Source organism: Microbacterium sp. (assembly GCF_040394595.1).
GTDB lineage: Bacteria > Actinomycetota > Actinomycetes > Actinomycetales > Microbacteriaceae > Microbacterium.
Genome location: NZ_JBEBSA010000003.1, coordinates 165180 through 221533, shown reverse-complemented (window position 1 = coordinate 221533; position 56354 = coordinate 165180). Strand labels below are relative to the sequence as shown.

Sequence of the window (56354 nt, the reverse complement as noted above, 5' to 3'; positions counted from 1 at the left end):
TGACGGCCTTCTTGTGCTTCGTCGTGGCCCACTTGGAATGCCCGGACATAAGTCTCCGCTCGTCTCTTCTCCCGGAGTCGCCTCCAGGGCGTCGTCCATTCTAACGAATCGCCGACGTTCCGCCGTCAGCCCTCGATGCCGGTCCGCCCCGTTCGCAGACGTGCGGCGTCCATCGCCGCGCTGGCGGGCAGCTGCACGGGAACGTCCAGCTCCGTCGTCGGCGTCCAGAGATCCCACCCCTCGTCCAGAGGCCACTCGCCGGATGCGACGAACCCGTGCATCGCGTGGTCGGCGAGTGCACGCACGGCCTCGGCCTGTTCCGCGGTGAACCGCCCCTGCCGCACGGCGGCCTCCAGCTCATCCGCGTCCTTGAGCCATATGTCCTCGCTGCCCTGATGCTCGGCATCGATCCACAGGTCGAGGACGAGGTCGCGGGAGAAGATGCCGGCGTTCTCACCGCCGATCCGCCGGTGCGGGAGCTCGAGGTTTACGTAGACGCCTTCGGGCACGCCGGCGGCGGACCGGAAGAACCAGACCGACCACGGCCTTCCCGAAGGAGCCACTCGCACGATGCCCGGGCCGCGCCAGCGCGTCTCCGCGATGCGCCACGGCACGCTGAAGCGCTGGTCGAGGGGAACCTCACGCGTCGAGCGCCCATCGGCGGGAACGGAGGCGAGCCGCGCCGAGCCGGAGGGGATCCACACGACCAGCCCCTGATCGTCGTCGCGGACGACACGGGCCGTCTCGACGTGCCGTCCGTATCGCCAGAGGATCGGGTCGCCCTGAGCGAAGCGCGGAGCATCCTGCGCGTCGGAGGGAACGGCGGTCTCGAAGGCGGGGTCGGCGTGGGCGGCGGAGTGACTCCCGTCGTCGAGCAGAGCGACGGCGGCGGCGAGGGACAGAGGGCGGTATGCGACGCCACCCCATGCCTCTCCTCTGCGGCCCGCGAGAACCGCATTCCCTCCGCTCGCACTGACATCGGTCGATCCGAGAGGTAGTCGCATGGATGTCACGCTATCGCTGCACCGTTCACGTTCGCTGAAGGCGCCGTCGACCAGCTCAACTCCTCGACGGACTGCGCTCACACGGCCGCGCCGGCTGACGCTCCCGGTCCGCTGCGCGCAGCGACGCGGTCCAGGAAACGTCGGTGGAAGCGTGTCTCCCCCGAGATCTCGGGGTGGAAGCCGATCCCGAGCAGGTTCCCCTGCTCGACCGCGACCACACGACCATCGGGCAGTGCCGCGAGCGTCGCGGCTGAGCGCCCCACCGACTCGACCACCGGCCCGCGGATGAACGCGGCGTGCACAGGTGCATCGCCCAGCTCGGGGACGTCCAGCTCGGCCTCGAACGACTCGGTCTGCCGGCCGAAGGCGTTGCGGCGCACGAGCACGTCGAGACCGCCGAAGGTCTGCTGCCCCTCGATCGCGTCCTCAATCCGATCCGCCAGCATGATGAGCCCGGCGCAGGTGCCGAGCACCGGCATCCCGTCGGCGATCGCCGTGCGGATGGGCCCCTGCAGACCGAAGGTGCGCGAGAGCTTGTCGATCACCGTCGACTCGCCGCCCGGGATCACGAGGCCGCCGACCGTCGCGAGCTCCTCGGGGCGCCGTACCAGCACGACTTCGGCACCCAGCTCCGCGAGCAGGGCCGCGTGCTCGCGCACGTCGCCCTGCAGCGCGAGAACGCCGACGCGCTGGGTGATCACCAGCCGCGCTCGGCGAGGCGGTGCGGCGCGGGCAGGTCGGATACGTTGATGCCGACCATGGCCTCGCCGAGACCGCGGGACACCTCGGCGATGACCTTCGCGTCATCGTAGAAGGTCGTCGCCTTGACGATCGCCTTCGCCCGCTCAGCCGGGTTGCCCGACTTGAAGATGCCGGATCCGACGAACACGCCGTCGGCGCCGAGCTGCATCATCATCGCGGCGTCCGCCGGGGTGGCGACGCCGCCGGCGACGAACAGCACGACCGGGAGCACGCCGGTGTCGGCGATCTCGGCGACCAGCTCGTAGGGCGCTTGCAGCTCCTTCGCGGCGACGTACAGCTCGTCCTTCGAGAGCGCGCCGAGGGCGGCGATCTCCCCGCGGATCTTGCGGATGTGCTTCATCGCCTCGGAGACGTCGCCGGTTCCGGCCTCGCCCTTGGAGCGGATCATCGCCGCACCCTCGTTGATACGACGCAGCGCCTCGCCGAGGTTGGTGGCGCCGCAGACGAAGGGCACGGTGAAGTCGTGCTTGTCGATGTGGTTGACGTAGTCGGCCGGCGAGAGCACCTCGGACTCGTCGATGTAGTCGACACCCAGCTCCTGCAGCACCTGCGCCTCGACGAAGTGACCGATACGGGCCTTCGCCATCACCGGGATCGAGACGGCGTCGATGATGCTGTCGATCATGTCCGGGTCGCTCATGCGCGAGACGCCGCCCTGGGCGCGGATGTCGGCGGGAACGCGCTCGAGCGCCATGACGGCCACGGCTCCGGCGTCCTCGGCGATCTTCGCCTGCTCGGCGGTGACGACGTCCATGATGACGCCGCCCTTCAGCATCTCGGCGAACCCGCGCTTGACGCGGGCCGATCCGGTGGTCTGCTCAGACATGGAGATCCTCTCGGGACAAAGGAAAGTATTGACCTATGCCAAACGATAGCACCGTAGACTCGACCCGATGCACCAGATCACGGGTTCCACGGCGGCAGAGATCGCCGACAGCATCCGCGCGCTCCGCGAACGCGGACTGCTGAGCCCCGGAGACGCCCTCCCACCGGTGCGCGAACTCGCCGCATCCCTCAACGTCAACCGCAACACCGCGGTCGCCGCGTATCGCCAGCTCGCCCACGCCGGGCTCGTGCTCTCCCGCGGACGAGCGGGCACCGTGGTCGCCGGCGCGGGCAGCGTCGCGCAGGAGGGGCACGCCGCGGACACCGTGCTCCGCGACATCGGCTCCGGCAACCCCGATCCGGGCTACATCCCCGACCCGACCCCCGCTCTGCTGCGCTCCATCGGCCGCCCCGTGCTCTACGGCGAGCCGGTCATCGACCCCGCCCTCGAGTCCTGGGCGCGCGAGTGGGTCGCCGCCGACGTGCGGCGCGACGACCTGCGCATCACGATCACCAGCGGCGCGGTGGATGCCGTGGAGCGGCTGCTGGCGCAGGCGCTGATGCGGGACGACGCCGTGGCGCTCGAGGACCCGTGCTTCCTCGCCAGCATCCATACGGCGCGTCTGGGCGGCTACCGCGCGGTTCCGGTCCCGGTCGACGACGAGGGGATGACCGTCGACGGCGTGCGCGCCGCGCTGGACGCCGGCGTCCGCGCGATCGTGTGCACGCCGAGGGCGCAGAACCCCACCGGTGCCTCGCTCTCCCCCGCACGTGCTGCGGCCCTGCGCGAATTGCTCGTCGAGCACCCCTACGTCCTGGTCATCGAGGACGACCACTTCTCCGCGCTGTCGCATCGTCCGTACGAGTCGCTGATCGGCCCGGAGCATCGCCGCTACGCGCTGGTGCGCTCGGTGTCGAAGTTCCTCGGACCGGACATGTGCCTGGCCGTCGCCGCCACCGACCCCACCACGGCCGAGCGGCTCGCGATGCGACTCAGCCCCGGGACGACCTGGGTGAGCCACCTGCTGCAGCGTCTCGCGCTCGCGCAGCTCCGGGACGCATCCGTGCAGGCGCTCTTCTCCGCGGCGGCGGAGCACTACGCTTCGAAGAACCGTGCCTTCGCGGAGGGGCTCACCGCCCGCGGCATCCCGTGCGAGCCGGGCGACGGACTGAACCTCTGGGTGGGGCTCCCGGTGACGGCGCGGAGCGCCGCGGAGCATCTGATGCGCCGGGGCTGGCTGGCGCGCACCGGCGACGAGTTCCGCCCCGAAGAGGCGACTCAGCCCTCACATCATCTGCGACTGACCGTGCATGATCTCGACGAGGACGAGACCGCCGCGTTGCTGGATGACCTCGCGGCCGCCGTGCGCAGGTGACCCTGCGACGAGGTGAGAAGATGGCAGGATGCTGAAGATCCTCTCGATCCAGTCCGCTGTCGCCCATGGCCACGTCGGGAACTCGGCGGCCGTCTTCCCGCTCCAGCGCATCGGTGTGGAGGTCATCCCCGTCTACACGGTGAACTTCTCCAACCACACCGGCTACGGCGCGTGGCGCGGGCCGCTGATCGCCCCGGCCGACGTCCACGAGGTCATCGTCGGCGTCGAGGAGCGCGGCGTGCTGCCCGAGGTCGACGCCGCGCTCAGCGGCTACCAGGGCAGCGAGGGCATCGCCGACGTGATCATCGACGCGGTCGCACGGGTCAAGGCCGCCAACCCGGACGCGCTGTACGCGTGCGATCCGGTGATGGGCAACGCGAAGTCGGGCTGCTTCGTCGCCCCGGCCATCCCCGAGCTGCTGCGCGACCGGGTCGTCCCGGTTGCCGACATCATCACGCCCAACCAGTTCGAGCTCGGCTACCTCACCGGCACCGAGCCCGACACGCTGGAGAGCACGCTCGCCTCGGTCGACGCCGCACGCGCCATGGGACCGAACACCGTGCTGGTCACGAGCGTCGAGCGTCCGGAGCGCGCGGAGGACACGATCGAGATGCTCGCCGTCGACGACAAGGGCGCCTGGCTGGTCGCGACACCGCACCTGCCGATGAAGGCGAACGGTTCCGGCGACGTGACCGCCGCGCTGTTCACGGCGCACTACGTGAGCACCCGCGATGCGAAGAGCGCTCTCGAGCTCACCGTCTCGAGCGTGTTCCACCTGCTGCAGCTCACGCTGGAGTCGGGTGAGCGGGAGCTGCAGCTCGTCCAGGCGCAGGAGTGGTTCGCGAACCCGTCCCTGCAGTTCACCGCCGAGCAGGTGCGCTGAGTCTCAGGCGGTCGCCGGCCACGCGGTGGCGACCGCTTCGCGCACCTCGCCCAGTAGCTGGGGCAGCGCCTTCGTCTTCGCGATGATCGGGAAGAAGTTCGCGTCCGAGCGCCAGCGCGGCACGATGTGCTGATGCAGGTGGGCGTCGACGCCCGCCCCAGCCACCGCGCCCTGGTTCATGCCCAGGTTGAACCCGTCGCAGTTGGACACCTGACGCAGCACGCGCATGCCCGTCTGCGTGAGGGAGCCGATCTCGGCGACCTCCTCCGGCGTCGCCTGATCGTAGGTCGCGATGTGGCGGTACGGGCAGACGAGCAGATGCCCCGAGTTGTAGGGGAAGAGGTTGAGCAGCACATAGGCGTTCTCGCCCCGCGCGACGATCAGGCGATCCGCATCGGGGTGCTTCGGCGCCTCGCAGAACGGGCACTCCTCGCGCAGCGGCTCCGGGCCGGCCTGGATGTAGGCCATCCGATGAGGGGTCCACAGCCGCTGGAACTCATCGGGGACGCCTGGCAGCCGGGAGGCGTCCTCGGCCGAGGCCGGAGTGTCGGCGTCGGTCACGCCAGGTCACCCGCCGTGTGAACGAGCCGGTGCTCGGCGATCGCGCGCCGCACGCGCTCGACCGCGTCGGCGACGGGGACACCGTTCTCCTGGGTGCCGTCGCGGAAACGGAAGGAGACCGTGCCCGCCGAGCGGTCCTGCTCCCCCGCGATGAGGATGAGAGGGACCTTGCCCGTGGTGTGGTTGCGGATCTTCTTCTGCATCCGGTCGTCGGAGTGGTCGACCTCGGCGCGCACACCGGCGGCGCGGAGCGCCGAGACCGCCTCGTCGAGGTAGTCCGCGTACTCCTCCGCGACCGGGACCCCGACGACCTGCACCGGCGAGAGCCAGAGCGGGAAGTCGCCGGCGTAGTGCTCGAGCAGGATCGCGAAGAACCGCTCGATCGAGCCGAACAGCGCCCGGTGGATCATGATCGGGCGCTTCTTCTGCCCGTCCTTGTCGGTGAACTCCAGGCCGAAGCGCTCCGGCAGGTTCGGGTCGACCTGCACGGTCGAGAGCTGCCACACGCGGCCGATCGCATCGGTGGTCTTGAGGTCGATCTTCGGGCCGTAGAAGGCCGCCTCGCCAGGGACCTCGGTCAGCTTCAGCCCGCTCGCGAGGGCCACCTGGCGCAGCGCATCGGTGGACGAGTCCCAGAACTCCTCCGTGCCGATCCACTTGTCCTTCTCGTCGTCGCGCATCGACAGCTCGAGCTCGAAGTCGGTGAGGCCGAAGTCGCGCAGCATCGAGATGATGAACTCGAGGACCTTGCCGACCTCCTCCTGCAGGCGGTCCGGTGCGACGAAGAGGTGCGAGTCGTCCTGGGTGAAGCCGCGGACGCGGGTGAGGCCGTGCAGCGCGCCGGAGAGCTCGTAGCGGTAGACCGTGCCGTTCTCGGCGAGTCGCAGCGGCAGGTCGCGGTACGACCGGGCGCGCTCCTTGTAGATGAGGATGTGCATCGGGCAGTTCATCGGCTTGAGGTAGTAGTCGACGCCCTTGCGGGTGACGTTGCCCTCCTCATCGACCTCTTCGTCGATCCTCATCGGCGGGAACATGTCGTCCTTGTAGTTGACGAGATGGTTCGACTGCCAGAAGAGGTCTTCCTTCGAGATGTGCGGCGTGTACACGTAGGTGTAGCCGCCCTCGATGTGGCGCCGACGCGCGTGCTGCTCCATCTCGCCGCGGACGATCCCGCCGCGCGGGTGCCACACCGACATGCCGGAGCCCAGCTCGTCGGGGAAGGAGAAGAGGTCGAGCTCCTTGCCGAGGCGCCGGTGGTCGCGCTTCGCCGCCTCCTCCAGGCGCAGCTGGTACGCGCGCAGCTCGTCCTTGGTCGGCCAGGCCGTGCCGTAGATGCGCTGGAGCTGGGGGTTCTTCTCGCTGCCGCGCCAGTACGCACCCGCGATGCGGGTCAGGTCCCAGCCGTTGCCGATCATCCTGGTGTTCGGGAGATGCGGCCCGCGGCAGAGGTCCTTCCATGCGACCTCTCCGTCCTTGGCGACGTTGTCGTAGATCGTGAGCTCGCCCTCGCCGACCTCGACGGATGCCCCCTCGGCCGCTTCCTTGCCGCCCTTGAGCCCGATGAGCTCGAGCTTGAAGGGCTCGTCGGCGAGCTCCGCACGCGCCTCGTCGTCGGTGACGACGCGACGCACGAAGCGCTGCCCCTCGCGCACGATCCGCTGCATCTCCTTGGAGATCGCCTTGACGTCTTCCGGGGTGAACGGGGTGTCGACGCCGAAGTCGTAGTAGAAGCCGTCGGTGATCGGCGGGCCGATGCCGAGGTTCGCCTGCGGCTTGATCCGCTGAACCGCTTGTGCGAGGACGTGGGCCGTCGAGTGGCGCAGGATGCTCAGACCGTCCGGGCTGTCGATCGTGACGGCCTCGACCTCGTCGGTCTCGGCCACGACCGTGGCGAGATCCTTCAGGACGCCGTTCACGCGCATGGCGACGACAGAACGGTCGGTGAACAGGGCGAAGCCGTCGCGCTTGGCGGCGTGCGGCTGGGCGTTCTCAGGCACAGACAATCTCCATCCAGGGGTCGCTTCTAGGCTACTCGCCCCGCCGCGCCGCTCTCGCACGTGCGCCGTCACCGCGCCGCGGGGCCCAGCGCTCCCGAAGACGGATGAGGGAGAGGCGGATGAGCACGACGGCCTTGACTACGGGGATCTCGCCGAGCCGGTAGTCATCGGCCCGTACGAGGCGCTCGGCGAGGTCAGGTCGCAGACGACGGAGTTCTGCCCTGGCCTTCTCCGCGTGCGGCGCGTGCGAGGCGAAGGCGATGGCTTCCGCATCCTCGATCAGGGGGATGACGTTCCGGACGTTCTCGTGGGTCGAGCGGCTCTCCTTCTCCACGAGGGTTCGGCCCCGATAGCGGCGGCGTCCCGTCGCGTAGTCGCGCATGAGCACTGCTTCGGGCACCGCTCCCCGCACCGCGCCGCCGCTGAAGACCATGACGCCGCCGAGCCCGTGCCGTGTACGCAGGCCCACACGGACGCGGTAGCGGTTGACAGCGTTCGCGCGCACTCCACGGTTGCCGTACCCGAGCACTACGACGGTACGGGCCAGTGTCGGGTCGCCCTCGAACGGTCCGCGTCTCGACGCCCGCCAGGTGCCGATCTCGCTGCACGCCAGCGCGGCGGCGAGCATCGCGAGCAGGAGGAAGAGCATCCGGCGCATGGAACCACCGTAGCCACCGGCCGCCACGTCCGCCGGATCTCGTAGGCTCGCTTGCGACGGCGCATCGCGTCGGGAAGGCGGACGCGGATGGACATCCCCGGGGAGGAACTCGACGAGGCGCTCGGCTCCGCGTGGTCGGACGTCGACAGCGGCGATGCAGCGAGGGTCGAGAGCGGGATCGTCGCCTTCCGCGCGCTGCTGCCGCGCGTGATCGTCGCCCAGGGAGAGGCGGGCTCCGCCCATCGGAGCGCGCTGCGCGGCGTCGCCCACGGTCTCGGCGAGCTCGGACGCGTCGACGATGCCCGCGCCATGCTGCATGCGCTCGCGGACGTCTGCCGCACCGCTCTCGACGGCGGCGGACACCTCGATGAGCACCGCGCGGAGCTGATCGAGGACCGGCTCTACGCCGACGCCGCGGAGGCCCTCATCGGACAGGACCCCGAGGCCGCCACCCCCGAGACGATCGACCGCCTGGATGCGCTGGTCGCCGAGGGCGAACGCGCCCTCGGCGGCGCGAACCCCCGCGTGCTCTGGCTGATGGAGCGCCGCGCCCAGTGGCTCACACGGCTCCGGGTCGAGGACGGCCTGCACGCCTACGACCTGCTCATCGCGCGCGCCGCCGCCGCCGAGGAGGGCGGTGTCAACCATCTGATGACGCTCGCCTCCAAGGCGCAGGAACTCTCCCGGCTCGACGAGGACGCCGAATCAGCGCTCCTCTGGGAGCGGGTCCTGGAGGGGCGTCGGACCCTGCTCGGGCTGGAGCACCCCGACACCCTCGACGCATGGTGGTGGCGGGCGCGCACCCGCTACTGGTCGCAGGACCTCGCCGGCGCCGACGCCGATCTCACCCTGCTGATCCCGGCTATGCAGCGGACGTTCGGCGACGACGCCCCCTCGGCACTCGAAGCGATGAGACTCCGCGCCATCGTGCTGCGTCGGCTCCGGGATGAGGGCGTCCCCGCCGACGATCCTCTCCCCCTGCTGCGCCGTGTCTCGGTGCTCGAGTCCGCCCGTTTCGGCCCCGGCAGCCGTCAGGTGCTCAACACGCGGCTGATGGCCGTCGAGGTGCAGCTCGCCGCGACGGGTCGAGAGGCCTCCCTGTCGATGCTGGCCGACGAGGTCCGTGCGATCGCGGACGAGGCCGAGACGGAGCAGGGCGCGTCCAGTCGCGTATCGCTGCAGTCGCGCGAGCTCGAAGCGCGCGTTCTCCGCCAGGCGGCCTCCGCCGACGGGGATCTCGCGTCGCGGGAACGCGGCCGTTCCCGCGCGCGGCTGCGCTGCGAGCTCGTCGAACGCGCGTGCGAGGCGTGGCGGGACGGCGATCTCCCGCCCGAAGAGGAGGAGGGGCTCAGCGGCGCCCGGTTGTTCGATGAGTTCCGGCAGGCCTGGACCGACCTCTCCCTGTGGGAGGAGGCGGGGTCCGTCGCCTCCCTCGACGTGCTGAGCGACGCCGCGGAGCGGCTGACGCGGTTCGGCGCCCCGGCACGGATGGCCCGCATCTCACTGTACGACGACCTCGGGCGGACCGCGGGCGATACCGGCGACGGCGAACGCTCCCTCGCCGCTTTCGAGCGCTCCCTGGAGCTCGAGCAGGAGATCGCCACGGAGGCGACGACGACCGGCGACCGGCTGACGGGTGCGGTGAGGATCGCCCAGTCCCGCCAGGCGGTGGCCGTCGCGCTTCGCGGCCTGGGCCGGACGAGCGACGCCGCCGCGCTGCTGGAGTCCGCGATCTCGGAGGCGGAACGCGAGTCCGTCCATCCGCCGGTCGTCGACGACCTCCGCAACGCCCGGGCCCTCGCCCTGCAGGAGCTCGGCAGATTCGACGAGGCCACCCAGGGGATGCGCGCGCTCTACGAGGCCAGCGGGGACGTCCGTCACGCGATCGATCTCGCAGCCGTCTATCTCAACGGCGACCGCCCCGCCGAGGCGGAGGCGCTGCTGCGTCCCGTGCTGCAGCGGTTGCGCGACGAGGGCTCCGGCGACACCGTCCAGGCGATGCGGGTGCTCGGAAACCTCGCGAACGCCGCATGCCAGCTGGACCGCCACGCCGAGGCCGCCGCGGGGTACGACCGTCTCCACGAGATGCAGCTCGCCGCTCTCGGCCCGCGGCACCGGGACGCGTTGATCACCCTCAACAACCGCGCGCTCGAAGAACGGCATCTCGGCAATCACGCTGAGGCGGTCCGTCGGTTCGAGCGCGTTCTGGCGCTGAGGACGGAAGCGCTCGGAGACCGCGACCCGCACACCCTCACCACGCTCTCCAACCTGGCGGGCGCCGTGGGCGTGCTCGGCGACCGCGCGCGGGCTCGGGAGCTCCTTGAGCGCGCCGTCGTCCTGTCGCGGGAGGTCCTCGGGCCCACACACCCGAGCACGCTCGGCCGCATCCGCGATCTCGACGCCGCCCTCGCCCGCGACGGCGCCGGCCAGGAGGCGCGTCAGGAGCTCGCGGAAGAGACCCGTGCGAGCTTCGCCGCCCCCGACCCCGCCGGCTCTCCGGCGCTCTCCTCCCTCGCCTACGCCGATCACCTGACGGAACAGGGCCGGTACGGCGATGCGGTGATCGAATACGGCCGCGCCCGCGACCTCCTCGCCGATCATCCGGACGTCGAATGGCTGCGTGCCGAGCGCGGGATTGCCGAGTGCTACCGGCGGCTGGGCGCGCACCGCGAGGCGGCCGATGCGTACACGCGCATCGTCCCGCAGCTCGAACGGCTGCTGCCGGACGACCGCTGGGCGCTCGCCGATGCCCTCAACGACCTGAGCCTGTCCCTCTCGCACAGCGACCGCGTCGACGAGATGGCGACGATACAGCGCCGCGCGATCCAGATCGCGGACACCGCCGAACCGGATCCCGAGCGCAGCGTGAAGCTCCGCATCTGGCTCGGACGACGCCTCGCGGAGCACGGGCGGCAGGAGGAGGCGCTCGAGGCCTACGCCGATGCCCGGGATGCCGGAGAGAGCCGTCTGAGTCCGCAGCATGCACTCACGCTCGACGCCGCCGACGACATCGCCGAGACCTTCGCCTCGCTCGGAAGGCACCGCGAGGCCCTGCGCATCTACCGTCGGAACATCCCCGTGATGGAGCGTGTGCTCGGCAAGGACTCACCCCAGGTGAAGCGCTCCCGCTCCTGGCAGAAGAAGTCCTCCGAGAAGGCCGGCCGGACGACCCAGATCGTCATCGGCGGGACCATCGCGCTGGTCATCATCACGCTCGTGGTGTGGAACCTGATCGGCTGAGTCGCCGCACACGAAGAAGCCCCCGGGAATCCCGGGGGCTTCAGGTCGTGCGCGATACTGGGATCGAACCAGTGACCTCTTCCGTGTCAGGGAAGCGCGCTACCGCTGCGCCAATCGCGCCCGTTGGGGCTATTCAGTTGTGCAGGAGAGGTGGCGACGGGATTCGAACCCGTGTAAACGGCTTTGCAGGCCGGTGCCTAGCCTCTCGGCCACGCCACCGCGAGGTGGATTCGAACCCACATGCCGAAGCTCACGAGGAACCTCTGCACTCGAGCGGATGACGAGACTCGAACTCGCGACCCTCACCTTGGCAAGGTGATGCGCTACCAACTGCGCTACATCCGCATTTCGTTCCCGGTGTCCCGGGCACTTGAAATACATTAGCCCAGGATGAGCCCATCACCAAACCGGCTCCAGACTTCGGGCGTGTCCGCGGCGGTGGTCAAGATCACCTCGGATCGTCCGGTAGTATCGTTTCTCGACCCCAGTGGTCATGGGCGATTGGCGCAGTTGGTAGCGCGCTTCCTTCACACGGAAGAGGTCGTCGGTTCGAGTCCGGCATCGCCCACCGCGAGAGCCCCCGGTTGCAACCGGGGGCTCTTCTTTTTCTGCAGGAGGCCATCGCCGGAGCACGGCCTGGCGGAACGACTCCCTACGACGGCGATCACGTCGCCTGGACCTATGCTGATCGCATGACGCTTCCGCCGCTTCCCGCGCCATCCGCACCGGCTCCCGGCTCGCCGAGGCTGGGACGCGTTGCGCTCTGGCTCGGCGTCGCCACGGTGGCATGCGCGATCCTGATGACCGTCTTCTCACTGGTCATCTCGCCGCGCGGCATCTTGGCGGGCATCCCGATGCTCGGCGTGCCTCTGGGCGTCGCTGCCGTCGTCGTCGGCGTCATCGCGATCATCCAGCGCCGCGGACGCCGCCAGGGGATCATCGGGCTCGTGTTGGCGATCGCCGCCGGGCCCGCCGCGTGGCTCCTCGCCGCCGTGTACGTCTTCGTCTCTCTCGCGCTCTTCTACCGTCCGTGAGAAGACGGTCGGGCCACGCCCGTGCCGGACGGATCACGCGCCGAGTGGCCTCGTGATCGTTGAGCGAACGAACGCCCCAGCCATCTGGTTACTCGGCGGGCCTCGCCTCACCACGCTGTCGTCGTCCCCAGGCGTCCTCTGCCAGCGGGTTCCCCTCCTCGAAGCGGGTGACCGTGTCGCGGAGCTGCTGCGCCGACGAGAAGCCCGCCAGTCCGGCCAGCTCCGACGCCGCCGCGTGCGCATCGAGATCAGCACGCGCACGGAGCGAGCCGATACGATGCCGCTCCATCTCCTTGCGCGGCGTCGTCCCATAGGCCGCATAGACCTCATACAGGTACGAACGCGAGACATTCAACCGCTCACAAAGCACCTTGACGGTGAACTTCGGATCCACATACTCAGACTCGATCAGGAACTGCGCCCTCTCGAACAACCGCTGCCGACTGCTCCCCAGCCGCAGATCATCCGCGATCGCGGCCACGACCGTCTGCGACAGAAGACGATAGAGGAACACCTGCGCGAGACTGTCGAGCGCCGGAGCCTCCACGATCAGCGACCGGGTCATGCTGTCGAGCAGACGCATGATCCCCGCATCCACTCGGAACGGCACCGGCTGGATCACCCGAGCCCGGATCAAACCCGACGGCACCGCCATGACATGCCACTCCAGCCGCATCCACACCTCGTCGGACTCCACGACCAGCGGCTGGTCGCCGAGCACGACGAGTGCATGCCTCGGCGGCAGGACATGCGTCGTCCGCCCCATGCGAACCTCGGCCGAGCCGGCGAGACCCACAATGAAACGCGCCGTATCGACGCCCAGGTCGTGAGCCTCCGCGCGCAGAGGCCCGGTGGTGATCACCGCGACCGACCACCGGACCCCCTCACGCGAGCAGCATTCCCCGTAATGCTGCCCCGTCGTGATGCTCCAGCCGAATGCCTTCAAAGCGTCGTCGAGAGCCGCACTCGGCTCGGAGTCGCTCGTACTGCTCATCTCATCCCCTGCCGGAAGATAGGATGCTGGATCAGATGCCGATGATCGTCATCTGATAGGCCACACCGATGACGGCTGTTCCGCCGGAGACCTGCCCGCTGCTGAAGTTGCCCACGTTGGCCATCGTGAACTGATAGTTCAGCACCTTGGTGCAGCTCTTGCCGTCCCAATCGAAACGAACGGTCACGCTCAGTGAGGCCGGCTGCGCCACGGGCGTGTTCCCGATCGAGCTGTAGTTCCCGTCGGGGAACGACACCCCCGTGAACTCAAAGTTCGCCGGTACGGCGCCGTGCGCGTTCGCGAAGCTGTTGTTCGTGACCCCTCCGGAGACGATGCGCCCCTGGACCGACTGCCCATGGCTCATCGTCAAGGTCGCCGCCAGCACGGTGACCTGATAGGTCTGCGAAGTGCGGGCGCACCTCGTTCCGTCGATGCCGAAACCGGAGTTGTAGACGACGACCCCCGCGCCGCCGCTGATCTGATTGACGCTGAAGTTCGCGCCCGACCCCAATGTGTCCGGCACGAAGCACGCGCAGTCCGTCGACGCCGCGAAAGCCGGCGCCGCGACGCTGGCGGCCACGACCGGAACGCTCCATGCTGCGCCCTTCACCACGGCGCGGCGAGGAATCCCGGCAGCGCTGATGCTTGTCTTTCCATCCATATGTGTCTCCCCTTGACCCGGCTCACTGCTTGCGGACGAAACGCGCGTTCGGCGAACATCCGGAGCCGAGATCAGTCTCCGACCCGCTCGAACGACGCGATTCCGATGTCGCGAAACTCCGGACAATCGACAGGCAAGACCAGACATCGACTGCGCGCTCCCCCGTGCTCGGCGCGGAACACGAAGAGCCGGTCATGGAGCTGATCCGACCTCGCCGATACTCGATCGCTTCCCGCGCGATCACCGACCCGAGAGAGCCGCCTCCAGCAGATCCAGGCGGCGATCCCCCGAGCCGGTGACCTCGATGGCGCGGACGGAGTCCGGCATCAGGTCCGGATCGTCGACGAGCGCGAGGAGGGCGGCATCCGTCTCCTCGCGCAGATCGAGGTCCTCCTCCGCGGGGACATGGATGCCGTCGGCCTGGGCCACCGGCAGGAGGACCAGCAGTTCCACCTCCTGCATCGCCAGGACGGCCTCCTCGTACAGGCCCGGGAGCGCCGCCCCCGCTCCGCCCGGCCGACCGAGCGTCTCCCAGGCCTCGAGATACGCCAGGAAGTCCAGGGGGCAGCGCTCGATCACCGCATCCCGGCCACGGGAGAGCCGTTGCAGCCGTCCCACCGAGACCTGGAACTGCGAGACGAAGGAGTCGACGCCGACGTCCCCGCCGGCGAGCTCGTACGGGTCCCCGAACACCTCGAACGCCGGGTGCCGCTCCGCGAACGCCGCGATGAGGGTCGACTTGCCCGTGCAGTGGGTGCCGGAGACGACGATGCGCATGGGCGGACTCTATCGTCGGAGACCGCACGCCTCCGCTCAGGCGCGGGCGTGCACGGACGCGATGAAGTCGCGGATGTCGGCGGACAGCTCGACCGGCTTGATCAGGTTGAAGCCGTGGTTGTCGGGGAGGAACTTGACCTCGACATGGCCGGCGCGGGCGTCGAGAGCCTCCAGATCCCGACGGAGGCCCGCGTTATAGGCCTCCATGAAATCCCGCATCTCGCCCTCAACCCCAGGCAGTCCCTCGCAGCGGTAGATCAGGAAGGGCGCCTCGACCCGGCCGAAGAGGTCCATCCAGTCCACGTCTTCGAGCCCGACCAGCAACTCGCGCAGGTGCTCGCGGCTCATCGCGTGTCGCACCAGTCCGCCGTCGACGTCGCGGAGGCCCCGGGCGAAACCGGTCAGCTCGCGTGCGGCGGGCAGGCCGTATGCGCTCCCCTGCACCACCTGCGCACTGAGCAGCTCTGCGACGGCCTCCGCGGTCACAGGGCCGTCCGGCCACGAGGCCAGAGAAGCCTCGAAATTGGCCCGCTGCATCTGCACGACCGTGTCCGGGTCCATCCCGACATACTGCTCCGGAGCGCCTCCGCCGTAGCCGTCCATGTTGACGACGCCTGCCGTGCGCCCGCCACGCACCGCGTAGAGCGCGGCGACCATGCCGCCCAGCGAGTGCCCCACGATCACGGGGTTCTCCAGCCCCGTTGCAGCGATGACCCGATCGACGTCGTCGAGCACCGCGTCCCAGGTCCACTCCCCGTCGCCGGATCGTCCGTGGTTGCGGAAGTCCATCGCCACCAGCCGGTGGTCCTCGACCAGGCGCTCCGCGAAAGCGTCCCAATCCTCCAGATTGCGGAGCGCTCCGTGCAGGAAGAGCACCGGCGTACCGGTCCCGCCGTAGTCGCGCACCGCGATCGGGCAGTCGCCGTCGAGGATCAGTTCCCGGGTGTCGATCATCAAAGCCGTCTCTCCTTCGGTGGGGGCCGCCACGATGCGGGCTCCTGCCATTCTCTGCGACACCGGCCGCCCGAGGATCGGCGTCCGGGACGATCGACGAAAGTGTCCTTCGTCGGATGCGACGAAGTCTCAGGTCACCGCTTCCGCGCCCAGCCGTACCTCGTCACCAGCGCCGAGGCCACTCGCTCATAGCGACCGGCGTCGAGCACCGCGGCCTCGCGCCGCATCCCCCGATCGTGCACGCTGTAGAGCTGTTCGATGTCGACCCAGGACTCCCGTCCCTGGGAGTCCCAGCCTCCCGTGCCGATCGAGAGGAAGTCCCGGTCGCCGTCGTGCGGCTTGCTCGTCATACGGACCGCGTACACCCGGTCCGCGGACTGGCGGCCGATGACGAGCACGGGGCGGTCCTTGCCCCGCCCGTCGTTCTCCTCGTAGGGCACCCACGTCCAGATCACCTCGCCGGCGTCCGGCGCCCCGTCGCGCTGCGGCGCGTAGGAGACCGTCAGGTCGCGGATGCGATCGGGATCGACGCGCACGGTCTCGCTCCCCCGGTTCCGCCCCGGCTCCTCCCCGGCCGCGCTCCCCCCGCGGGCCGACGTCTCGCGCAGCTGCGCATCCGGACGGTCGGGCCGCACCGGTGTCGACCGCGACTCCCGGCCGAGCGCCTTCAGCAGGATGCCGGCGAGGGTGGACAGGATGCTGTTCGACGAGCTCACCTGCCCACCCTACTCAGCGCTGACGACGGGCGATCAGCTCTCCGCCAGCGCGTACCCCGACTCGCCGTGCACCACGAGGTCGACGCCCGCGACCTCGTCCTCCCCGGTGACGCGGAACCCGATGGTCTTCTCGATCGCCAGGCCGATGAGCAGCGAGACCACGAAGGAGTAGATCAGCACTCCACCGGAGGCGATCACCTGCACCGCGAGCAGTCGCAGGTCCCCACCGGTGAACAGGCCCTGGCCGGTGGCGAAGAAGCCGAGGTACACCGTGCCGAGGAGGCCGCCGACGAGGTGCAGCCCGACGACGTCGAGCGAGTCGTCGAAGCCCAGCCGGTACTTCATCTCCACCGCGAGGGCGCAGAGGGTGCCGGAGAGCGCCCCCAGCAGCAGCGCCCATCCGGGAGCCAGGTCCGCGCATGCGGGCGTGATCGCCACGAGACCCGCCACGGCGCCGGACACCGCGCCGACCGAGGTCGGCTTCCCATCCTTGATGCGCTCGACGAGGATCCAGCCGAGGATGCCCGCGGCGCCCGCCCCCAGGGTGTTGATGGCGATGAGCCCCACCTTGCCCATGTCGCCTGAGGTCCACTCGGCGCCCGCGTTGAAGCCGATCCACCCGAACCACAGCAGCGCGGCACCGAGCAGGGTGAGCGGCACGTTGTGGGGGCGCTGGATGCCCCTGCTGAAGCCGATCCGGCGCCCGAGCACGAGGGCGAGAGCCAGAGCCGCGGCACCCGCGTTGATGTGCACCGCGGTGCCTCCGGCGTAGTCGATGACCGCGACGCCGCTGTCCTCTCCGAAGAGCGCCTTCCCGAGGTTCATGATCCAGCCCCCGCCCCAGACCCAGGCGGCGATCGGGAAGTAGCCGATCGTGGCGAACACCCCGACGAAGATCAGCCAGGGACCGAAGCGGGCGCGGTCCGCGATCGCGCCCGAGATCAGGGCGACGGTGATGATCGCGAACGTCGCCCCGTAGGCGACTGAGAGCAGCGCCACGTTCGCCCCCGGCTCTGCGGCGGATGCGGCGAGCCCGAAGTCGGCGAACGGGTCTCCCGCGAATGCCCCCGGCGAGTCGACGGTGCTCATCGAGAAGCCGTAGAGCACCCACAGCACGGCGATGAGTCCGATGGAGCCGAAGCTCATCATCATCATGCTGATGACGCTCTTCGCCTTCACCAGACCGCCGTAGAAGAACGCCACCCCCGGCGTCATGAGCAGCACGAGTGCAGTGGCCGTCACACCCCAGGAGATGTTGCCCGGTGCATCCATATCGAACCTCGCTTTCGGGAAAGTGAGGTTCAGTGTTCTCCTGTCGCGTTACCGCTGATCGCGCCGCACGTTTCGGGGCTGTTACGGAATGCCCCGCCGGATGACGATCGTGTTACGCGGACGCCGCGTGGGTCAGTGCGTTCAGGCGCGAGATCGCCCGCAGGTACTTCTTCCGGTAGCCGCCGGCGAGCATCTCCTCGGAGAACACCTCGTCGAGGGGGGTTCCGGTGGAAACGATCGGGATCTGCGTGTCGTAGACGCGATCGACGAACGCCACCAGGCGCAGCGCCTCCGACTGGTCGGTGATGAGCCGCACGTCGCGGAGGCCGACGAGGTCGAGACCGTCGATGAGACGGAGGTAGCGCGACGGGTGCACCTGCGCCAGGTGCCGCACCACATCCCCGAAGACGTCGTCGGATGCCGTGCCGGTCTCGGATGCCCGCGCGATCGCGGCCGCGTACGCCGCATCGTCGAGCGAGACCGAGTGCCCGTCGATCGCACGCTGGCGATAGTCGACGCCGTCGATCCGCAGGGTTTCGAAGCTGTCGGACATCGCCTGGATCTCGCGCAGGAAGTCCTGTGCTGCGAACCGCCCCTCGCCGAGCGCGTTGGGAGGGGTGTTCGACGTCGCCGCGAGCTTCGTGCCGGACGAGACCAGCTCGCCCAGCAACCGCGTCATGATCATCGTGTCGCCCGGGTCGTCGAGCTCGAACTCGTCGATGCAGAGCAGGTCGGCGCCGCGGAGCAGGTCGACGGTGTTCTTGTAGCCGAGGGCCCCGACGAGCGCCGTGTACTCGATGAACGATCCGAAGTACTTCCGGCGAGCCGGCATCGCGTGGTAGATCGAGGCGAGCAGATGGGTCTTGCCCACCCCGAAGCCGCCGTCGAGGTAGAAGCCCGGCTTCATCTCCGGCTCCTTCGGCGCCCGGCGGAAGAGCCCGGCCTTCTTCACCGGCTGCGCGCCGTTCGCGAACGCCATCAGCCGCTTCTTCGCGTCCTCCTGCGACGGATAGGCGTCGTCGGCCCGGTAGCTCTCGAAGGTCGCGCCATCGAACTGCGGCGGCGGCACCAGGCTGGCGAGCATCTCCGTGCCGGTGACGACCGGCACCCGATCCGTCAGGTGCACGATGCCCGTGCTGGTGGTCGGTGTCATCGTGTGTCGAAGTCTTTCGTAATCCGCGTGCGTGTCACAGCAGGGAGGCCTATCGTCAAAGGGACGGATCAACACTACGCCGTCTCATCGAACCACCCGCTCGTTCACATCAGGAGACCCCCGTGCCTATCGAGTTCGACACCTCATCCGCCAAGTTCGCCGAGTACTCCGAGCCCGGCCGGCTGGTCACCACCGAATGGCTCGCCGCGCACCTGGGCGAGCCGGGCCTCGTCGTCGTGGAGTCCGATGAGGACGTGCTGCTCTATGAGACCGGACACATCCCCGGTGCGGTGAAGGTCGATTGGCACACGGAGCTCAACGACCCGATCGTGCGCGACTACGTCGACGGTGCCGGCTTCGCCGACCTGCTCAGTCGCAAGGGGATCAGCCGCGACGACACGGTCGTCATCTACGGCGACAAGAACAACTGGTGGGCGGCCTACGCGCTGTGGGTCTTCTCCCTGTTCGGCCACGAGGACGTCCGCCTGCTCGACGGCGGCCGCGACCGCTGGATCGGCGAGGGCAGGGAGATCACGACCGAGGCACCCGAGCGGGCTCGCACCCAGTACCCGGTGATCGAACGCGACGACTCCGTCATCCGCGCCTACAAGGAAGACGTGCTCGCCCACCTCGGCAAGCCGCTGATCGACGTGCGCTCCCCCGAGGAGTTCAGCGGTGAGCGCACTTCCGCCCCCGCGTATCCGGAGGAAGGGGCACTCCGCGCCGGTCACATCCCCACCGCGCAGAGCGTGCCGTGGGCGAAGGCCGTCGCCGAGGACGGCGGTTTCAAGAGCCGTGCCGAGCTCGAGGAGATCTACCGCGACGGCGCGGGCCTCGAGGACGGCGACTCGATCGTCGCATACTGCCGCATCGGCGAGCGCTCGAGCCACACCTGGTTCGTGCTCAAGCACCTGCTCGGCTTCGACGACGTCCGCAACTACGACGGATCCTGGACCGAATGGGGCAGCGCGGTGCGCGTCCCGATCGTCACCGGCAGCGAGCCCGGCACGCTCTGAGCGTGTGACAATGGCAGGGATGACCAGCACCGACGTCCCCGAGGCCCTCTCCGAGATCCGCGACGACTTCCTCGACCTCCCCGAGAGCGACCGACTGTCGCTGCTCCTGGAGTTCGCGAACGAGCTCCCCGCGGTCCCCGAGGAGCTGGCGAACCACCCGGAGATGTGCGAACGGGTCGCCGAGTGCCAGTCCCCCGTCTACATCTACCTCGAGGTCGAGGACGACGTGGTGCGCATGCATGCCACCGCGCCGCCGGAGGCCCCGACCACGCGCGGCTTCGCCAGCATCCTCGTCCAGGGCATCACCGGCCTGTCGGCGGACGAGGTGCTGGCGATCCCGAACGACTACCCGCAGAGCCTCGGGCTCACCAAGCTCGTCTCCCCGCTGCGCATCGGCGGGATGACCGGCATGCTCATGCGGGCGAAGAAGCAGGTCCGTCAGAAGCGGTGAACCCGTTTCCGGCCATCCACCCCGTGATCGCCGAGGTCCAGCCGGCCTGATCGTAGTTCCAGAGCTTCGTGTGCCGTGCGACGGAGAACGGCGGCATCGTCACCAGGTCGGGCCGGGCCTCCGCCAGCGCATGCGAGGCGTCCGCGGGCACGAAGCCGTCGTCGTCGCTGTGCAGGATGAGGATCGGCACCCGGAGCTCAGCGGCCCGCGAGACCATGTCGAGCCGGTCGAACGGGATCGCCTCCTCGGCGCCCCCGAGCTTCGCCGACCAGGAGGCGGAGAGCGCGCTCATCGCCAGAGAGGGCAGCGGATCGCGCAGCCCGGATTCCCGCGCCTGGAACCGCAGCACCGTGCGCCAGTCCACCACCGGAGAGTCGAGCACCAGCCCGGCGATCGCCTGGCGGTTGCCCGAGGAAACCGCAGTCTGCAGGGCGATCGCGCCGCCCATCGACCAGCCCATGAGGAGCACGCGGTCGGCGCCGTGGCGCAGCGCGTAGGCGATCGCGGCGTCGACGTCGCGCCACTCCGACGCCCCGAGGGCATAGGAGCCGCCACGGCTTCGCGGAGCCTCGCCGTCGTTGCGGTAGGACACCACCATCGTCGGCAGACCGAGCGAGTGGAACACGGGCACCGCCCGCAGGCACTCCGCGCGCGTCGTCCCCCGGCCGTGCACCTGGATCACCCAGGTGCTCCCCTCGGCGGGGAAGAGCCACGCGGGGCACGGCCCCGCCGGCGATCCGATCAGCACGCTCTGCCAGGGGATGTGCAGCTCGGACGGGGACGAGTAGTACCAGCCGCTGAACGCCGCGGCCCGATCCACGCGGGCGCCGGCGTCGACCTGGGTGAGCAGCTTGCGCCGGACGTGCGCGGCGTCGGCGCTCAGCACTGCGCCGAGCTTGACGTATCCGTAGGTGCCGGTGGTGAACAGGCCGTACCGACCGGGGAGCTCCGTGTCGGGCGTCCGGGTGAGCTCGATGGTCTGCGCGCCCGTGTCGATCGCGAGGATCTCGGTGTCGTTCTGGCGCGGGCCGGGGGTGACCACGCGGCGCGCCGTGGCGAACACCGCGACGGCGACGCCGACCAGGGCGGCCAGCAGAGCGGGGACGAGCAGCGCTACGGCGTGCCTGAGACTCTTCATCGCCTCCTGACTCTAGCCTGTTGCCGTGACCGCGAACCCGGAAGCCGCTGCGCTCTTCGACGACGCCGCGAAGCAGCTGCGGGAGACCGCGTTCCGTACCGACATCGTGGTGCGGGAGATCCCCTCGCCCTCGGGGCTGGCGCCGTTCTCCCTCGCGCTCGCCGCCGACGTGCGTCCAGACGATCACGGCGATTCCGTGTACGGCACCGGGCGCTTCGTGCTGCTCCACGACCCGGACGAGCCGACGGCCTGGGGCGGCGCATGGCGTATCGTCGCTTTCGCGCAGGCTCCGCTGGAGCCGGAGATCGGAACCGATCCCCTGCTCGCCGACGTCACCTGGTCGTGGCTCGTCGACGCCCTCGAGTCGCGGGACGCCGTCTACCACTCCGCATCGGGGACGTCCACGAAGACGCTGTCGAAGGGATTCGGCGGCCTCGCCGTGGAAGGCGACGGTGCGCAGATCGAACTCCGCGCGTCCTGGACGCCGGAGGGACCGTTCCGTCCCCACGTCGAGGCGTGGGCGGAGCTGGTGGGGATGCTGGCGGGGCTTCCGCCGGGATCCGAGGACATCGCCGTGTTCGGCGCGAGAAAGGGAGCACGTGGCTGACTATGCCGTGATCGCCGACCGTGAGGAGTTCTTGGCGGCCTGCGATCTGCTCGCCGCGGGTGAGGGCCCGGTCGCCGTCGACGTCGAGAGAGCCTCGGGGTTCCGCTACTCGCAGCGCGCCTATCTCGTGCAGGTCTTCCGCCGGGGTGCCGGTGTGTTCCTCTTCGACCCGCCGGCGCTGGGCGATTTCTCGGCGCTGCAGGAGGCCATCGGCGACGTCGAGTGGGTCTTCCATGCCGCGAGCCAGGACCTGCCGTCGCTCCGCGAACTCGCCCTCGAGCCGGCCACGATCTTCGACACCGAGCTGGCGGCGCGCCTCCTCGGGCATGAGCGTGTGGGCCTCGCGGCCGTCGTCGAGCACACTCTCGGCATCACTCTCGCCAAGGAGCACTCGGCCGCGGACTGGTCCACCAGGCCCCTCCCGGAGTCCTGGCTCGAGTACGCCGCCCTCGACGTGCTGCACCTGATCGACGTGCGCGACGCGATCGACGCCGAGCTCGTCGACGCAGGCAAGGAGGGGTTCGCGGCGGAGGAGTTCGCGGCGACCCTGACCCGTCGCCCCAAACCCGTCCGCGAAGACCCCTGGCGACGTCTCAGCGGCCTTCACCGGGTGCGCGGCGCGCGCAACCTCGCCGTCGCGCGCGAACTCTGGACGGCGCGCGAGGAGTACGCCCAGGAGATGGACGTGTCCCCCGGACGCCTCGTCCCCGACCGCTCGCTGCTCGCCGCGATCCTGGGCGCACCCGCGAACAAGCAGGCACTCGCAGGCCTCGCCGACTTCCACGGCCGGGCCAGCCGGACGCAGCTCGACCGCTGGTGGAACGCGATCGAGCGCGGACGCGCCACCGCAGACCTCCCCCGGGAGCGCGTGCCCAGCGACGCCCTGCCCCCGCCGCGTGCGTGGGTCGACCGCAACCCGGAGGCGGATGCCCGGCTGAAAGCCGCGAGACCCGTCGTCGAGGCTCTCGCCGACGAGCTGCACATGCCCACCGAGAACCTCCTCACCCCCGATCACCTGCGACGCGTCGCCTGGCAACCGCCGGAGCTCACCGCCGAGTCGATCGGAGAGGCGCTCGCCGACCTCGGCGCACGCCGGTGGCAGATTGCGCAGACTGCACAGAAGATCGCGGATGCCTTTGTAGATGCCGCGCAATCGCCCGAAGAGGGCGCCGCGACCGCTTCGTAGGTTCGATCCAACCGATTCCCTGAGCCCCGGCGCGCTTCCTAGGCTGGGAGCATCCCACAACACTGGAGGCAGAGTGGCCGAGATCTCGGACGTCTTCTTCGTCGACGGCATGCGCACCCCGTTCGGGCGCGCCGGCGAGAAGGGCATGTACTGGAACACCCGCGCGGACGACCTCGCCGTCAAGGCGACCATCGGGCTCATGGAGCGCAATCCGAACGTCCCCGCTGACCGCATCGACGACGTGGCGATCGCCGCGACGAGCCAGACCGGCGACCAGGGCCTGACCCTCGGCCGTTCCGTGGCGATCCTCGCCGGGCTCCCGCAGACGGTCCCCGGCCTCGCGATCGAGCGCATGTGCGCCGGCGCGATGACGAGCGTCACGACCATGGGCGCCTCGATCGGCGTGGGCATGTACGACCTCGCCCTCGCCGGCGGCGTCGAGCACATGGGCCACCACCCGATCGGTGGCAACGCCGACCCCAACCCCCGTTTCGTCGCCGAGCGCATGGTCGATCCGGGCGCTCTCAACATGGGCGTGACGGCGGAGCGCATCCACGATCGCTTCCCGCACCTCACGAAGGAGCGCGCCGATCGCTTCGGCATGCTCAGCCAGCACAAGGTGCAGGCGGCGTACGACGCCGGCAAGCTCCAGGGCGACCTCGTGCCGGTCGCGATCAAGGCCGCCGACGGCTCCTGGGGCCTGGCGACCGAGGACGAGGGCCGCCGCCCGCAGACGACGATGGAGGACCTCGCCGGTCTGAAGACGCCCTTCCGCCCGCACGGACGCGTCACCGCGGGAACATCCTCCCCCCTCACCGACGGCGCGACCATGTCGCTGCTGGCCGGCGGGTCAGCGGTCAAGGAACTGGGACTGCAGCCGAAGATGCGCATGGTCTCCTTCGCCTTCGCCGGTGTGCAGCCCGAGATCATGGGCATCGGCCCGATCCCGTCCACCGAGAAGGCGCTGAAGAAGGCCGGTCTGACGATCGCCGACATCGGCCTCTTCGAGCTGAACGAGGCGTTCGCGATCCAGGTCCTCTCGCTGCTCGACCACTTCGGCATCGCCGATGACGACCCGCGGGTCAACCAGTGGGGCGGGGCGATCGCGCTCGGCCATCCGCTGGCCGCGAGCGGCGTGCGTCTCATGATTCAGCTGGCCGCTCAGTTCGCCGAGCGTCCGGACGTGCGCTACGGCCTGACCGCGATGTGCGTCGGTCTCGGCCAGGGCGGATCGGTCATCTGGGAGAACCCGTTCTTCGACGGCAAGAAGCGGAAGTGAGCGCAGGAATGACGAACTACGACGAGATCGACTTCTCGCCCATCATGGCCCTCACCGAGGGCGAGGTGGTCACGCACTCCCCCGTGCGCGACGTCCGCCTCGCCTCCGGCAAGGTGCTGGCGCTCATCACGCTCGACAACGGGCGCGACCACACCCGTCCGAACACGCTCGGCCCCGCCACCCTCACCGAGCTCGGCGAGACCCTCGCGGGCCTCAAGGATCGCGCGGCGTCCGGCGAGATCCAGGCCGTCGGCATCACGGGGAAGCAGTACATCCTCGCGGCCGGAGCGGACCTCTCCGACATCAGCCGCGTCGGCTCTAAGGACAACGCACGTCTCATCGCCCAGCTCGGGCACAAGGTGCTGGGGTCGCTGAGCGACCTCGGCGTGCCTTCCTTCGCCTTCGTGAACGGTCTCGCGCTCGGCGGCGGCATGGAGATCGCGCTGAACTCCGGCTACCGCACGGTGGACGCCTCGGCGGCGGCGCTCGCGCTCCCCGAGGTGTTCCTGGGGATCATCCCGGGCTGGGGCGGCGCCTACCTCCTGCCGAACCTGATCGGCATCGAGAACGCGCTCGAGGTGGTCATCTCCAATCCGCTCAAGCAGAACCGCATGCTCAAGCCGCAGCAGGCCTTCGACCTCGGGATCATGGACGCGATCTTCCCGGCGGCGAACTTCCTCGAGGACTCGCTCCGCTGGGCCGACGCCGTCCTCGGCGGCAAGAAGGTCGAGCGGAAGAACGAGCCGGGCAAGATCGAACGCCTCACCAAGTGGCCCATCGCCATCAAGATGGCGCGCGGCATGCTCGAGTCGAAGATCGGCACGGTGCCGAAGTCCCCGTATGCCGCCCTCGAACTGCTCGACAAGGCGAAGAGCGGTACCAGGGCGGAGGGGTTCGCCCGCGAGGACGAGGCGCTCGCCGAGCTCGTCACCGGCGATCAGTTCGCCGCGTCCATGTACGCGTTCGACCTCGTGCAGAAGCGGGCCAAGCGTCCGGTCGGCGCCCCTGACCGGGAGCTCGCCAAGAAGGTCACCAAGGTCGGGATCATCGGCGCGGGCCTCATGGCCAGCCAGTTCGCGCTGCTGTTCGTGCGCAAGCTCCAGGTGCCGGTGCTGATCACCGACCTCGACCAGGCCCGTGTCGACAAGGGCGTGGCGTACATCCACGAGGAGATCGGCAAGCTCGAGGCGAAGGGCCGCCTCGACGGCGACTCCGCGAACAAGCTCCGCGCCCTCGTGACCGGCACCACCGACAAGTCCCTCTACGCGGACTGCGACTTCGTGATCGAGGCCGTGTTCGAGGAGGTCGGCGTCAAGCAGCAGGTCTTCGGCGAGATCGAGAAGATCGTCGCGGAGGACGCGATCCTCGCGACCAACACCTCGTCGCTCTCCGTCGAGGAGATCGGTGCCAAGCTGGCTCACCCGGAGCGTCTGGTCGGGTTCCACTTCTTCAACCCGGTGGCGGTCATGCCGCTCATCGAGATCGTGAAGACGCCGGCGACCACGGACGCCGCGCTCTCGACCGCGTTCGTCGTGGCGAAGGGCCTCGGCAAGAACGCGGTGCTCACGGCCGACGCCCCTGGCTTCGTGGTGAACCGTCTGCTCGCCAAGGTCATGGGCGAGGCTGCACGCGCGGTGTACGAGGGCACGCCGGTCGCCGATGTGGAGAAGGCGTTCGGCCCGCTCGGGCTGCCGATGGGGCCGTTCCAGCTCATCGACCTCGTGGGCTGGAAGGTCGCGGCGCACGTGCAGGACACCATGGTCCACGCGTTCCCCGATCGCTTCTACGCGAACGAGAACTTCCACGAGCTCGCCGACCTCCCGCAGGTCGTGGAGAAGGACAAGGGCGGCCGCGTGACCGGCTTCGCCAAGGACGCGGAGAAGCTCGTGAAGAAGGCGGCGGGATCGACCCCGACGCCGGCCGCCGAGATCCTCCGCCGCGTGCAGGACGGTCTCGCGCAGGAGATCAAGCTGATGCTCGACGAGGGCGTGGTCCCCGAGGTGCAGGACATCGACCTGTGCCTGATCCTCGGCGCCGGCTGGCCTTTCATCGACGGCGGGGCTTCGCCCTACCTCGATCGCGAAGGCGCATCGGAGCGGGTCTTCGGCGGCATGTTCCATACGCCGCAGATCGTCGGCATCGCGAACAGCTGAGCCGGATCGCAGAGGAGGGAGGGTCGCTGCACGGCGGCCCTCCCTCCTCACGCGTCAGGCCCGCTGAGCCGGGCGCTCATCCGGCGTCCCGCGCACGGGCCAGTGCGCCAGCGCCCGCTCCGCGAGCGCGGTGATGGTGAGGGACGGGTTCACTCCCGGGTTGGCCGGCACCGCGGCGCCGTCGACGACATGCAGGCCCGGGTGCCCCCAGACCCGGTGGTAGCCGTCGATCACGCCGCGCGCGGGCTCTCCGGAGATCACCGCTCCACCCAGGAAGTGCGCGGTGAGCGGGATGCCGAAGACCTCGGGCCATGACCCCCGCGCCTCCGCGGGGACGCCCGTCTCAGCCTCCATCCGGGCGGCGATCGCCTCCGAGGCGCGATGCGCCTGCGGCAGAAAGGGCGGATTGGGCTCTCCGTGCCCCTGCGCGCTCGTCAGCGCCGTCCCGCCGAGGCGGCGACGCAGAGAGAGCGTGAGCGAGTTGTCGGCGCTCTGCATCACCAGGGCGATGATGCCGCGCTCGCTCCAGCGCCGCAGCGAACCGAGCCTCAGCTGCCGGATCGGATGCCTCAGTGCGCGGCGGACGAGCGCGCCGAGACGCCGGTGCAGGGGGACGTCTCCGGGCACCAGCACGGTCGCCAGCGCCCCCATGAGATTCGACCCAGGACCGTAGCGCACGTTCTCGACGTGGGTGCGCGCGTCCACGTGGAACGACGTCGTGATCGCGACGCCCTTCGCCAGCTCGGCCTCCTCCGGCACCCGCACCGACACTGCGCCATCCAGCGCCTCGGAGTTCGTCCTCGTCAGCCGCCCCAGCGCATCGGAGAGATGCGGCAGGGCCCCCGACGCCTTCATCCGGTGCAGCAGCTGCTGGGTCCCCCAGGTTCCCGCGGCCAGCACGACCTGCTCGGCCCGCAGGACACGGCGGTCTCGGCGCGTCCAGGAGCCGGTGCGCTCCGTCGTGACCAGAAACCCTCCGCCCTCGGCCTCCCGCACCTCGACCACCGTCCGGAGGGGCTCGATCACCGCTCCGCGCCGTTCGGCGAGGGCGAGATAGTTCTTCACAAGGGTGTTCTTGGCTCCGACGCGGCATCCGACCATGCAGTTGCCGCAGAGCGTGCAGCCGGTGCGTGCGGGGCCGTCCCCGCCGAAGTAGGGATCGGGGACCTCGACGCCGGGCATCCCGAGGAACACGCCGACGGGGGCCCGGCGGAACGTGTCCGCCACGCCGAGGTCCGCGGCCGCCCCCGCCATGATCCGCTCCACCGGCCCCGTGTGCGGATAGTGCTCGACGACGCCGAGCATGCGGCGCGCGGTGCGGTAGTGGACCGCGAGATCGTGCCGCCAGTCGATGTCGGAGGGCCACTGCGGGTCTTCGAAGAACTCCGCGCCCGGCTCGTACAGGGTGTTCGCGTAGTTGAGGGATCCGCCGCCCACACCCGCACCCGCCAGGATCATCACGTGCGGGAGACGGTGGATGCGCTGCACGCCGAAGCATCCCAGCCGCGGAGCCCAGAGATAGCGTCGGACGTCCCAGGACGTGCGCGCGAAGTCCGCGTCCTCGAAGCGGCGCCCCGCCTCGTAGACGCGTACCCGATAGTCCTTCTCCGCCAGCCGCAGGGCGGCGACGGAGCCGCCGAAGCCGGAGCCCACGATCACGACGTCCTCGTCGTACACCTGCATCGTCATCCCCTCGGCACCCGCATCGTCAGGGCGGCGGGCTGCACCCGGATCCGGCATTCCCCCGCACCCACGCGCTCACCGTCCGCATACACCACGAGATCCGGTGCTCTCACCACGACGGACCCGACGCGGTCGTGCGTCACCTCGGCGCGGCGGAGGTGGGCGCCACGCAGCAGCAGCGGGAAGAGCGCGATCAGTCGCAGCCGCCCGAGAGGGGCGACATGGACCACATCCAACAGGCCGTCATCCGCACGCGCGCCGACGCAGATCGGCATCCCTCCCCCATAGCTCTCCGTGTTGCCCACCGCGATCAGCGTCCCCGGGCGCGACGACGCCTCCGCCCCGTCGAGGCCGATCCGAAACGGGGTCGGGCGCAACCGGATCAGCTCGACGACCAGCGCGAGATAGTACCGGAGGCGCCCCTTCGGATACCGGAGCCGGTTGGTGCGATCGCTCACCCGGGCGTCGAATCCGAGCGCCGCGACCGTGAGGAACGGCGTGTCCGTGCCTCCCGACTCCACCACGCCCAGATCGAGGCGACGGTCCTCGCCGGAGAGCGCCGCCTCCGCCGCCTCCGCGTCATCGCGCGGAATCCCCAGGGAGCGGGCCAGATCGTTCCCCGTCCCCGCCGGCACGAGCACCACGGGGACGGACGCCGCCGCCAGGAGGCCGACGATCCCGGAGAGCGTGCCGTCGCCTCCCACCACCACCAGTGCGTCGGGGGTGGTCTCGAGGGCCTCCGCCGTCAGTGCTCTCGTGTCCCCCGCGGACGACCCGCCGTACTCCCGGACCTCGGCGCCCCGCCCGCGCAGGTGCGCGACCGCCGTCGCTGCCGCGCGGGCACCGCGGCCCTTGCCGGAGCGGGGGTTCACCACCACGGCGAGTCGTAGCGGTCGACCGCCGGGGTCACTCATGTGCCCGATCCGGACGGAACCGGGATGAGCGCCCCGGGGTTGAGGACGCCCGCCGGATCGAGCTCGGCCTTGACCGCCCTCAGGATGCGGAGCCCGGTCTCCCCGATCTCGTCCTCCAGCCACGGGGCGTGATCGCGGCCGATCGCATGGTGGTGGGTGATGGTTCCCCCTGCGGCCATGATCGCGTCCCCGACGCGATGCTTCACGCGGTCCCAGACGGCCAACTGATCGCCTCTGATGCCGGCGAGGACGGTGAAGTAGAGGGATGCCCCGGTCGGATACACATGCGACACGTGGCACATCACGAAGCTCTTCGCATCGTCCTGGGCGAACCCCGTTCTCAGGGCGTCCGCGACCGCCTGACGGAGCCGTTGCAGATTCGCCCAGGTCGTCGCCGTCTCCAGCGTCTCGCAGAACACTCCGACGTCGAGCAGCGCATCCCGCAGATACGGGCCGTCGAAGCGCGTGTCGAGCCAGTCCTGGGCGCCGGTGCGCCCGGTGCTCGTGCCGCCGGCGGCGGAGAGGAACCCCGCGGTCCTGACGCGCCGCGTCTCGGCGTCCTCGCCCTCGAAGACCGCGACCACGCTCGCCCCTTTGGAGAGCGCCTTGCCGATCCTGCCCACCTGGGCGAGACTGACCCCCGTCTCCACCTCGTCGGACAGCCGGATCACCGTCGGGCCGGCGCCGCTCTGCACCGTTCGACGGAGCGCCTCCGCGCCGGTGACGAAGTCCGGGAAACTCCAGGACTCCACGATCCGCTCGGCCGGCACCGGATGCACCCGCACCCGCACCTCCGTGATCACCCCGAAGACGCCCTCCGAGCCGAGGAAGAGCCGGACGAGATCCGGACCGGCGGCGGAGCCCGGCGCGCGGCCGAGGTCGAGCTCGCCCGTCGGCGTGGCCACCCGCAGCCCCGTCACCATCGTGTCGAACCGCCCGTACCCGGCCGAGTTCTGCCCGGACGACCTCGCCGCGGCGAAGCCTCCGATGGTCGCGTAACGGAAGCTCTGCGGATAGTGGCCGAGCTCGAAGCCGCGCTCCGACAGCAGGCGCTCCGCTTCCGGGCCGCGGGTGCCGGCGCGCAGCACCGCCTCGCCGCTCACGGAGTCGAAGGACACGAGGCCGGTGAGGCGACGGAGGTCCAGGGAGATGACGGCGTGATGCGGGCCGCGCTCCGGGTCGACGCCACCGACCACGCTCGTGCCGCCGCCGAAGGGCACGACCGCGATACGACGTTCGGATGCCAGACGCAGGACCTCCGCGACCTCGTCGTGCGAGGCCGGGAGCACGATGCCATCGGGGGTCTCCTGCCGATGACCCCTGCGCTCCAGCAGATCGGGCGTCGACCGGCCCCCGGCGTGCCGCAGCCGGGCACCGGCGGACAGGTCGACGTCCTCCGCGCCGACGACCTCACGTAGCGTCGCCTGATCGGCCTCCGTGAGCAGCGACGGCGCGACCTCCACCTCGTCGATGCCCGGCGCCGCTGCGGGCCTGCGGACGCGGCCGAGGATCGCCGGCAGCAGAGCGCGCACCGCGAAGGGCAGTCCGGAGACGCGATTCGGATCGCCCCAGCCGTTCCATCGCATCTCCGCCGCTGCGCTGACGTCCTCGTGGCTCATGGGTTACAGTGTGACAGATCATGACAAAACGTCAACCATCGGCCACGGACGCACAGACCCGCTGGGATCCGACTCAGCAGCGCATCCTCGACGCAGCCGAGATGCTCATCACCCAGCGCGGTGTACAGGGCGTGACGATCGCCGAGCTCGCACGCTCCTCCGGCTTCAGCCGGCCCACGATCTATCGCAGCTGGGCGGGCGCCGACGACGTGGTGCGCTCGACCCTGCTGCGGCGGGTCCTGCTGCTCATCGCGGACATCCCCACCGCCGCCACCCGCGCGGAGCTGGTGGCGGACGTGCTGAGGTTCTCCGCAGAGTTCCGCGCCGATCCGCTCTACGGCGCCCTGCTGGCCCGCGAGCCGGAGGTCTTCACGCGCTACACGCTGCACCGCTTCGGGGCGAGTCAGCGGGCGATCCTCGACTGGCTGGCGCGGTCCCTGTCATCCGCGCAGGACGGAGGCACGGTTCGCGCCGGTGACCCCGGGGAGATCGCGGTCATGCTGCTGCTCATCGCGCAGTCGGCGCTGCTGTCGCACGGCACGGTCAGCGAGCTCATCGACGACGACGCCTGGGAGCGCGAGCTGCGCATCGCGCTGGACGGACACCTGCGGCCATGACCGGCGCGGCGCTCCCCCGGCTTCCCGACGCTCAGACACGTCGATCGACGCTCGAGCGCCTCGCCGAGACGCGGACCGACGTCATCGTGGTCGGCGGCGGGATCACCGGGGTGGGCGTCACGCTCGACGCCGCGTCGCGCGGCCTCCGGGTGACGCTGTTGGAAGCCGAGGACCTCGCCTTCGGCACCAGCAGATGGAGCTCGAAGCTCGTCCACGGCGGCCTCCGGTACCTCGCGACGGGCGACTTCGCCACCGCCCGGGAGAGCGCGGTCGAGCGCCACCTGCTGATGACGAGGATCGCCCCTCATCTCATCCGGCCGCTGCCCCAGCTCATCCCCTTCGGACCCGCCGTCGACATCCGACAGCGCATCGGCGGAACCGTCGGGATGGCGATGGGCGATCTTCTCCGGATCAACGCCCGGACGTCGAGATCGGTCCTCGCCGCACCGCGGCTGGTCTCCGCGGGCACGGCACGACGCCTCGCACCCGCCCTCGACGGCGCCCACCTCCGCGGCGGAGTGCTGGGGGCCGACGGGCAGCTGATCGACGATGCCCGACTCGTTGTCGCGGTCGCGAGGACCGCCGCATCACTGGGCGCCGACGTGCTCACGCGGGTCCGTGTCCGGCAGCTGCACGGCGACGGCGTCAGCGCGGAGGACACGCTCACCGGGGAGCGCTTCGAGCTCTCCGCCCGCGTGGTCGTCAACGCCACGGGCGTCTGGGCCGGCGGCCTCGACGACGGGATCCGGATCCGGCCGAGCAGGGGGACCCACATCATCGTGGACGCCGACCTGCTCGGAGATCCCACCGCCGCCATGATGGTCCCGCATCCGGGATCGATCAGCCGTTTCGTCTTCGCGTTGCCGCAACAGCTCGGCCGGGTGCTCATCGGGCTCACCGACGAGGATGCACCGGGCCCGATCCCCGACGTACCCGTGCCGGATGAGAGCGAGGTCGCCTTCCTGCTCCAGACGCTCAACCGCGCCCTGGAGACCGCGATACCCCGAAGCGCGGTGCGCGGCGCGTTCGCCGGGCTCCGTCCCCTCGTCGACAGCGGCGAGACGGCGAGTGCCGATGTGTCCCGCCGTCATCTCGTGTCGGTGTCGGAGGACGGATTCGTCACGGTGCTCGGCGGGAAGCTGACCACGTATCGCCGGATGGCGCAGGATGCGATCGATCTTGCCTGCGGGACCCGTGGACTCGATGCGGGCGTGAGTCGTACCGCAGATCTCGCCCTCCTCGGAGCCGGCCCCCCGGGGGCGTCCTCGCGCTCCTCACTCTCACGCAGATACGGCACGGAGGCGGACGGAGTGCTCGGCACTGCACGGCTCGACCGCCCGGCGGAGCAGGTCGCGCCGGGGATCGACGTCACCCGCGCGGAGATCGAGTTCGCGGTGCGGGCGGAAGGCGCGCTCAACGCGGACGACGTGTTGGACCGACGCACCCGGATCGGCCTCGTCGATGCGGACCGGGAGCGGTCGTCAGGTCCTGTCGAGGAGCTCGTCGCGGCAACGCTCGCATCGCTCTGACCTCGCCTTCCTCTTCCGCCGTTCCTCTTCCACCCTTTCGCGGGCTATCATTTGAACATGTTCAGTTCTGAGCTCACGCCGAAGGCCGAGCAGACCCGCGCCCGCATCCGGGACACCGCCATCGCTTCCTTCATCGAACGCGGCTACCCGGACACCACCATCCGTCTCATCGCCAAGGAGGCAGGGGTGTCGGTGGGCAACGCCTACTACTACTTCCCCTCCAAGACCCATCTCGTGCAGGAGCTGTACGAGCAGGTGCAGCAGGACCACGCCCGCGTCGCCGTCCCGCGCCTCGAAGAGGAAGCCGCGCTCGTGCCCCGGCTCCGGATCGTCTTCGAGACCGGACTCGAGACGCTGGAGCCCTACCGACGGGTCGCACCGGGGTTCCTCAGCGAGATGATCGCCCCCGACTCCGCCATCAATCCCCTCTCGCGCGAGTCGTCTCCCGCGCGCGACATGACCGTCTCCCTCTTCCGGCGCGCCGTCGAGGGCGCCGACCATCGGCTGCCCTCCGACATCGCGGATCGGCTCCCCGACGCCCTCTTCGTCGCCTATCTCGGACTCACGCTCCGCTGGACCTACGATGACGACGACCGCCACCGACGCACGCAGCGCCTGCTCGACACCGCGCTCCGGCTCCTCACGGCGGCGCTGCCCTTCGTGAGGCTGCCCGGCATCCGCGGCGTGACGCGCGACCTTCTCGACCAGATCGCCGAGGTCCGGCCGTGAACGCATGACAGGTCGTTCGTCGGGGACGGCTCCCCCTCGCGCTTTCACGCTGCGCGAGTTCTGGCGCGGCGTCTTCGCCGCCTGGCTCGCCTTCCTGATCGTGCTCGTGCTCTTCGCGCTCCTCTTCGCCGGTGGCGGAGTGCTGATGATCCTGCCCTCTACACTGCTCATCGGCGGAACCATCTCCGCGATCACGGCGCTGCTCGGCTCACCCGTCGCCTTCGCGCTCGGCCGGGTGCTGAGGGACGTGCGGTCGACGCCGGTCCACCTGCTGCTCTTCGGGCTGCTCGGAGCGATCATCGGGGTCGTGGTCGTCCTGGCCATGAGCCGGGGAGGCGCGGGGTTCGGAGATCCGTACACCTGGATGGTCGCCGGGATCACGGCGCTCTGCGTCGACATCGGATGGTGCTGGACCTCTCGTCGCCGCCGGCGGGAGGACCCGCGGCCCCAGGCGCCGGTCAGCGTCCCGTAGGGTGCAGCGGAAGCTCGATCGCCCCGGTCTCGCCCGCGTTCCGCGCCATGGGGACCCTCTTGCCGAGCACCTGCGCCACCACGTCCTGTGCGATCTTGGACGCCGTCAGCCCGGCATCCTCGAGGATCTGCTCACGGGAGGCGTGGTCGATGAACGCGTCTGGCACTCCCAGCTCGTCCACGGCGGTGTCGATGCCCGCCTCACGGAGCACCTGCCGCACCCTCGTGCCGATCCCGCCGACGCGGATGCCGTCCTCGAGAGTGATCACGAGCCGGTGCCGCGCGGCGAGCTCGCTCACCGAGGGCTGCACGGGGATGGCCCACCGGGGGTCGATGACCGTCGCCCCGATTCCCTGGGCGCGCAGACGCCGCGCCACGTCGAGGGCGAGGCTCGCGAATGGGCCGATGCCGATCAGCAGGACGTCCTCGGTCTCGTCGCGGGCCAGCACGTCGACTCCGTCGCCCAGCCGCTCGACCGCCTCGATGTCGTCCGGCGCCGACCCCTTCGGGTAGCGGATCACCGTCGGGGCGTCGTGCACTGCCACCGCTTCGGCGAGCAGCTCCCGGAGCCGGGCCCCGTCGCGCGGCGCCGCGATCCGGATCCCCGGGACGATCTGCAGCATCGCGAGATCCCAGATGCCGTGGTGGCTGGGGCCGTCCGGTCCTGTGACCCCCGCACGATCGAGCACGAACGTGACACCGGCCTTGTGCAGGCCGACGTCCATCATGACCTGGTCGAGCGCGCGACCCATGAACGTGGCGTAGATCGCGACGACGGGATGCAGCCCGCCGAAGGCCAGGCCCGCCGCGGAGGCGACCGCGTGCTGTTCCGCGATCCCGACGTCGTACACCCGATCGGGGAACCGCTCCGCGAACGGCGCGAGCCCGGTCGGCCGCAGCATCGCCGCGGTCATCGCGATCACGCTGTCGTCGCGTGAGCCGACGTCGACGAGGGAGTCCGCGAACACGTCGGTCCAGGCCCGGGCCGACGAGGTGGCCAGCGACCCTCCGGTCTTCGGATCGATCCGACCGACGGAATGGAACTGGTCGGCCTCGTCGTCGAGCGCCGGCTGATAGCCACGACCCTTCTCGGTGATGACGTGGACGATCACCGGAGCGCCGAAGCCCTTGGCCAGCTGCAGCGTCTCGCTGAGGGCTTCGATGTCGTGGCCGTCGACAGGGCCGAGGTACTTGATGTCGAGATTCGAGTACAGCGCGGCGTTGTTGGTGAAGCGGGAGAGGAAGCCGTGGGTCCCGCCCCGGACGCCGCGGAACAGCGCGCGCCCGAACGGTCCGAACGCGCGGAACAGACGATCGGACTTGCGGTGCAGGTCGCGATAGGCGGCGGCGGTGCGCACCCGGGTGAGATAGCGGGACATGCCGCCGATCGTCGGCGCGTAGGAGCGGCCGTTGTCGTTCACGACGATCACGAGGTTGCGGTCGTTGTCGTCGGTGATGTTGTTGAGGGCCTCCCAGGTCATCCCCCCGGTGAGCGCGCCGTCGCCGACCACCGCCACGACGTGCCGGTCGGCGCGTCCCGTCGCTGTCAGCGCCCGGGAGACGCCGTCCGCCCAGCTCAGGGAGCTGGAGGCGTGGGACGACTCCACCACGTCGTGCGGGCTCTCGGAGCGCTGCGGGTAGCCCGCGAGCCCCCCGCGGGAGCGAAGGCCGGAGAAGTCCTGGCGGCCGGTGAGGAGCTTGTGGACGTAGGACTGGTGCCCGGTGTCGAAGATGATCGGGTCGTCGGGCGAGGAGAACACCCGGTGGAGCGCGATCGTGAGCTCCACGACGCCGAGGTTCGGGCCCAGATGCCCGCCCGTGCGCGCCACGTTCTCGATGAGGAAGGCACGGATCTCCGAGGCGAGTTCCGTGAGCTGCTTCGAAGAGAGCCCATCGAGATCACGGGGTCCGGAGATGCTCGGCAGAATCGGCATCGACACTCCACTTCCACTCGACACGGGGTCGCCCTCGGGTGACGCGAACCCCTCCAATTCTAGCCCTCGACCTGAGAGAGGGCCGGGACGCCGCGAGGCCCGGACGGTGAGTCGTCCGGGCCTCGCGGGATGTCCTTCGTCGGATCAGACCAGCGAACGGAGCACGTACTGCAGGATGCCGCCGTTGCGGTAGTAGTCCGCCTCACCGGGGGTGTCGATGCGGACCACCGCGTCGAACTCAACGACCGGCTTGCCCTCGGCGGAGAACTCGCTCGGAGCGGCCGTGACCTTCACGGTCTTCGGGGTGGTGCCCGAGTTGAGCTCTTCCAGGCCGGTGATCGAGACGATCTCGGTGCCGTCCAGGCCCAGCGACTCCCACGACTCGCCCGCGGGGAACTGCAGCGGGACGACACCCATGCCGATGAGGTTCGAGCGATGGATGCGCTCGAAGCTCTCCGTGATGACCGCCTTGACGCCCAGCAGGCTCGTACCCTTGGCCGCCCAGTCGCGCGACGATCCGGAGCCGTACTCCTTGCCGCCGAAGACCACCAGCGGGGTGCCGGCGTCCTGGTAGTTCATGCAGGCGTCGTAGATGTACGCCTGCGGACCGCCCGGCTGGGTGAAGTCGCGGGTGAAGCCGCCCTCGATCTGCTGTCCGTCGTTGACGGCCTTGACCATCGCGTTCTTCAGGCGGATGTTGGCGAACGTACCGCGGATCATCACCTCGTGGTTGCCTCGACGCGACCCGAAGGAGTTGAAGTCCTTGCGGTCGACGCCGTGCGAGGTCAGGTACTCGGCGGCCGGGGTGCCGGCCTTGATGTTGCCCGCCGGCGAGATGTGGTCGGTGGTGACCGAATCGCCGAGAGTCGCCATCACACGAGCGCCGGTGATGTCCGAGACCGGGGTCAGGTCCATCTTCATGCCGTCGAAGTACGGCGCCTTGCGCACGTAGGTCGAGTCGGCGTCCCACTCGAAGACCGGTCCGGTCGGCGTCGGGAGGTTCTTCCAGCGCTCGTCGCCGTCGAAGACGGTGGCGTACTGCTTGATGAACTGGTCGCGGGAGATTGACGAGTCGATGATCTCCTGCACCTCCTCCGGCGCGGGCCAGATGTCCTTCAGGAACACGTCGTTGCCCTCGGTGTCCTGTCCCAGCGGGTCGGTGTCGAAGTCGAAGTGCATCGACCCGGCCAGCGCGTAGGCGACCACCAGCGGCGGCGACGCGAGGTAGTTCATCTTCACGTCGGGGCTGATCCGACCCTCGAAGTTGCGGTTGCCCGAGAGCACCGCGGTGACCGCGAGGTCGTTGTCGTTGATCGCGGCCGAGACCTCCTCGATCAGCGGACCCGAGTTGCCGATGCAGATCGTGCAGCCGTAGCCGACGGTGTAGAAGCCGAGGCCTTCGAGGTCCTGGTCGAGACCGGACTTCTCGTAGTAGTCGGTGACGACCTTCGAGCCGGGGCCGAGCGTCGTCTTGACCCACGGCTTCTGCTTCAGGCCCTTCTGCAGCGCCTTGCGGGCGACGAGACCGGCGGCGATCATCACCGACGGGTTCGACGTGTTGGTGCACGACGTGATCGCCGCGAGGGTCACCGCGCCGTTGTCGAGGATGTAGTCGAGCCCCTCGGGGGTCGACACCTTGACCGGCTTGGAGGCGTTCGCCGGCGCGCCGCTGTTGATGTGCACGGGACGCGTCGAGGGCGACTCCTCACCGGGGACCTGACCGGGGTCGGACGCCGGGAAGGAGTGCTTCGACTCCAGGTCGACGATGTCCTCGCTGGTCGACGCCGTGGCGTAGTTGAGGATGTCCTGCTCGAACTGGTTCTTCGCCTCGGACAGCAGGATGCGGTCCTGCGGACGCTTCGGACCGGCGATCGACGGCACGACCGTGCCCAGGTCGAGCTCCAGGTACTCGCTGTAGACGGGCTCGTTCGCCGCATCGTGCCAGAGGCCCTGTTCCTTGGCGTAGGACTCGACGAGGGCGACCGCGTCCTCGTCGCGCCCGGTGAGCCGGAGGTAGTCGAGCGTGACGTCGTCGATCGGGAAGATCGCCGCGGTCGAGCCGAACTCCGGCGACATGTTGCCGATCGTGGCGCGGTTGGCGAGCGGCACCGATGCCACGCCGGCACCGTAGAACTCGACGAACTTGCCGACCACACCGTGCTTGCGCAGCATGTCGGTGATGGTGAGCACGACATCCGTCGCCGTCACGCCCGCGGGGATCTCACCGGTGAGCTTGAAGCCCACCACACGCGGGATGAGCATGGAGACGGGCTGGCCGAGCATCGCGGCCTCGGCCTCGATGCCGCCGACGCCCCAGCCCAGCACACCGAGGCCGTTGACCATCGTGGTGTGCGAGTCGGTGCCGACGCAGGTGTCGGGGTAGGCGCGGAGCACGCCGCCGACGCTGCGGTCGTAGATGACCTTGGCCAGGTGCTCGATGTTCACCTGGTGCACGATGCCGGTGCCCGGGGGGACGACCTTGAAGTCGTCGAAGGCGGTCTGACCCCAGCGCAGGAACTGGTACCGCTCGCCGTTGCGCTCGTACTCGATCTCGACGTTGCGCTCGAGCGCGTTCTCGGTGCCGAAGAGGTCGGCGATCACAGAGTGGTCGATCACCATCTCGGCGGGCGAGAGCGGGTTGATCTTGCTCGGGTCGCCGCCGAGGGCCGTGACGGCCTCGCGCATGGTGGCGAGGTCGACGATGCAGGGCACGCCGGTGAAGTCCTGCATCACGACGCGCGCGGGGGTGAACTGGATCTCCGTGTTGGGCTCCGCCGCGGCGTCCCACGACCCGAGAGCCTCGATCTGCGCCTTCGTCACGTTGGCGCCGTCCTCGGTGCGGAGGAGGTTCTCGAGCAACACCTTGAGGCTGAACGGAAGCTTCTCATGTCCGGCGACCGTGTCGATCCGGAAGATCTCGTAGTCGGTGCTGCCGACCGTCAGGGTGCTCTTGGCACCGAAGCTGTTCACCGTGGACACGAATCCGTCTCCTTCTGATCGGATGGAAGCGACAGGCGGTTCCATCTTGCTCGCCGGGCGAGGGGGCTGGCTAGCAAGGCGGACCTAACCAGTCTGCGCCGCCGCGTCCCAGAGCGAAAGCCGAAATTTATCTTGATGTCGAGATAAATCTACCACGTCCGGAGCCTCCTCGGACGCATCGCCACGGCCTGGTCGGTGTGTCCGCGCCTCCCACTTCGCGCGCCGACTCTGTCCGTTCGCAACAGCCTTCCCGTCGATGCCACCCGGAGACTGGAGCGACGCCGAGGAGAGGACACGACGATGCGGATCATGATCGCCGGATTCCCGCACGAGACCGACACGTTCTCGGACGCGTTCGAGCGTCTCTCACGCCCCCACGGCGACGGAGGTGATCGTCGCGGCGACCCCGGCCCGATCCGCGCCGATCCCGCAGAGCTCCCCTGGCGGCATCTGCCCGCCGGCATCCACCGCACGCCCCGACCCTCAGGAGCCTCCTCATGAGTCAGGCCACCCTCATCCGCAACGCCCGCGTGCTCGACGTCCGCGCCGGCGCGTACCTCGACCACGCGCAGGTGCTGGTGTCCGGCGGCTTCATCGCCGAGGTCGGCGATGACATCGCAGCCCCGGACGGCACCGAGGTGATCGACGCGGAAGGGCGCGCACTCCTCCCCGGCCTCATCGACGGGCACGTGCACGTCATCGCCGTCCACCCCGATCTCGGAGCCGTCGAGGACTGGGCCGCGTCGTACGTCACCGCGCGCGCCGCGCGCATCATGCGCGACATGCTGCATCGAGGCTTCACCACCGTCCGAGACCTCAGCGGCGCCGACCACGGGCATGCCGATGCTCAGGCCGAAGGCTACATCGAAGGACCGCGACTGCTGTTCTGCGGCAAGGCCGTCTCCCAGACCGGCGGCCACGCCGACATGCGGCCCCGCGGGCGGATGCACGCCGACACCCATCCGGGATGCCCGAGCGCGGGGATCGTGTGCGACGGCGTCCCCGAGGTGCGCCGTGCGGTGCGTCAGCAGCTACGGACCGGCGCCGACCACATCAAGCTCATGCTCTCCGGCGGCGTCGCCTCCCCGACCGACCGCATCGACTCCACCCAACTCGCGATCGACGAGATCCGGGCCGCGGTCGAAGAGGCCGACGCCGCGAACCGGTACGTCGCCGGCCACGCCTACACCGCGAAGGCCGTCAACCGCGGCCTGGAGAACGGAGTGCGCTCGATCGAGCACGGCAACCTCATCGACCAGTCCTCGATCGACCTGTTCCTGCGTCACGACGCGTTCTACGTGCCGACGCTCATCACCTACCACCGCATGAGCGAGGAGGGCCTCGAGCACGGGCTCCCCGAGGACAACCACCGCAAGGTCGGTGAGGTGCTCGGCCAGGGGCTGCATGCGCTGGACCTGGCGCACCGCGCCGGTGTGCAGGTGGTCTTCGGCACCGATCTCCTCGGCGACATGCACCGTCACCAGTCCGAGGAGTTCGCGATCCGGGCGCAGGTCCAGCCCGGTATCGACGTGATCAGGTCGGCGACGGTCACCGCCGCGAAGCTCATCGGCTACGAGGGCCGGCTCGGCGAGGTCGTCGCCGGCGCCCACGCCGACCTCATCCTGGTCGACGGCGACCCTGTCGCCGACGTCACCCTGCTGGCCCGGCCGGAGCAGAGCATCCGGCTGATCATGCAGGCAGGACGCATCGTCCGCGCCCGCCTGACCTCTCAGCCCTGAGACGCCGCGTCTCCGTCCTGAGCGTGAGACGGCGTCTCGGCCCGCGGATAGAGCCGGCGCACGGCGATCCAGGTCAGCGCGAGCAGGACCGCGAAGAAGGGGATGCCCATCGCGATCTTCACGGTCCCGAGGGCGGCCACCTCCTTGCTGAAGTAGAACGGCAGCTGGACGGCGAGCCGCAGCAGGAAGAGCCCGGCCCAGGCGATCGAGAGCCAGAAGAACAGACGGCGCTTGCGCGGATCGTCCCGCCAGGACAGCCCCTCCCCCGTGAGGAAGCCCACGACGACGCCGATGAGCGGCCAGCGGACGAACGCGGAGATGAGGAAGGCGGCGCCATAGGCGATGTTGGTGATGAAGCCGATGACGAACTGGTCTTCCGCGCGGCCCGTGAACAACGGCAGGCCCGCGGCGATCACCGCGGCGACCAGACCCGACAGGGCGGCGACCGGCGGCGACTTCATCACGAGGCGGATCACGGTGAACAGCGCTGCGATCCCGACCGAGAGGCCGAGGGCGAGCAGCAGCTGCCGTGTCGCGGTGTAGACGACCACGAAGGCGAGGATCGGCAGCACCGACTCGGCCACCCCGCGCCAGCCCCCGATCACCTGCCAGACCATGTGCCCGGTCGAGACGTCGCTGTCGGGATCGATTCCGGCCCGGCGCGCGGCGGAGCTCAGCGCCTGGCCGACCACCTCCGCGGCGCGCGGCTCGGCGGCCTCGGCTGCGGCGTCCTCCGGGGCGGGAGGCACGAGGGGCGTGCCTTCCCCCGGATCTTTCTCGCCTCCCGGCGCGCTCACGCCGAGCCCGGCGTCGACGGCATCTTCAGCGGGATCAGATCGCGCGGCGGCATCGGCGTCGTGCCGCGGACGACCACGATCGACCGGAAGAGGTCTTCGACCTGCTCCGCGGCGGCCGGGTCGGATGCGGCGTCGCCGCCGATCACGCCGCGCAGGAACCAGCGCGGTCCGTCGACGCCGACGAAGCGGGCGAGCTTGAGGCCGGCCCCCTCGGACGCGCTGCCCGGAACCTCGGCGAGCAGCTCCTTGCCCAGGGTACCCTCGCGCTCCTCGGCGCGCCCGCCCTGAGCGCGGATCTGGTCGCGCAGCTGCACACGGGTCTCGTCCCACAGGCCGCGCGTGCGGGGCGCCGCGAACGGCTGCACCTGCAGCGAGGAACCAGCGTAGTCGAGCCCCACCGCGACGATGCGCTTCGACTGCTCCTCGACCTCGAGCCGCAGGTTGAGGCCCTCACGGGGAAGCACCTTGATCCCGCCGAGGTCGATGTACGGTCGTACCGGGTTCGCCTCGGAGTCGTCGAAGGGGCCGTCCGTCGCCCGGTCGGCGGGCGCCGACTTCAGCGCCGGCCGGTCCTGCTCGAGCGCGTCCTGCTGCTCGTTCTCTTCAGTCATCGTTCTCCCTGGGTGTACCCGGTTGACCCGAACCCGCCGTCGCCGCGGACGCTGTCGGGAAGTTCGTCGACGGGGATGAAGCGCGCCCTGGTCACAGGCATGATGATCAGCTGCGCGATGCGATCCCCGACCGCCACATCGTACGCGTCCCGGCTGTCCGTGTTCAGCAGGCTCACCTTGATCTCGCCGCGGTAGCCCGCGTCGACGGTGCCCGGGGAGTTGACGATGGTGATCCCGTGCTTCGCGGCGAGACCGCTCCGCGGCACCACGAAGGCGGCGTATCCGTCCGGGAGGGCGATGCTCAGACCGGTGCCGACGAGAGCGCGCTCCCCCGGCTCCAGCCGCACCGCCTCGGCGGCCATGATGTCGGCGCCCGCATCGCCGGGGTGCGCGTAGAAGGGCGGCTGAGCGGCGATAATGGGGACGTCAACGGAATCGGTCACCCCACGAGGCTAATGCAGAACTCCACCCCCGACACACGTCCCCAGTACCGGGAGCGGCTCACGCCGAGCCTGTGGATGCTGGTGACCATCGCGCTCGCCGGACCGATGGTCACGCTGGTGTTCGTCCCGATCGGCTCGACGCTCGCGCTCTTCATCGGCGGCGGCGTGTCCCTCGTCCTCGTCGCGGCCGCGGTGCTGCTGTCCCCGGTCATCCGCGTCGACGGCACCACCGTGCGCGTCGGGCGCGCGCACATCGACGCCCGCTGGCTCGGAGATGCCGCCCAGCTCGCGGGCGACGAGGCCAGGAACGCGCGGGGCCCCGGACTCCCCCGCGACGGCTGGCACCTGATCCGCGGCGGTGTGGACGGAGTGGTGGTCGTGCCGCTCACCGACCCGGACGACCCCCATCCGAGCTGGACGGTGTCGTCACGCACCCCCGACCGGCTCGCCGCGGCGATCCGTCGCGCACGGGAGACAGCAGAACGCGCCCCGATCTGACGATCGGGGCGCGAGGTCGCGGTGCGACGGCGGGATCAGAGGATCAGGCCGCGCACTCCTTGCAGATCGGCCCCGAGGCGTCCTCGTGGTCGAGCTGCGAACGGTGCTTCACGAGGAAGCAGCTCATACAGGTGAACTCGTCCTGCTGAGCGGGGAGGACGACGACGTCGAGCTCGACGTCGGACAGGTCTGCGCCGGGCAGTTCGAACCCGGTGGGGTTGTCCGCGTCTTCGACATCGCCGGAGCCGGATCGGGTGTCCGGAACGCGCTCCTTCAGGGCCTCGATCGACTCGGAGTCGTCTTCGCTCTTGCGGGGGGCGTCGTAGTCCGTTGCCATGCGGGATATCTCTACTTTCAGACTGCTGTTCGGGCTGGCCGTCGGGTGTCGGCGGCCCATAGTTTGCACGACCGCGGCTGATTTCGCAAATACCGCGACCTGCGCGTGGGAAAACTCACGGCGCGCCCAGGGTATTCCCGGGTCTTATGAGACCCCCGTGACACCATGAACGCACACCCATCCTGAGGGGCATTCGCATGGAAAACGTCACAATCGTCGGCACTGAGGCGGGCGTCCTCGTGCTCGCCACCGAATCGGGCGAGCGGTTCGCTCTGCCCATCGACGACGTCCTGCACCGCGAGATCCGCCGTGCGACCCGCGACGCGGACGCCGCACCCGCACGCCTCGCCGCCAGCCCGCGCGACATCCAGGCGCAGATCCGCGCCGGCCTGTCCGCGCAGGAGGTCGCCGACCTGCTCGGCGTGACCGTCGAGGACGTCAGCCGCTTCGAGGGCCCCGTCCTCGCCGAGCGCGAGCACATCGTGGGGCAGGCTCTCGCCGTCCCCGTGCTGATCGGGAGCGAGGTCGAGCCCGATGCGCAGCCCACTTTCGGCACCGCGGTGCGCGAGAAGCTCGCCGATCTGCAGGCAGCGGATGAGCGCTGGGCCAGCTGGAAGGAAGAGTCCGGCTGGATCGTGAAGCTGGAGTTCACCGCGAACGAGGTCGAGCACGACGCCCGCTGGAGCTTCGACCCGCGGCGCAGCGCCCTCTCCCCGATCAACACGGATGCGACTCAGCTCTCGCGGCAGGGCTCACTGCCCGAAGGACTCATCCCCCGGCTGCGCGCCGTCGAGGCCGAGAAGGTCTCCCCCTACAAAGACGACTCCCGCTTCGACTCCGGCGCTTTCGGGCCGCGCCTGCTGCCCGTCCCCGAGCAGGCCGAGGAGTCTCAGGAGGAAGCGCAGGAGGAGCGGGAGCGCGGAAGCGCCGCCGTCCAGGACGCCGCCGCCCGGCACGCGCCGAATCAGTCCACGACGAGCAGCGAGACCGCCGATCTGCTCGAGGCCCTTCGGCGTCGACGCGGACAGCGCGAGAGCGCTCCCCTCTTCGAGGACGATGTCGACGCCCCCGCACCCGAAGAGCGCCGCCCGGCCGAGGATCGCCGTGAGGATCCGGACGCCGGCCTGATCTCCCTGTTCCAGGATCTGGACGACGAGGCCGAGGAGCCGTCCGCTCCCGCGCCCGTCGAGCCTGCGGCGCGCCCTTCGGAGGACTCCTCCTCGGATCAGGCAGGACGGCGACGCCGCCGCAACGCGATGCCCTCGTGGGATGAGATCGTGTTCGGAGCGCGCACCGACGAGTGACCCCGGCGTCGGCTTCAGCGCGCGTAGGCGCCGAGCCTCAGGAGGGGCACCTGGCGTTCTTCCGGTGTGAGCGCGCCGTGCTGTCCGACCATGGATCGCCCGCGCTGATCCTCGGCGGCACCGTCGTAGAGGGCGCGGTTGCCGCGGGCGATGACCAGCAGGTCGCCGATGCGCCCCGCGGCCGCGTCCGTCACGACGTCGCCGAAGGCTCCGGCGGCGATCGCCTGTTCCCGGGTCGCGACCTCGGCGATCCCCTCCAGATCGACGCGCCAGCGTGCGAGGACCCGCTCGTGATCCGCGTCGGGCTCCAGATAGACGTGCAGCATCCGGGGCTCGCCCCCGATGTGCCGTACGCCCTCGTGCCAGCCGTCCCCCTCATCGAGGACGATCTGACGGTGTGGGGGCACGTCGACCATCCCGTGGTCCGCGGTCACGAGCACCCCCACGCCCGGCGGCAGGCGGCGCGACAGCGCCGCGTCCACGTCTTCCAGCGCGGCGACCCACTCCGCGGAGTCGATGCCGTGTTTGTGCCCGGCCTTGTCGACCTCGGGGATGTAGCAGTACACCAGCGACCCCTCGGAGGCCGCGGCCAGCTCGACCGCCAGGTCGACCCGGTCGGCGGGCGTCGCACCGGAGTGGAACCGCGCGCCGCGGAGCGTCGCCCTCGTCAGGCCGCTGTCGGCGTACTCGGCGATCGCGACGGCGTGCGCAGGGCGCCCGGCTGCGGTCGCCTGCTCGAACACCGTCGGCTGCGGCTGCCAGGCGGCGGGGTCGATCGCGGGGTCGTCGAGCTCCGTGAGCTGGTTGACCAGGACGTCGCGACGGGGATCGAGGACGCGGTAGCCCACCATCCCGTGGCGGCCGGGCAGGGCCCCGGTGAGGATCGAGGTGAGCGCGGCCGACGTCGTCGTGGGGAAAACGGACACCGCGACATCGCGCTTGGCCATCGCTCCGGCGAGCGTCCGCGCATGCCCGGCATGCGCCCGCAGCGGAATCGCGCCGAGCCCGTCCACCACCACGAGCACCGCCGACCGCACGGCGGGGAGGACGTCCGACGAGGAGCGGAGCGAGGCGAGCAGGTCGGGCGCAACCCCGGCGATGCTCCGCGTCGTGGCGGGTACGGCCGGTAGCATGAATGACATCGTCGCCAGTCTTCCACAGGCGCCTTCCCCGACAGGCATCCGGTGGCACGACGGCCCGCCGCCGACATCCGTCGGCACACCCGATCCGTTCCCAGGAAGCACATGGCCCGCACCACTCCTCCCGAACCGGTCGACGAGCGCATCCAGGACATCGATCTCTCGCAGGAGATGCAGGGCTCGTTCCTGGAGTACGCGTACTCGGTGATCTACGCCCGCGCCCTCCCGGACGCGCGGGACGGCATGAAGCCCGTCCAGCGGCGCATCCTCTACCAGATGGCCGAGATGGGCCTCCGTCCCGACCGAGGGCACGTGAAGAGCGCCCGCGTCGTCGGCGAGGTGATGGGAAAGCTCCACCCCCACGGCGATTCGGCGATCTACGACGCCCTCGTCCGCCTGGCGCAGGACTTCTCCCTGCGCGTCCCCCTGGTGGACGGACACGGCAACTTCGGATCCCTGGACGACGGGCCCGCGGCCTCCCGGTACACCGAGGCGCGCCTGGCTGCCTCGGCGCTCGCGATGACCGAGAGCCTCGACGAGGACGTCGTCGACTTCGTGCCGAACTACGACGGCCAGTTCCAGCAGCCCGCCGTGCTCCCGGCCGCGTTCCCGAACCTGCTCGTCAACGGCGCGAGCGGCATCGCGGTCGGCATGGCGACGAACATGGCGCCGCACAACCTCATCGAGGTCGTCGCGGCGGCGACCCATCTGCTCGAGAACCCCGAGGCCACCACCGAGGACCTGATGGAGTTCGTGCCGGGGCCGGACTTCCCCTCCGGCGGCGTGCTCATGGGACTCGACGGCGTGAAGGACGCCTACCTCGCCGGGCGGGGCGCGTTCAAGGTGCGCGCGAAGACCTCCATCGAGTCACTCGGTCCGCGCCGGACCGGCATCGTCGTCACCGAGCTCCCCTACCAGGTGGGCCCCGAGCGGGTGATCGAGAAGCTCAAGGACGCCGTCGGCGCCAAGAAGCTCCAGGGCATCAGCGATGTGCAGGACCTCACCGACCGGAAGAACGGGCTGCGTCTCGTCATCACGGTCAAGACCGGCTTCGACCCCGCCGCCGTGCTCGACCAGCTCTTCCGGTTCACTCCGCTCGAGGACTCGTTCTCGATCAACAACGTCGCGCTCGTCGACGGGCAGCCCCGCACGCTCGGGCTCAAAGAACTGCTGCAGGTCTACGTCGGTCACCGTATCGAGGTCGTGACCCGCCGCAGTGAGTACCGCCTGGCCCGGCGCAACGAGCGGCTCCACCTCGTGCGCGGTCTCCTGCTGGCGATCCTCGACATCGACGAGGTGATCCAGGTCATCCGCACCTCCGACGACGCCGAGACCGCGCGCACCCGCCTCCAGCAGGTCTTCGAGCTCGACGAGGTACAGGCCGAGTACATTCTCGAGCTCCGTCTGCGCCGACTGACGAAGTTCTCCCGGATCGAGCTCGAGGCCGAGCGCGACAAGCTCCTCGCCGAGATCGCGGAGCTGGAGCGTCTGCTCGGGGACCCCGCGCTCGTGCGCGCTCAGGTCGCGCAGGAGCTCGACGCGGTCGCCGAGCAGTTCGGCACCCCCCGTCGCACCCTGCTGCTGAACGCCGCACCGCCGAAGCAGCGCTCCGCGAAGAGCGCCGCAGAGCTCCAGATCGCGGATGCGCCGACCACCCTGCTGCTCTCGACGACCGGGCGCGCCGTGCGCGTCGACGTCGAGCCGGACGCCGAGATCCCCACTCCGGCGCGGCGCAGCAAGCACGACGCGATCCTCTCCTCGCTGCGAACGACCACGCGCTCCGAAGTCGGCGCCGTCACCAGCCGCGGGAGGGTGGTCCGTTTCACGCCGATGGACATCCCGGCCGTTCCGCCCGCTTCGGTCGGCCTCGGCGCCGGCGTGCGCATCGCGGACTACCTCGGCATCACCGACCGCTCGGAGCGCGTGCTCGCGTTCCTGCGGTTCGATGACGACACCCCTCTCGCCCTCGGCACCAAGGACGGCGTCGTCAAGCGCATCGTCCCGTCGGGTCTCGCCGTGCGGCCCGAGCTGGAGGTCATCGGCCTCAAGCCCAAGGACGCCGTCATCGGCGCCGCCGCGGCGCCGGACGGCGCCGAGCTCGTGTTCATCACCTCCGACGCGCAGCTGCTGCACTTCGCCGCGTCCCAGGTCCGCCCGCAGGGTGCTCCCGCCGGGGGCATGGCGGGGATCAAGCTCAGCACCGGTGCCGAGGCGATCGCGTTCTCGGTCGTCGACTCCCCGGAGGACGCCGTCGTGGTGACCGTGTCCGGCGCGGACACGGTGCTCGCCGGCACCGACAACGGGCGCGCCAAGGTCTCCGTTTTCGCGGAGTTCCCGGGCAAGGGCCGTGCGACCGGCGGTGTGCGCGCGCACGCGTTCCTGAAGGGCGAGGATCGGCTACGGCTCGCCTGGGCAGGCGTCGACCCTCGGGCGCTCGGACCCGACGGCGCGGCGCGCCAGCTTCCGGAACCCGGCGCGAAGCGCGACGCCTCCGGTCAGCCTCTCGACGCGGTGGTCGGATCGGTCGGACGCGCGATCGGCTGATCCTGCGTCCGACCGGCGACGACGTCGTCGAGCGGCTCCCTCTCCGGCCCGGTGCCGCCCCGACGATGGTCACGTGCGGACCGGGTCGTCGAACGCGTGGTCAGGCGTCGATCGACTCGCGGCTCAGCCGATCGCCGGACGTCATGATGAACTCGCGGCGCGGCGCCACGTCGTTGCCCATGAGCAGCTCGAACGTGCGCACCGCCGCGTCGGCCGACTCCGCATCGGCGATCGTCACACGGCGCAGAAGCCGTCCGCTCTTGTCCATCGTCGTGGTCGCGAGCTGGTCCGCGTCCATCTCCCCCAGCCCCTTGTACCGCTGGATCGGGTCCTGCCAGCGCTTGCCAGCCTTCTGCAGCTTGGCCAGCAACGTGTGCAGCTCGGCCTCGGAGTAGGTGTAGATCGTCTCGTTGGGCTTCGACCCCGGGTTCATCACGATCACGCGGTGGAGCGGAGGGACGGCCGCGAAGACGCGTCCGGCTTCCACGAGCGGTCGCATGTAGCGGAAGAAGAGCGTCAACAGCAGCGTGCGGATGTGCGCGCCGTCGACGTCCGCGTCGCTCATCAGGATGACCTTGCCGTAGCGCGCGGTCTCCAGGTCGAAAGTGCGCCCCGATCCCGCGCCGATGGTCGTGATGATGGCCGCGCACTCGACGTTGCCGAGCATGTCGCCGATCGACGCCTTCTGCACGTTGAGGATCTTGCCGCGGATCGGGAGCAGCGCCTGGAACTCGCTGTTGCGCGCGTGCCGGGCCGTGCCCAGCGCGGAGTCACCCTCGACGATGAAGAGCTCGGACTGGGCGACGTCGTTCGATCGGCAGTCCACCAGCTTGGCGGGCAGCGACGACGACTCGAGCGCGGTCTTCCGGCGCTGGGTCTCCTTGTGCGCCCGGGCCGAGACGCGTGCCTTCATCTCCGCGACGATCTTGTCGAGCAGCATCGAGGCCTGGCTCTTGTCGTCGCGCTTGGTCGACGAGAAGCGTGCAGCGAGCTCCTTGCGCACGACCTGGGCGACGATCGTCCGCACCGCGGGCGTGCCGAGCACCTCCTTGGTCTGACCCTCGAACTGCGGCTCGGGCACCGTGACGGTCAGCACGGCGGTGAGACCGGCGAGCACGTCGTCCTTCTCCAGCTTGTCGTTGCCGACCTTCAGACGGCGGGCGTTCTGCTCCACCTGCCCGCGCAGCGTCTTCAGCAGCTCCTGCTCGAAACCCTGCTGATGCGTTCCGCCCTTGGGCGTCGCGATGATGTTCACGAAGGAGCGGGTGACCGTATCGTAGCCGGTGCCCCATCGCAGGGCGATGTCGACGGTGCACTCGCGGTGCACCTCGGTGGCCTTCATCGACCCGTCGGCCTGGAGCACGGGCACCGTCTCGGTGAAGCCTCCGGTGCCCTGCAGACGCCAGGTGTCGGTCACCGGGGCATCCGCGGCGAGGAAATCGACGAACTCCGCGATTCCGCCCTCGTAGAGGTAGGAGGTCTCCGTCTCCGCCGCTTCCGCTCCCTCGCCGGCGGCGCGCTCATCGCGGATCACGATCTCGAGCCCCGGGACCAGGAAGGCCGTCTGCCGTGCGCGCGTCTCGAGGTCACCGAGCTGGAACGCCGCGTCCTTGGTGAAGATCTGCCGGTCGGCCCAGTACCGCACACGCGTGCCGGTGACGCCCTTTGCGACCTTGCCGATCACCCGCAGCTCGCTCTTGCTCTCGAACGGGGTGAACGGCGCGGTCGGGCTCGGCGCGCCCTCGTCGGCGAAGACACCGGGCTCGCCGCGGTGGAAGGACATCGCATAGGTCTTACCGTCGCGATCGACCTCGACGTCGAGACGCTCGGACAGTGCATTGACCACCGAAGCGCCGACGCCGTGCAGACCGCCGGAGGCCGCGTAGGAGCCGCCACCGAACTTCCCGCCCGCATGCAGCTTCGTGTAGACGACCTCGACGCCGGTCAGTCCGGTGCGCGGCTCGACGTCGACCGGAACGCCGCGTCCGCGATCGCGCACCTCGACACTGCCGTCGGAGTGGAGGAGCACCTCGATGCGCGCACCGTTGCCCGCCACCGCCTCGTCGACGGAGTTGTCGATGATCTCCCAGAGGCAGTGCATCAGTCCCGGCGAACCGTTCGAGCCGATGTACATGCCGGGGCGCTTGCGAACCGCCTCCAGGCCCTCGAGAACCTGCAGGTGGTGGGCGGAGTACTCGGCGGTCACAATCCTCGATTCTATTCGTGTGTCACCCCCGGATACCGGCGACACTCCTGGAAACACGCGGCGGAAGCGCCCTCTGGCGCCACCGGCGTACGCGCTGAGCGAAACACGCCGGAATCCGGGCATGCCCTCAGGCAGGGCGTGGTTGTATTGAACACATTCCGCAGAGCACATCGACCGCTGAGGAGGCACCGAGATGAACGCTACGACCGAACGTGAGACGTCCACCGTCGAGTACCGCCTGACCGCCATGGACCGGTGCGACTCCTGTGGCGCTCAGGCCTACATCGCGGCCGAGGTGAACGGCTCTGAGCTGCTGTTCTGCGCCCACCACGGACGCAAGTACGAAGAGAAGCTGCGTGCCATCGCCACCAGCTGGCACGACGAGACCGCGCGCCTCGCCGACGCGGTCTGATCCGCAGCGGCTCTCCACGCCTCTCCGTCTCCGGACGGGGAGGCGCCTTTCATTCCCCGACGACGCGCCGTACGCGGGGCGAGAGCCGAGTGACGATCTCCTCGCCGACGGTGCCGATCCGTTCGGCGAGGGCCGTGGCGTCCTGCTCCCCCTGACCGCCCGCGCCGAAGAGCCATACGTCGTCGCCGACGCGGGCATCGGGCCAGGACCCGACCACGCTCGTGGTCGCGCCGATCGAACGCAGCGGACGCGCGCCCGCCGGCGTGCCGACCTCCGCCCCGGCGATCGTGGAAGGCAGACCGTCGAACCCGCCGATCCCGATGGTGACCTCGTCCCCGTCGACCGCTCTCACCGATGCCCGCAGCCCGGCCACCGGAGCCGTGCCGGGGATATCGGGGCCGCCGGCCGAGCGGATGCCGTAGCAGAAGGCGCCGATCCGGCAGAGCGATCCGCGCAGTTCGGGGCGCCACCAGGACGCCGCCGAGGCGGTGAGGTGCTCGACTTCCGGTGACGAACCCGCCGCGCGCACCGCGTCACCGGCGGAGCGGAACTCCGCGGCCGCCTCGTCGTCCTCGGCGTCGCTCGCCTCCGCGAGATGGCTCCAGACGCCCACCACCTCGAGAAGCCCCCGATGCTCCGCTGCTCTCGCTTCGGCGACGAAGGCCTCCCAGTCCTCGGGGCGCACGCCGTTGCGGTGCAACCCCGTGTCGATCTTCAGGTGCACCCGTGCCCTGCGCTGCAGGCGGCCCGCCTGCGCGATCACCCTCCGCAGATAGGGCGCCGTGCCGATGCCGAGGTCGATGCCCGCGAGGAGGGCGGTCTCGATCTCGTCGTCCTCGGAGGTCGCCCAGGCGAACACCCGGGCGGTGCCGCGGAGGGCGCGGATGCGCAGCGCCGTGCCCACGTCGTAGCCGCCGAACCAGGCGACGCCGTCCGCGGCCTCAACGGTCCAGTCCAGACCGTGCCCGTAGGCATCGTCCTTCATGACGAGCATCAGCGCACTCGGCGCGATCCGCTCGGCGCAGGCGGCGATGTTCGCACGGAACACCGACCGCGACATCTCCAGCACGGGCGCGGTCACTCCGTCCACCTCCGCTCGGTCTTCGCACCGACCACCGCGATCAGCTCGCCCGTCGTCAACCCCGTCGCCGCTGTCCAGGTGCCGAGCAGTTCACGAGCCGGCCCCGCACCTCCGAAGTACGTCGCCTCGGAACCGCTTTCGACGTCCTCTCCCCCGAGGTCCGCGACGCACACGTCCATCGCGACCCGGCCCACGATGGGACGCAGCCTGTCGCCGATCTCGACGTGCCCCCGGTTCCCGAGCGCGCGTACGATCCCCTGCGCGTAGCCACCGGTCACGAGGGCGACCGTCGTATCGGCCTCGGCTCGGTGGGTGTATCCGTATGACACGGCGTCGCCGGCCCGGAGCCGCTTGGTCGACATCACCGTGCCGTACAGCCGCATCGCCGGGAGCCCGCCGGAACCCGGGAGCCCGTAGAGCAGCAGCGGATCGAGGTCGGCTTCACCGTCGACCTGCGCCGGGAGCCCCGCGGCGGTGCACCGAGCGAGGTCGTCCTCGTCGACCAGGAGGGAGGCCGCCCCGGAGGCGACCATCTCGCGGCCGACGGGCAGCAGACCATGCCCCCACGCGTCGCCGCGGAGGTCGGCGACCCGGCCGCCGGCCTCGACGGCGCGGCGTGCTCCCGCACGCAGGGCGCCGAGGGAGACCTCTGTGCGCGGGACACTGCTGCGAAGACTGTCTGGCACGCCTTCCACCCTAGGTGCATCACGCTGAGCGGCCGCTCCGGGCCAATCGGATCTCACAGCTGGATGGTCTTGAAGCCCTTGTCGTGGATGATCCGCTCGATCGTCGCGCGCGCCTCGCCGGCGTACTCGTCGATGCGCCCCGCGGGAGCGACGGGCAGCTCGAAGCCGCGTCGCTGCGCCACCGCGGCGAGCAGGACATCGCTCAGTGCGGGGTTCAGCGGCAGCACGGGCCCCTGCACGTTGCCGGCGATGGCGTTCCCGCGGCGCACGTACTCGCCGCGCTGCGCGCCCCTGTCGTAGCTTCCGCGTCCGACGACCACGGTGCCGTAGGCGGCGTCGCCCTCGCTCAGCGTCCACTCGGAGGCATGGTCCTCGAATCCGACCACGCGCACGTCGGGGGTGTCCACGATGACATAGCCCACGCGCCGGTCCCGGGTACGGGCGACGCGATAGGGCAGGATGCCGAGACCGGCGACACGATCGCCCTCGACGAGGTCGATGCCCTCGCCCAGCAGCTCGGCCGACCCGCCCATCGCGAAGAGCGCGCCGCCATCGGAGACGAACTGCTCGAGCCAGCCTGCGCGCGCGGCGAGGTCCTCATGGACGCCGCGGAGCGCGGAGAGCGGACCGTTGCCGATCACGACGAGATCGGCGTCATCCGTGACGGCGTCGCCGATCCCGGCGCGCGTGATCCGTGCATCGATCCCGCGAGCCTGCAGGCGCGCCTCCAGAGCGCGCACGTTGCCGCGGTCGCCGGTCACGCCGAGCTCGACGGGGTACAGCTGGACGATGTTGACCCGCGTCATCGGCGCGCCACCTCCTGATCGCCGTGGCCGAGGATGCGACGGCCGATCATCATGAGCTCGTAGTTGACGAACCAGGTCTGGCGGCCCGACGAGGTCTCGTCGAAGGATCGCATGATCGCGACGGCCTTCTCCATGTCCGGTTCGACGGTGCCGATCTCGACCCCGGCGTGCTCGAGGGCGAGGGCGAGCTGATAGGCCTTCTCGCCGGTCACCACATCGATGCGGGGCAGCGCCTGGAAATCGACGTCATAGAGCCAGGACACGTCCGGCGTGCCCTCGTCGATCGCGATCAGCGCCCGCTCGGGAGCGCTCTCGAGGGCGTCCAGGTTCATCTGCAGGCTCGGCCCGTTCTTGAACATCACGAACTCGACCTGTTCGCCTGCGGGGTCCCTTCGCAGAGGGATGACCTCCCCGCGCCCGTAGGCCGGAGCCATCTTCGCGAAGCCGGCTTCCGCGTCCGGGATCCGGAACTCGTCGCCGAGCACTCGTGCAGCGACCGTGAGCGCCGCCGCCGCGTCCGCGGCGTAGTGCAGCCCGCGAGCCGGCAGGGCCACCCGGACCTCGGCTCCGTCGACGTTCACGACGATCTGCCGCCCGGAGACCTCCCGCACCTCCGCGAAAGCGCCGCGGTCGACGGTCCCCGCCGTGCCGCTCCGTGTGTCTGTCGCATTGGCGAGGCCGTGCGCCGAGGCGGCCACGATCTCCTCCGCCACGCCGAAGAAGGAGACCGGGGCGCGCATCGCGCTCTCGTCGATCTTCGACAGGTAGGGGTCGTCGCGGTTCACCACGACGTGCCCGGAGGCCCTGGTCGAAGCCTCCAACATCATGTCGGCCACGCGCTCGGTCTCGTAGAAGCGGTACAGCTGATCGACCTGAACGTTGAGCGACAGGATCACCGACGGCGAGAGCCTGTCGGCGAGATCGGCGGCGAAGCCCTCATCGATCTCGAGCACGGCGACGTCCGCCCGGATGCGGCCGGTGAGGGTCGCATCGGCCAGCAGCGCACTCGTCACGCCCTGCGGGAGGTTCGCGCCGGTCGGATTGGTGAACACGCGCAGGCCGTGCGCGCGCAGCACCTCACTGATCATGTGCGTCGTGGTCGTCTTGCCGTTCGAGCCGAGCACGAAGACCACGCCGTAGCGGAACTGCCCCGCGAGGGTCGGGAGGAGCGTCGGCGCCATCCGGTTGGTGAGGTAGCCCGGGAACGCCGAGCCGCCGCCGCGCAGACGGGTCGCGAAACGCGCGAGCTTCCCCGCCAGCACCGGCACGATGTACCGGGGACCCGCCGACCGCGCCTGAGGTGCGGCCGCCATCATTCGAGGTAGTCCCGCAGCGACTGCGAACGACTCGGGTGGCGCAGCTTCGCCATCGTCTTCGACTCGATCTGGCGGATGCGCTCACGCGTCACGCCGAAGGTGTCTCCGATCTGGTCGAGGGTCTTCGGCTGTCCGTCGCCGAGTCCGAAGCGCATACGGATCACGCCCGCCTCGCGCTCGGAGAGCGAGTCGAGCAGCTGCTCCAGCTGACGCTGCAGCATCGTGAAGCCCACCGCATCGGCCGGGACGACCGCCTCGGTGTCCTCGATCAGGTCGCCGAACTCGCTGTCGCCGTCCTCGCCGAGAGGGGTGTGCAGGGAGATCGGCTCGCGGCCGTACTTCTGCACCTCGATGACCTTCTCGGGGGTCATGTCGAGCTCGCGGCTCAGCTCCTCGGGAGTGGGCTCGCGGCCCAGATCCTGCAGCATCTGGCGCTGCACGCGGGCGAGCTTGTTGATGACCTCGACCATGTGCACCGGGATGCGGATCGTGCGGGCCTGGTCGGCCATGGCACGGGTGATCGCCTGACGGATCCACCAGGTGGCGTAGGTCGAGAACTTGAAGCCCTTGGTGTAGTCGAACTTCTCGACAGCGCGGATCAGACCGAGGTTGCCCTCCTGGATCAGGTCCAGGAACTGCATGCCGCGCCCGGTGTAGCGCTTGGCGAGGCTGACGACCAGACGCAGGTTCGCGCCCAGCAGGTGACTCTTGGCACGCTGCCCGTCACGGGCGACCCACTGCAGGTCGAGGCCGAGCTGGCTGGACTTCTCGGCGGCCGACATCGTCGACAGCTTCTCCTCGGCGAAGAGACCCGCCTCGATGCGCATCGCGAGCTCGACCTCTTCGGCCGCGTTCAGCAGCGCGACCTTGCCGATCTGCTTCAGGTAGTCCTTGACCGGGTCGGCGGTGGCGCCGGTGATCTGCGTGGAGTAGACGGGGACGTCGTCCTCCTCGCTGGAGGAGATGACGATCGCGCCGGTCGGCAGCGGCTCGGTGAACTCCGGCTTCTTGGCGCCGTCCTCGTCGTCGCCCTCATCGGCGACGTCCTCTGCGGCCTCTTCGGGGGCCTCGGGCTCCTCGTCGGACTTCTTGGCCCTCTTGGCAGGGGCCTTCTTGGCGGGAGCCTTCTTTACAGGCGCCTTCTTGGCGGCCGCGCCGGCGGCCTCGACCACGGCGTCCTCCGCCTCGGTCTCGGTGTTCTTCGTCCGCGGGTTCTTGGTCGTGGCTTGAGTCACGTTTCGCCTTTCACGGGGCGGTGCGCGC

General features: G+C 70.0%; 51 protein-coding genes and 4 tRNA genes (1 of these 55 only partly in view). 21 read left to right on the top strand and 34 right to left on the bottom strand.

All coding sequences use genetic code 11. The annotated features are described in order from the left end of the window. From ABWO84_RS06240 to pdxS, 4 genes are all read right to left on the bottom strand, one after another. Positions 1-49, bottom strand: partial view of a YebC/PmpR family DNA-binding transcriptional regulator gene (locus ABWO84_RS06240; protein WP_353113632.1) — the 5' end (the start) only. 710 nt of this gene lie to the left of the window's left edge; the window shows 49 of its 759 coding nt (coding positions 1-49); the start codon lies at positions 47-49; its stop codon lies beyond the left edge, outside the window. Positions 50-125: 76 nt separating this feature from the next. Next, positions 126-1004 (bottom strand): DUF402 domain-containing protein, encoded by an 879-nt coding sequence (locus tag ABWO84_RS06235; protein WP_353113630.1) that lies wholly within the window; start codon positions 1002-1004, stop codon positions 126-128. A gap of 77 nt (positions 1005-1081) precedes the next feature. Continuing rightward, a complete protein-coding gene (gene pdxT, locus ABWO84_RS06230) occupies positions 1082-1705 on the bottom strand; it encodes a pyridoxal 5'-phosphate synthase glutaminase subunit PdxT (protein WP_502915392.1) in 624 nt (207 codons plus the stop codon). Next, a complete protein-coding gene (gene pdxS / locus ABWO84_RS06225) occupies positions 1702-2592 on the bottom strand; it encodes a pyridoxal 5'-phosphate synthase lyase subunit PdxS (RefSeq protein ID WP_353113628.1) in 891 nt (296 codons plus the stop codon). The genes pdxT and pdxS overlap by 4 nt, the downstream gene beginning before the upstream one ends. A gap of 67 nt (positions 2593-2659) precedes the next feature. Here pdxS and ABWO84_RS06220 point away from each other — a divergent pair, with 67 nt between their 5' ends. Further along, positions 2660-3967, top strand: a complete 1308-nt coding sequence (locus ABWO84_RS06220) for an aminotransferase class I/II-fold pyridoxal phosphate-dependent enzyme (RefSeq protein WP_353113626.1) — start codon at positions 2660-2662, stop codon at positions 3965-3967. Between the two features lie 31 nt (positions 3968-3998). Further along, entirely contained in the window at positions 3999-4850 is an 852-nt protein-coding gene (pdxY, locus tag ABWO84_RS06215; RefSeq protein WP_353113766.1) for a pyridoxal kinase PdxY, read from the top strand. Positions 4851-4853: 3 nt separating this feature from the next. Here the strand turns inward: pdxY and ABWO84_RS06210 are convergent, their stop codons facing one another. The 3 genes from ABWO84_RS06210 to ABWO84_RS06200 form a co-directional block, all read right to left on the bottom strand. Beyond that, positions 4854-5411, bottom strand: a complete 558-nt coding sequence (locus ABWO84_RS06210) for an HIT family protein (protein WP_353113624.1) — start codon at positions 5409-5411, stop codon at positions 4854-4856. Beyond that, positions 5408-7333 carry a threonine--tRNA ligase gene (thrS, locus tag ABWO84_RS06205; protein ID WP_353113765.1) on the bottom strand — a complete coding sequence of 642 codons (1926 nt, stop codon included), beginning with the start codon at positions 7331-7333 and terminating at the stop codon, positions 5408-5410. The genes ABWO84_RS06210 and thrS overlap by 4 nt, the downstream gene beginning before the upstream one ends. Before the next feature lie 106 nt (positions 7334-7439). Next, positions 7440-8066 carry a YdcF family protein gene (locus ABWO84_RS06200; protein WP_353113622.1) on the bottom strand — a complete coding sequence of 209 codons (627 nt, stop codon included), beginning with the start codon at positions 8064-8066 and terminating at the stop codon, positions 7440-7442. Between the two features lie 87 nt (positions 8067-8153). Between ABWO84_RS06200 and ABWO84_RS06195 the strand changes: the two genes are divergently transcribed. Then, positions 8154-11306, top strand: coding sequence for a tetratricopeptide repeat protein (locus ABWO84_RS06195; protein WP_353113620.1), 3153 nt, complete (start codon positions 8154-8156; stop codon positions 11304-11306). Between the two features lie 48 nt (positions 11307-11354). Here ABWO84_RS06195 and ABWO84_RS06190 read toward each other — a convergent pair. The 3 genes from ABWO84_RS06190 to ABWO84_RS06180 form a co-directional block, all read right to left on the bottom strand. Further along, positions 11355-11426 (bottom strand) — tRNA-Val (locus ABWO84_RS06190). Positions 11427-11454: 28 nt separating this feature from the next. Beyond that, positions 11455-11525 (bottom strand) — tRNA-Cys (locus ABWO84_RS06185). Between the two features lie 53 nt (positions 11526-11578). Further along, positions 11579-11651 (bottom strand) — tRNA-Gly (locus ABWO84_RS06180). A 150-nt stretch (positions 11652-11801) separates the two neighbouring features. On the opposite strand from ABWO84_RS06180, the gene ABWO84_RS06175 reads away from it, so the two are divergent. Together ABWO84_RS06175 and ABWO84_RS06170 are read left to right on the top strand one after the other, a co-directional pair. Further along, positions 11802-11874, top strand: a tRNA-Val gene (locus tag ABWO84_RS06175). Between the two features lie 124 nt (positions 11875-11998). After that, positions 11999-12340: a hypothetical protein gene (locus ABWO84_RS06170; protein WP_353113618.1), complete on the top strand. Its 342-nt coding sequence runs from the start codon at positions 11999-12001 to the stop codon at positions 12338-12340. An 88-nt stretch (positions 12341-12428) separates the two neighbouring features. Here ABWO84_RS06170 and ABWO84_RS06165 read toward each other — a convergent pair whose 3' ends face one another. The 7 genes from ABWO84_RS06165 to zapE form a co-directional block, all read right to left on the bottom strand. Further along, positions 12429-13202: a helix-turn-helix domain-containing protein gene (locus tag ABWO84_RS06165; protein ID WP_353113617.1), complete on the bottom strand. Its 774-nt coding sequence runs from the start codon at positions 13200-13202 to the stop codon at positions 12429-12431. 163 nt (positions 13203-13365) lie between these two features. After that, complete coding sequence (locus ABWO84_RS06160) at positions 13366-13995, bottom strand: hypothetical protein (RefSeq protein WP_353113616.1); 630 nt, start codon at positions 13993-13995, stop codon at positions 13366-13368. 240 nt (positions 13996-14235) lie between these two features. Then, positions 14236-14772 carry a DEAD/DEAH box helicase family protein gene (locus ABWO84_RS06155; RefSeq protein ID WP_353113614.1) on the bottom strand — a complete coding sequence of 179 codons (537 nt, stop codon included), beginning with the start codon at positions 14770-14772 and terminating at the stop codon, positions 14236-14238. A gap of 36 nt (positions 14773-14808) precedes the next feature. Beyond that, positions 14809-15726, bottom strand: coding sequence for an alpha/beta fold hydrolase (locus tag ABWO84_RS06150; protein ID WP_353113612.1), 918 nt, complete (start codon positions 15724-15726; stop codon positions 14809-14811). A 134-nt stretch (positions 15727-15860) separates the two neighbouring features. Beyond that, positions 15861-16442: a type II toxin-antitoxin system PemK/MazF family toxin gene (locus ABWO84_RS06145; RefSeq protein ID WP_353113610.1), complete on the bottom strand. Its 582-nt coding sequence runs from the start codon at positions 16440-16442 to the stop codon at positions 15861-15863. A 33-nt stretch (positions 16443-16475) separates the two neighbouring features. After that, positions 16476-17714, bottom strand: a complete 1239-nt coding sequence (locus ABWO84_RS06140) for an ammonium transporter (protein ID WP_353113608.1) — start codon at positions 17712-17714, stop codon at positions 16476-16478. Between the two features lie 112 nt (positions 17715-17826). Further along, positions 17827-18867 carry a cell division protein ZapE gene (gene zapE / locus ABWO84_RS06135; protein WP_353113606.1) on the bottom strand — a complete coding sequence of 347 codons (1041 nt, stop codon included), beginning with the start codon at positions 18865-18867 and terminating at the stop codon, positions 17827-17829. Between the two features lie 122 nt (positions 18868-18989). Here zapE and ABWO84_RS06130 point away from each other — a divergent pair, with 122 nt between their 5' ends. Further along, positions 18990-19883, top strand: coding sequence for a sulfurtransferase (locus tag ABWO84_RS06130; RefSeq protein ID WP_353113604.1), 894 nt, complete (start codon positions 18990-18992; stop codon positions 19881-19883). Positions 19884-19902: 19 nt separating this feature from the next. After that, entirely contained in the window at positions 19903-20334 is a 432-nt protein-coding gene (locus ABWO84_RS06125; protein ID WP_353113602.1) for a SufE family protein, read from the top strand. Here the strand turns inward: ABWO84_RS06125 and ABWO84_RS06120 are convergent. Continuing rightward, on the bottom strand, positions 20297-21472 hold the full coding sequence (locus ABWO84_RS06120; protein ID WP_353113600.1) for an alpha/beta hydrolase family protein: 1176 nt from the start codon (positions 21470-21472) through the stop codon (positions 20297-20299). The genes ABWO84_RS06125 and ABWO84_RS06120 overlap by 38 nt on opposite strands. Positions 21473-21497: 25 nt before the next feature. Between ABWO84_RS06120 and ABWO84_RS06115 the strand changes: the two genes are divergently transcribed. From ABWO84_RS06115 to ABWO84_RS06100, 4 genes are all read left to right on the top strand, one after another. Next, entirely contained in the window at positions 21498-22079 is a 582-nt protein-coding gene (locus ABWO84_RS06115; RefSeq protein WP_353113598.1) for a DUF3000 domain-containing protein, read from the top strand. After that, positions 22072-23265 (top strand): ribonuclease D, encoded by a 1194-nt coding sequence (locus tag ABWO84_RS06110; protein WP_353113596.1) that lies wholly within the window; start codon positions 22072-22074, stop codon positions 23263-23265. The genes ABWO84_RS06115 and ABWO84_RS06110 overlap by 8 nt, the downstream gene beginning before the upstream one ends. Before the next feature lie 73 nt (positions 23266-23338). Continuing rightward, positions 23339-24544: a thiolase family protein gene (locus tag ABWO84_RS06105; protein WP_353113594.1), complete on the top strand. Its 1206-nt coding sequence runs from the start codon at positions 23339-23341 to the stop codon at positions 24542-24544. A gap of 8 nt (positions 24545-24552) precedes the next feature. After that, positions 24553-26697 (top strand): 3-hydroxyacyl-CoA dehydrogenase NAD-binding domain-containing protein, encoded by a 2145-nt coding sequence (locus tag ABWO84_RS06100; RefSeq protein ID WP_353113764.1) that lies wholly within the window; start codon positions 24553-24555, stop codon positions 26695-26697. Between the two features lie 54 nt (positions 26698-26751). On the opposite strand, the gene ABWO84_RS06095 is transcribed toward ABWO84_RS06100, so the two are convergent. From ABWO84_RS06095 to ABWO84_RS06085, 3 genes are read right to left on the bottom strand one after another with little or no spacing between them, the layout of a single operon-like run. Then, the gene (locus tag ABWO84_RS06095; RefSeq protein WP_353113592.1) at positions 26752-28380 is read right to left on the bottom strand and encodes a GMC oxidoreductase; all 1629 of its coding nucleotides are present in this window, start codon (positions 28378-28380) and stop codon (positions 26752-26754) included. Between the two features lie 2 nt (positions 28381-28382). After that, positions 28383-29294 (bottom strand): diacylglycerol/lipid kinase family protein, encoded by a 912-nt coding sequence (locus tag ABWO84_RS06090; protein ID WP_353113590.1) that lies wholly within the window; start codon positions 29292-29294, stop codon positions 28383-28385. After that, positions 29291-30913, bottom strand: a complete 1623-nt coding sequence (locus tag ABWO84_RS06085) for an FAD-binding oxidoreductase (protein ID WP_353113588.1) — start codon at positions 30911-30913, stop codon at positions 29291-29293. Before ABWO84_RS06085 ends, ABWO84_RS06090 begins: the two co-directional genes overlap by 4 nt. 20 nt (positions 30914-30933) lie before the next feature. Here ABWO84_RS06085 and ABWO84_RS06080 point away from each other — a divergent pair, with 20 nt between their 5' ends. Genes ABWO84_RS06080 through ABWO84_RS06065 form a run of 4 tightly spaced genes read left to right on the top strand, consistent with a single transcriptional unit; the run spans position 30934 to position 34260 of the window. Then, positions 30934-31530 (top strand): TetR/AcrR family transcriptional regulator, encoded by a 597-nt coding sequence (locus tag ABWO84_RS06080; protein WP_353113586.1) that lies wholly within the window; start codon positions 30934-30936, stop codon positions 31528-31530. Next, positions 31527-33059 carry a glycerol-3-phosphate dehydrogenase/oxidase gene (locus tag ABWO84_RS06075; RefSeq protein WP_353113584.1) on the top strand — a complete coding sequence of 511 codons (1533 nt, stop codon included), beginning with the start codon at positions 31527-31529 and terminating at the stop codon, positions 33057-33059. The genes ABWO84_RS06080 and ABWO84_RS06075 overlap by 4 nt, the downstream gene beginning before the upstream one ends. A gap of 57 nt (positions 33060-33116) precedes the next feature. After that, positions 33117-33788, top strand: a complete 672-nt coding sequence (locus ABWO84_RS06070; RefSeq protein WP_353113582.1) for a TetR/AcrR family transcriptional regulator — start codon at positions 33117-33119, stop codon at positions 33786-33788. A 4-nt stretch (positions 33789-33792) separates the two neighbouring features. Next, positions 33793-34260, top strand: coding sequence for a hypothetical protein (locus ABWO84_RS06065; protein WP_353113580.1), 468 nt, complete (start codon positions 33793-33795; stop codon positions 34258-34260). On the opposite strand, the gene dxs is transcribed toward ABWO84_RS06065, so the two are convergent. Both dxs and acnA read right to left on the bottom strand, forming a co-directional pair. Next, positions 34247-36193, bottom strand: coding sequence for a 1-deoxy-D-xylulose-5-phosphate synthase (gene dxs, locus ABWO84_RS06060; protein ID WP_353113578.1), 1947 nt, complete (start codon positions 36191-36193; stop codon positions 34247-34249). The genes ABWO84_RS06065 and dxs overlap by 14 nt on opposite strands. Positions 36194-36337: 144 nt before the next feature. Next, entirely contained in the window at positions 36338-39172 is a 2835-nt protein-coding gene (gene acnA, locus ABWO84_RS06055; RefSeq protein ID WP_353113576.1) for an aconitate hydratase AcnA, read from the bottom strand. A gap of 300 nt (positions 39173-39472) precedes the next feature. Here acnA and ABWO84_RS06050 point away from each other — a divergent pair, with 300 nt between their 5' ends. Both ABWO84_RS06050 and ABWO84_RS06045 read left to right on the top strand, forming a co-directional pair. After that, positions 39473-39673 (top strand): hypothetical protein, encoded by a 201-nt coding sequence (locus ABWO84_RS06050; RefSeq protein WP_353113574.1) that lies wholly within the window; start codon positions 39473-39475, stop codon positions 39671-39673. Beyond that, entirely contained in the window at positions 39670-40911 is a 1242-nt protein-coding gene (locus ABWO84_RS06045) for a metal-dependent hydrolase family protein (protein WP_353113572.1), read from the top strand. The genes ABWO84_RS06050 and ABWO84_RS06045 overlap by 4 nt, the downstream gene beginning before the upstream one ends. On the opposite strand, the gene ABWO84_RS06040 is transcribed toward ABWO84_RS06045, so the two are convergent. The 3 genes from ABWO84_RS06040 to dut are packed head-to-tail and all read right to left on the bottom strand — an operon-like array spanning position 40902 to position 42762. Then, a complete protein-coding gene (locus ABWO84_RS06040; RefSeq protein ID WP_353113570.1) occupies positions 40902-41660 on the bottom strand; it encodes a DUF3159 domain-containing protein in 759 nt (252 codons plus the stop codon). The two genes, ABWO84_RS06045 and ABWO84_RS06040, sit on opposite strands and share 10 nt — an antisense overlap. Positions 41661-41704: 44 nt before the next feature. Then, a complete protein-coding gene (locus ABWO84_RS06035) occupies positions 41705-42319 on the bottom strand; it encodes a DUF3710 domain-containing protein (protein ID WP_353113568.1) in 615 nt (204 codons plus the stop codon). Further along, entirely contained in the window at positions 42316-42762 is a 447-nt protein-coding gene (gene dut, locus ABWO84_RS06030) for a dUTP diphosphatase (protein WP_353113566.1), read from the bottom strand. The genes ABWO84_RS06035 and dut overlap by 4 nt, the downstream gene beginning before the upstream one ends. A 12-nt stretch (positions 42763-42774) precedes the next feature. Here dut and ABWO84_RS06025 point away from each other — a divergent pair, with 12 nt between their 5' ends. Further along, positions 42775-43260, top strand: coding sequence for a DUF3093 family protein (locus tag ABWO84_RS06025; RefSeq protein WP_353113564.1), 486 nt, complete (start codon positions 42775-42777; stop codon positions 43258-43260). Between the two features lie 43 nt (positions 43261-43303). On the opposite strand, the gene ABWO84_RS06020 is transcribed toward ABWO84_RS06025, so the two are convergent. Beyond that, positions 43304-43597 (bottom strand): DUF4193 domain-containing protein, encoded by a 294-nt coding sequence (locus ABWO84_RS06020; protein ID WP_353113562.1) that lies wholly within the window; start codon positions 43595-43597, stop codon positions 43304-43306. Positions 43598-43794: 197 nt separating this feature from the next. Between ABWO84_RS06020 and sepH the strand changes: the two genes are divergently transcribed. Then, positions 43795-44901, top strand: a complete 1107-nt coding sequence (gene sepH / locus ABWO84_RS06015; protein ID WP_353113560.1) for a septation protein SepH — start codon at positions 43795-43797, stop codon at positions 44899-44901. A gap of 14 nt (positions 44902-44915) precedes the next feature. On the opposite strand, the gene ABWO84_RS06010 is transcribed toward sepH, so the two are convergent. Next, positions 44916-46043, bottom strand: coding sequence for an alkaline phosphatase family protein (locus ABWO84_RS06010; RefSeq protein WP_353113558.1), 1128 nt, complete (start codon positions 46041-46043; stop codon positions 44916-44918). A 102-nt stretch (positions 46044-46145) separates the two neighbouring features. Between ABWO84_RS06010 and ABWO84_RS06005 the strand changes: the two genes are divergently transcribed. Next, entirely contained in the window at positions 46146-48584 is a 2439-nt protein-coding gene (locus ABWO84_RS06005; protein ID WP_353113556.1) for a DNA gyrase/topoisomerase IV subunit A, read from the top strand. Positions 48585-48684: 100 nt separating this feature from the next. On the opposite strand, the gene ABWO84_RS06000 is transcribed toward ABWO84_RS06005, so the two are convergent. Further along, entirely contained in the window at positions 48685-50790 is a 2106-nt protein-coding gene (locus ABWO84_RS06000; RefSeq protein WP_353113554.1) for a DNA gyrase/topoisomerase IV subunit B, read from the bottom strand. A gap of 193 nt (positions 50791-50983) precedes the next feature. Between ABWO84_RS06000 and ABWO84_RS05995 the strand changes: the two genes are divergently transcribed. Continuing rightward, the gene (locus tag ABWO84_RS05995) at positions 50984-51202 is read left to right on the top strand and encodes a DUF7455 domain-containing protein (protein ID WP_353113552.1); all 219 of its coding nucleotides are present in this window, start codon (positions 50984-50986) and stop codon (positions 51200-51202) included. Between the two features lie 49 nt (positions 51203-51251). Here ABWO84_RS05995 and ABWO84_RS05990 read toward each other — a convergent pair whose 3' ends face one another. Genes ABWO84_RS05990 through ABWO84_RS05970 form a run of 5 tightly spaced genes read right to left on the bottom strand, consistent with a single transcriptional unit; the run spans position 51252 to position 56326 of the window. Next, positions 51252-52283 (bottom strand): alanine racemase, encoded by a 1032-nt coding sequence (locus ABWO84_RS05990; RefSeq protein ID WP_353113550.1) that lies wholly within the window; start codon positions 52281-52283, stop codon positions 51252-51254. Further along, the gene (locus ABWO84_RS05985; RefSeq protein ID WP_353113548.1) at positions 52280-52969 is read right to left on the bottom strand and encodes an alanine racemase C-terminal domain-containing protein; all 690 of its coding nucleotides are present in this window, start codon (positions 52967-52969) and stop codon (positions 52280-52282) included. The genes ABWO84_RS05990 and ABWO84_RS05985 overlap by 4 nt, the downstream gene beginning before the upstream one ends. Before the next feature lie 53 nt (positions 52970-53022). After that, complete coding sequence (locus ABWO84_RS05980; protein WP_353113546.1) at positions 53023-53775, bottom strand: glutamine amidotransferase; 753 nt, start codon at positions 53773-53775, stop codon at positions 53023-53025. After that, the gene (locus ABWO84_RS05975; protein WP_353113544.1) at positions 53772-55088 is read right to left on the bottom strand and encodes a MurT ligase domain-containing protein; all 1317 of its coding nucleotides are present in this window, start codon (positions 55086-55088) and stop codon (positions 53772-53774) included. Before ABWO84_RS05975 ends, ABWO84_RS05980 begins: the two co-directional genes overlap by 4 nt. After that, positions 55088-56326: an RNA polymerase sigma factor gene (locus ABWO84_RS05970; RefSeq protein WP_353113542.1), complete on the bottom strand. Its 1239-nt coding sequence runs from the start codon at positions 56324-56326 to the stop codon at positions 55088-55090. The genes ABWO84_RS05975 and ABWO84_RS05970 overlap by 1 nt, the downstream gene beginning before the upstream one ends. Positions 56327-56354 lie beyond the last annotated feature (28 nt).

What these genes read in the sequence shown, in the direction of transcription:
- ABWO84_RS06235 (WP_353113630.1), bottom strand. Translation starts at nt 1,004, where the DNA reads ATGCGACTACCTCTCGGATCGACCGATGTCAGTGCGAGCGGAGGGAAT.
- pdxS (WP_353113628.1), bottom strand. Translation starts at nt 2,592, where the DNA reads ATGTCTGAGCAGACCACCGGATCGGCCCGCGTCAAGCGCGGGTTCGCC.
- ABWO84_RS06220 (WP_353113626.1), top strand. Translation starts at nt 2,660, where the DNA reads ATGCACCAGATCACGGGTTCCACGGCGGCAGAGATCGCCGACAGCATC.
- thrS (WP_353113765.1), bottom strand. Translation starts at nt 7,333, where the DNA reads ATGCGCGTGAACGGCGTCCTGAAGGATCTCGCCACGGTCGTGGCCGAG.
- ABWO84_RS06200 (WP_353113622.1), bottom strand. Translation starts at nt 8,066, where the DNA reads ATGCGCCGGATGCTCTTCCTCCTGCTCGCGATGCTCGCCGCCGCGCTG.
- ABWO84_RS06195 (WP_353113620.1), top strand. Translation starts at nt 8,154, where the DNA reads ATGGACATCCCCGGGGAGGAACTCGACGAGGCGCTCGGCTCCGCGTGG.
- ABWO84_RS06170 (WP_353113618.1), top strand. Translation starts at nt 11,999, where the DNA reads ATGACGCTTCCGCCGCTTCCCGCGCCATCCGCACCGGCTCCCGGCTCG.
- ABWO84_RS06160 (WP_353113616.1), bottom strand. Translation starts at nt 13,995, where the DNA reads ATGGATGGAAAGACAAGCATCAGCGCTGCCGGGATTCCTCGCCGCGCC.
- ABWO84_RS06155 (WP_353113614.1), bottom strand. Translation starts at nt 14,772, where the DNA reads ATGCGCATCGTCGTCTCCGGCACCCACTGCACGGGCAAGTCGACCCTC.
- ABWO84_RS06150 (WP_353113612.1), bottom strand. Translation starts at nt 15,726, where the DNA reads ATGATCGACACCCGGGAACTGATCCTCGACGGCGACTGCCCGATCGCG.
- ABWO84_RS06140 (WP_353113608.1), bottom strand. Translation starts at nt 17,714, where the DNA reads ATGGATGCACCGGGCAACATCTCCTGGGGTGTGACGGCCACTGCACTC.
- zapE (WP_353113606.1), bottom strand. Translation starts at nt 18,867, where the DNA reads ATGACACCGACCACCAGCACGGGCATCGTGCACCTGACGGATCGGGTG.
- ABWO84_RS06125 (WP_353113602.1), top strand. Translation starts at nt 19,903, where the DNA reads ATGACCAGCACCGACGTCCCCGAGGCCCTCTCCGAGATCCGCGACGAC.
- ABWO84_RS06120 (WP_353113600.1), bottom strand. Translation starts at nt 21,472, where the DNA reads ATGAAGAGTCTCAGGCACGCCGTAGCGCTGCTCGTCCCCGCTCTGCTG.
- ABWO84_RS06100 (WP_353113764.1), top strand. Translation starts at nt 24,553, where the DNA reads ATGACGAACTACGACGAGATCGACTTCTCGCCCATCATGGCCCTCACC.
- ABWO84_RS06095 (WP_353113592.1), bottom strand. Translation starts at nt 28,380, where the DNA reads ATGCAGGTGTACGACGAGGACGTCGTGATCGTGGGCTCCGGCTTCGGC.
- ABWO84_RS06090 (WP_353113590.1), bottom strand. Translation starts at nt 29,294, where the DNA reads ATGAGTGACCCCGGCGGTCGACCGCTACGACTCGCCGTGGTGGTGAAC.
- ABWO84_RS06085 (WP_353113588.1), bottom strand. Translation starts at nt 30,913, where the DNA reads ATGAGCCACGAGGACGTCAGCGCAGCGGCGGAGATGCGATGGAACGGC.
- ABWO84_RS06080 (WP_353113586.1), top strand. Translation starts at nt 30,934, where the DNA reads ATGACAAAACGTCAACCATCGGCCACGGACGCACAGACCCGCTGGGAT.
- ABWO84_RS06075 (WP_353113584.1), top strand. Translation starts at nt 31,527, where the DNA reads ATGACCGGCGCGGCGCTCCCCCGGCTTCCCGACGCTCAGACACGTCGA.
- ABWO84_RS06070 (WP_353113582.1), top strand. Translation starts at nt 33,117, where the DNA reads ATGTTCAGTTCTGAGCTCACGCCGAAGGCCGAGCAGACCCGCGCCCGC.
- ABWO84_RS06065 (WP_353113580.1), top strand. Translation starts at nt 33,793, where the DNA reads ATGACAGGTCGTTCGTCGGGGACGGCTCCCCCTCGCGCTTTCACGCTG.
- dxs (WP_353113578.1), bottom strand. Translation starts at nt 36,193, where the DNA reads ATGCCGATTCTGCCGAGCATCTCCGGACCCCGTGATCTCGATGGGCTC.
- ABWO84_RS06050 (WP_353113574.1), top strand. Translation starts at nt 39,473, where the DNA reads ATGCGGATCATGATCGCCGGATTCCCGCACGAGACCGACACGTTCTCG.
- ABWO84_RS06045 (WP_353113572.1), top strand. Translation starts at nt 39,670, where the DNA reads ATGAGTCAGGCCACCCTCATCCGCAACGCCCGCGTGCTCGACGTCCGC.
- ABWO84_RS06035 (WP_353113568.1), bottom strand. Translation starts at nt 42,319, where the DNA reads ATGACTGAAGAGAACGAGCAGCAGGACGCGCTCGAGCAGGACCGGCCG.
- ABWO84_RS06025 (WP_353113564.1), top strand. Translation starts at nt 42,775, where the DNA reads ATGCAGAACTCCACCCCCGACACACGTCCCCAGTACCGGGAGCGGCTC.
- ABWO84_RS06020 (WP_353113562.1), bottom strand. Translation starts at nt 43,597, where the DNA reads ATGGCAACGGACTACGACGCCCCCCGCAAGAGCGAAGACGACTCCGAG.
- sepH (WP_353113560.1), top strand. Translation starts at nt 43,795, where the DNA reads ATGGAAAACGTCACAATCGTCGGCACTGAGGCGGGCGTCCTCGTGCTC.
- ABWO84_RS06010 (WP_353113558.1), bottom strand. Translation starts at nt 46,043, where the DNA reads ATGTCATTCATGCTACCGGCCGTACCCGCCACGACGCGGAGCATCGCC.
- ABWO84_RS06005 (WP_353113556.1), top strand. Translation starts at nt 46,146, where the DNA reads ATGGCCCGCACCACTCCTCCCGAACCGGTCGACGAGCGCATCCAGGAC.
- ABWO84_RS05995 (WP_353113552.1), top strand. Translation starts at nt 50,984, where the DNA reads ATGAACGCTACGACCGAACGTGAGACGTCCACCGTCGAGTACCGCCTG.
- ABWO84_RS05980 (WP_353113546.1), bottom strand. Translation starts at nt 53,775, where the DNA reads ATGACGCGGGTCAACATCGTCCAGCTGTACCCCGTCGAGCTCGGCGTG.
- ABWO84_RS05975 (WP_353113544.1), bottom strand. Translation starts at nt 55,088, where the DNA reads ATGGCGGCCGCACCTCAGGCGCGGTCGGCGGGTCCCCGGTACATCGTG.